Here is a 47,476-nt window from a genome sequence, read left to right as displayed (position 1 = left end):
CCGCCGGGCTTTGCCCGCGCAGATATCGCGATTCACCCAATAATTTCAGCAGTTTACCGTTTATGGACGGGCACTAGCTAATGTCCCTGCCCGCTGTTTCCAAGGAGCCAGAGGTGGCCCCTATTGTCGTGTTTGTCAGTTCCGCGACACGCTGCTGTTCGACAAAATTCCTAACACACTCGCTTAAAGCATTGAACTAACAGGGACATTTCGCATAGGCGCTTCTCTGCGTCGCTGGCATGACTTTTGCTGATTGTCGATCGCGACGGGGCAGGAACGACCAACTATGACCCACTGGCTGCCTCGCCGGGCGAGGAACCTTATGCTCAACGAAGGCCGGACTGTGAAGTCCGAATTTATGGGAAATCAACTCATCGATGTAGTCGCGGCTATCGATGAAATCGCAGCATTGTTCCGGGACAAGGTAGCGATCAAGCATGGTGCGGAAGAGCTCACATATGGTGGGCTGCAACTGCTGTCGGATAGAATTGCGAGCACCCTGCGGGCGCGCGGTCCAGAGGGTACGATCGTGGGCTATTACGGCGCAAGAGACCTTAATTGGGCGGCCACGGTAATCGCAATTTTGAAAAGCGGCTCAACTTATTTGCCGCTCGATCCATCCTTACCGGCATCGCGCATTTCCTGCATGATTGAGCAGAGTGGATGCAATCTGATTATCGGGTCAGAAAGACCCGAAGCGCTTGCTCGATTCCAGGAAGACGGCACCGGCGACCTGCAATTCTTGACGGTGCAGGCGGCGCTACTCGATGTCTGTACCTCTCCTGCAATGCGAGCTTCGGTAGAGGGCCGTCTCGCCTACCTCCTGTTCACCTCCGGTTCGACGGGAAGACCAAAGGGAGTGATGGTCAAGCGGGCGGGCCTCAACAACCACTTGATGGCGAAGATTGATGCACTCCAGCTAGGTCAGAAGGACTGTGTCGCACAAACTGCCTCGCATAGCTTTGACATCTCGCTGTGGCAGCTTTTGGCAGGGCTGTGTGTCGGCAGTTGCGTCACGATCATCGATGATGCGACAGTGAGATCTCCGATGGCCCTTCTTGAGGCCCTTGAAACAAATCACGTCACTGTCGTCCAATTCGTTCCATCGTTGCTCTCAGTGTTCGTTGAATATCTGCAGACACTGTCGGCGCAGGAGCGGCTTCTCGGCGCCTTACGCATGATCTCCACCGTCGGCGAGCCGCTGACGCCTGCCTTGGTGCGCAGCTGGCTGACACTCTATCCTCATGTCCCGATCCTCAATCACTACGGCCCGACAGAATGCGCGGATGGGGTCACGCATCATCTGATGTCTCTCCCGCCCATTACGGCTGAGACCTATGTTCCCATTGGTAAGCCGATTGCCAATCTCAAGGTTTATGTCGCCAGCGGCACACGTCTGTGCGAGGCGGGAGAGATTGGCGAAATCTGTGTGAGCGGTGTCGGTGTCGCTGACGGTTACATCAACGATGGCGAGCGTACCGAGAATGCTTTTCTGTCAAATCCGTTCTCGGACCACCCATCATATCGGCAGCTCTACAAGACCGGCGATCTCGGACGGATCAGGGCAGACGGCCTCTTGGAGTGTCTTGGTAGACGAGATCGGCAGATCAAGATCCGCGGACATCGAATCGAACTCGGAGAGATCGAGTCTCGCCTGTGCGCCCATCCTTTGATAAGTGCGGCCGTGGCTGTTGCACCCCTCCACGAGAACGTGAAGCTCACGGCCAGGGACATAGCAAATACGGACGGAGCAATCGGGCCCAGACGGATAGTGGCGTATGTGTCGGCTCCTGCCGGGCTATCGGAGAGTGAACTCCGCAGCTTTGTTGCCGAAAGGTTGCCCGCCTACATGCTGCCGGAACGAATCATACGTGTCGACCGGCTACCGACCACCCCGAACGGGAAGGTCGACTTCGCGTCACTGCCTGATCCGACGACGCTTCGCCCGGAGTTGCTGGAGCCCTTCGAGGAACCAACGACCGAGCTCGAAAGCAGACTACGAGATATTTGGTCCAGCATTCTTCGGATCGAAAGTATCGGCGTGGGCGACCAATTTATGGACCTTGGCGGAGACTCGATCCGCGCGATGCTTATATTGGCTCAAATCCACAGGCAGCTCGGGACTAAGGTGGACTTCAGGCTTGTTCTGAATGGGACGATCAGGTCGCTTGCGGCGTCGATATCAAGCCAGTCCGAGACGACAAAGTTCGGGCTCCCCACCTGCGGCAAGCTCAGACGATCACCCCTCACTCGAGTACAGGAACACCTTTGGTTCCTCTGGCAGCTCGACCCGACTGCGAAAAACTACATTATCCAGGGTGGTGTGCGTATCCGAGGTGACATCGATCCGGCCGCTTTCAATAAGGCCTGGAAAGATGTGGTTCAGGCGCATGACGCCCTTTCGGCACGTTTCATCGACGAAGACGGCGCGGTTCAAATTTTCGATGATCCCAAGAACTCCGATCTAGAGTTGGTGGACGCCACCCTCCTATCCAACCACGAGGCCGAGGCACTTGTGGTGGAGTTGCGGCGAACGGAGCTCAACAAGCCCTTTGATCTCAGTCAGGGCAATCTGTTTCGTGCGCGCATAATTCGTCTCGGCGCGGACGACCATCTCATATTGATCACCGCGCACGAAATCATCATAGATGCATGGTCGATCTCTGTCCTGCTCAGGGACTTGCAAACGAGATACTCGCATGCGGCTGCATTTTCTCCGGCGGATCGCACATCACTCTCTAGCTATGCGCTGTGGGAAAGTGCACATGTCACACCGAAGTCGCTGAAGGATCAGCGGCGCTATTGGCGTCAGCAGATAGGCGACAATCCTCCGGTACTTTCGCTTGGAAATCCTCGACTGCGGCCGCAAGTGACCTCCTACCGCGGGAATTCGCATGCGGTTCTCCTTGGCGGTGAGCTATCTGGTCAGTTGCGAGATTTTGCACGCCGGCACAGGTGCACGACTTCCACGGTCCTTCTGGCATGCTTCAAGCTGCTATTGCGGATGTATAGCGGCCAAGACGATATTATCGTTGGCATACCGCACGTGGTGCGCAGCGAGCCAGGCACTGAGGAGATCGTGGGTTTCTTCCTCAACATGCTGCCGATCCGCACAACGATCGACGTCAACAGGTCCTTCGTTGGCCACGTAACTCACGTACAGGACCTCATAGGGGACGCCATCGCGAATTCGGCGTATCCGTTCAGCTGGATGGTCCGGGATGCCCGACTCCACCGCGAGCCTGGTCGATCGCCCATCTTCCAAGTCATGTTCAACATGTACTCTGAGCCCGCGGAGCCAACTGGCAAACGCGATCTCCAAGTGTCATTTCGCGAGTACGACACCGGTTATGTGAAATTCGACCTCACGCTTTACGCGCAAGATGAAGGCAATGCAATTGCACTGCAACTGGCCTACGCGGAAGACATTTTTTCAGGCGATGAGATCGCTCGCATGGCCGATAATCTTCATCATCTCATTGCTACCTGTGTGCAGAGATCGGGCGAGCCGATCCTCGCCCTGGAGGGCCTCAGCCCGTCGGAAGTCGCCAGTCTAAATTCGCTCAAGGGCGAGGAGCGGCTATACGAGAACGAACCTCTGCTGGTGGAAGCGTTCGATCAGGTGAGCGCTTCGAATATCGATCGGGTGGCCTACTTCGGCGAATTCGGAGCAATCACGTTTGGCCAACTGCGCGAACGGATGGCTGCGATCAAGGCCGTTCTGCGAGCTTGCGGGGTGGGGCCGGGAGACATCGTTGCCATGCTGGTCGACAGGTCCCCGGATGTAGCGGCCACAACTTTGGCAATTCGGGACCTGGAGGCAGTTGTTGTGCCGATATCGCCAGATTACCCGAAGGAGCGGGTCGGCCAAATCCTGGAGGATAGCGGCGCGAACCTCCTTGTGCACACCGGCAGCGACGAAGAGGTCGATTTCGCTCTGCCGAGCGTCAGCCTGACCACCCTGCAGGCCAGATACAACGCTGGCCAGGTTTCGCACAGAACTATCGAATTGCCCGATGAGAGCACAGCCAGTCTAATATATACCTCTTCCTCGACCGGTAAGGCGAAGGGCGTTCTCATACCGGAATCCGCCATACTCAACCGACTGAACTGGATGTGGCGATGCTTTCCCTTCGATGGCTTCGACGTGATGGTGGTACAGAAGTCAGCAGCCCTTGTTGCTGCGGCATGGGAGTATTTCGGAGGGCTCCTGAAGGGCGTACCCACGCTGATCCTGACGCATGAGCAGTTGCTCGACCCCGACCTCTTGTTGCAGGCATTGGCAAAGCATCACGTGACGCGTTTGTTTGCCTCTCCTCCCATTCTCACCGGTTTGATCGCCTCTCAACAGCGAGACCCGAAAAAGACCAACTTGCGCCTGGTTACAAGCAGCGCTGAACCGATGCCGCCATCACTTCCCGACCGTTGGCGAGAGTGCTTTCCGGACGTACCCCTATGGAACTTTTATGGAACGACGGAGTGCGCGTCTAATTCAGCGGTATACCGAACATCGAACGGCGACGATGGCTCTTCCGCCGTGCCGGTCGGGCGCCCGATCGACAATGTAAAAATCTACGTTCTTGACGCACAGTTGAAGCGGGTGCCCGTGGGCGTTGCGGGCGAGCTCTGTGTGGCAGGGCTCTGCCTGAGCACGGGTTATTGGAAGGATCTAGAGCGGACAACTCACTCTTTCGTTCCAAATCCGTACGATGAAGGTCAATACAGCCTCCTCTACCGCAGTGGTGATATCGCTCGCATCTCGGTGGAAGGCCTTCTGGAGATTTGCGGTCGTGCGGACAACCAAATCCAGCTTCGGGGGTTTCGAATTGAACTGGAGGACATCGAAACGGCGCTTGCATCGCATCCTGGCGTTGCGAAGGCCGCGGCATTTGTAAGGGGCCAGGATGATGATCGGCGACTGCTCGCCCTTGTCGTCCCGGCTCGTGCCGGCCTGGCCTCAAGGGACATTGTAGACCATCTGCGGCAAAAACTGCCATCTTACATGATCCCGTCGGATGTTCGGGTCGTGCGCCGTATTCCGGTTACGGCGAGCGGGAAGATAGACCGTGCCCGTCTGGCGTCCGTGTCATCGAGCATCATGCGAAGGGCCAAATCCGCTAAGCCGCAGACGAAGAGAGAGCGACTGCTCGCCGATATTTGGCAAGAGCTGTTGGGCACAAAATCTGTCGGTATCGATGATAGCTTCTTTGATATCGGCGGAAATTCGCTACTGAGCGTGCGGTGCGTTACACTGGCGCGCAAAGCGGGACTGAGCCTGACGGTCAGCCAACTGCATCGGACACCAACGATCCGAGAACTGGCAAAGAACCAAACGTCGGCGGCGAGCTATGCCTTGACGACTTCCGATGGGCCGCTGCCAGTGACCCCTGCAGTCTCCCATTGGAATAGTATCGTTGGCATTGGCGAGCACTACAACATTGGCGATCTGTTCTTCATGCCCGCCGGCCACTTGAACCTCTCCATTCTTGAACAAGCGCTTGCGCATGTCCTCGGCCGGGAGGAAGGACTGAAGCTCCGAATTGACCAAACGGCGAGGGGCCTGTCTCAGGCAATCGGTTCGCTACCAGATCCCCTTGTCGAAGAAATAGACCTCGCCGGCATGGCCGCAGCAAAACAACTCACGGTCATCGAGCACGCCTGCGCGGAGCGTCAGCGCACATTTCGATTTGACGGTGAAACACCGCTTATCAGAGTCTCAGCCTTCCGGACATCAGAGTGCGACGATTACTATTTGCTTGTCCTGCTACACCATTTCGTAGCAGACGGGGTTGGATACCGGCTGTTCCTGAATGCCCTCGAGGCAGCTTACAATTCGTTTGCTTCAGGCCAAAGCGCTGCGGATCCCGAGACGTCGACCCTGTCTCGATGGCTGGAGCGATTGGATAACTACGCAAATGGCGAAGCGGCAACAGAGCTCGAATATTGGGAGAGCTTGCGGTATGACCAGTTTGACATGCGTGTGAGCGACGCTGGCGCTGGCGCGGCGGGATTTTCAGCCGAAACTGCAAGGTGGCTCCACTATGTAGGGACTGAGGAACATATCGATGAAGAATTCTGCAGGCCGCTCTGGAAAGACCAGGCGACATTCCACCTAAGGATCAGTGAGGAGGCAACAAGGAAGCTTCTCATGGTTGCGGCGACGTCTGCCGATTGCGAAGATTTCGATCTATTGCTTGCTGCTATTTCGGGGACATTTGGCCGCGCTTTCGGCAATTACTCACTCTGGATTGACAGTCTCACTTCGACCAGGGGACGGCTGTTTGACGACATCGATCCGTCTCAAATCATCGGCTATATCGGTGAACTGGTGCCGCTCCCGTTATGCCTTGATGGTACAGAGTCTCGTCCGAACCGAGCCCGTTCGATTTATCAGCAGCGCAGCTCGTTGCCACGCCAGGGCATAGGTTTCCGGGCTTTGAAGTTTTTAAATCGGAACCCCGCTGTCCGGGAGCGGATCGATCGTCTCCCGTTACCTCGCATTGGAGTGAACTATCGGGCGAGGCTTCAACATCATTATCCGCGCCGTCTGCTGTCCAGAGATCCACATCCATTGTGGATCGGTGACGACATGGATCAGTCCGTTCTGAACTACCTCTTCTGGTTTCGCGTCGGGTACCAATCGGGCGAACTACGAATCGAAGTGAGATACGATCCACGACAGGTTGGCTACGAAACGACCCGCAAGGTCTGCGCAATCTTGCGGGAGGAGCTCCTGCAGATGGTGGACGCGCTTGCAGATCCTGCTGCAATCGGCCGGTAACGGATGGGGTCCTCGGAGCCACTGATGAAGGGCAAAGTAGAGCGCATGGCCTCACCGGCAGAGCATATCAGTTTGTTGGATGGCAAGGTCTCCCGCCTCATCATACGGCTCGCCATTCCCTCGATTATTGGGTTGTCGTTCAATGCACTTCAGCAGTTCGTGAATGCGATCTTTGTCGGGACACTCGGTGCGCAGGCTATCGCTGCCGTCAGCATAACTTTGCCCATCGTGGTCCTGCTCACCGCGGTCGGGCAGGGAATCGGCGTCGGCACAGCATCCTTCGTGTCGCGCAATCTCGGGGCTGGCAATTCGCTGGAGGCCAGTCGAGGGGCGAGCTCGGCACTCGCCCTCGCGGTTCCGATCGGAGTCGGATTGACCGTCGCTCTGCTCCTCAATTTGCGCGACGTTCTCGCTGTGCTGGGTGCCAGTCCGACAATAATGCCAGCTGCACTCGATTACGCATGGTTGCTCCTGTTTGGGTACACTCTCATGCTGTTGAACATGGTCAACGGGTTTATCGTGAGAGCTGAGGGTAATACACGCTTCAGCATGTGGACCATGATTACATCTTTCACGCTGAATGCCCTGCTCGATCCCATTCTGATTTTTTCGCTGGATCTCGGTGTTCGCGGAGCCGCGCTCGCAACACTGCTGTCTCAGATCTCCGCCACCAGCCTCTACGTCCTCTATTTCGTGAAGCAACGTGGAATTGTCCGTGTCCGACCTTCCTTCGCAACTTGGAGGGGCGACCGCGTAAAGCAGATGGCCGCCATTGGCGCTCCCGCAACCTTCACCGGGATCTTGTCTGCTGCTTCATTCGTGCTCTTGAACAGGGCTGCTGCGCCGTTCGGCGATAACTCCATTGCCGCTGTAGGTATAGCGGCACGATTGATAACGATCGGTGCACTCCCGATTATGGGCCTGTGCATCGGCTCCCAGGCGGTTCTCGGTTTCAGTTGGGGAGCACAAGACTTCGCTCGGGTACAGAGAGCGGCGAAGTTCATGCTTTCCGTAGCCGTTGGGTTCTCGGCCAGCTTTTCTGCTGTGGTCGTGGTTTTTGCGCGGCCAATCGTCCAGCTTTTGAGCGATAGCGAGACCGTGACGGAAATCGCTGTCCCGGCATGCATTATGTTCCATCTGTTTTTCGGGCTTTTTGGTGTGCAGTACGTTGCAATAACCATGCTTCAGTCGTTCGGGAGAGCCCGTCTGAGTGCCGTCGTTTCCTTCGCGAGGCAAGGATATCTCTTCGTACCAGCCATACTGCTGCTGCCCGTCATTTGGGGTTTTAACGGCCTGTTGATCAGCCAGGCAGTTGCTGAGCTACTGGCAGGGTTGCTGGCCGTGCTCGTGATATTCAGGCAGTTCGGCGATCTCAAAGGAATGCTGCTTAGCCGACGAGCGAGCCGCGAGGCTGAGAGCTGATGCAAGCGTGGCGACTCTGTCTGGATTGTCGCTGACCGGCCGGATGCAAGCAGGAGGCCATGCTTCCCCCCAGCTGCTGATTTTCGATCCGAGTCAAAGGACATTGGCGGGGAAGCGCCGTCGACCGCACTCGATTTTGTACCCCGCAAAAATGCATGCTCAAGCGAGAGGAGATCTCGATGATAGGAACGCTGCTGCCATCGAATGTTGCCGTGCAAACCTGCCGGGCAAGTGAAGGCAGCGGAATTGGAGTGATGGCCGAAGAAGAAATTGCAATCGCCACCGCACTCGAAGGCAGAAGGCGTGAATTTTCGATCGGGCGGGCCTGCGCCAGAGCGGCATTGTCCAAGCTTGGCTTTCCGCCGTCAGCGATCCCAACTGGGCCTAACCGAGAACCGCTCTGGCCGTGCGGCGTCGTGGGCAGCATAACGCATTGCGCCGGATTCCATGCCGCGGCTGTTACCCTGCAGAAGGACTGCGTTGCGCTTGGGATCGATGTCGAAGTCGACGACGAGCTCCCCTCAGGCGTGTTGCCGCTCATTTCGGGTGACGAGGAGCGAAATTGGATCGCAAACGCACCTCAGGGCCGTAATTGGGGACGGCTGCTCTTCAGTGCCAAGGAGAGCATCTTCAAGGCGTGGTTCCCGCTCACACGTGAATGGTTAAGCTTCGAGGATGCCGTAGTCACTATCCTTCCGGAAGATCGCTCATTTGTTGCTCAGCTTCCGCACACGATCGTGCCGGCGAACGATTTTCCTTCGGAGCTCCGCGGCCGCTTCCTTATTGCAGATGGACTGATACTGACTGCAGTGTCCCTTGCGGCATCTAAGGCTAACCACTCTCCCCTTGCCGGCGCGCAGACGGGGTCGAGCCCAGGCATCAAGTAGATTGTAGGGGGCTCCCTCAAGGCAATCTGGAGCTTTCGACAGCCTTCGGACCAGTTCAGAAGAGGAAGGACCGTAAGTGCCGTTTGCGACACCCGCGCCGTGTAGATGAACTCAAAATAGCTAGCAGTGACGGCTACCGAGATATCGTACGCATTCCGTTAAAAATCAGAGCCGACTTCTCCGCATGTCACCATTCCTCTGTGACGTGTCGTTGCGCGTGAGCCAGATGACTGGAGATTGAACCTATGACGGTCAGACGACCAGGACCGGTCTCCCGAGGATTGTGCCCCCATCTGCACTGTAGAACTCGAAGTGCGCCACCGAAATCGGCATAGCTGGAGGATTTGACAGCATTCCGGTTCTACTCAGAAAGGGGTTTGGCGGCCCGTGGGAACGGAGTGACTCATAATCGGATTTAGCCAGGCGCTTGTCAGAGCGAGATCGTGGTCCGCAGGAAACCTGCATATACCGCGACACAAAGCAGATGTTCGGCGGCCATACATCCAGATCGCAGGAATTCACCAATTTACCCGCATATACTTCCCAACCAAGTCCGCGGGCCAGCAGGCATTGGCAAATGGCTTTTGAACGGCGCTGTGAGTGCCACCAAGACTTCTCTGATTAAAATCGAATTGTGGAGATTTACATGGCAAAACCCCCAAGCCAAGGCATTCCGGGACACACGCCTCCTGGGCCGCCGCCCGGGGTGCCGGGGCGTCCGGATGGCGTTCCTCCCGGCCCCAAGGATCCCCCAAGGCCCCCAGATCGCCCCGTAGGCTGACGTCATGATAAAATGCAGCGATCTTAAGCCCGGCATGGTTCCCTGTTGGGAACCCGCCTGGAAGGGGAGATTCGAGTTCGAATTGCAGGACCTTGCCGCCTTTGTCGGGGACACCCTCCTAATCGACGAAGAGTTGCTCGCAGAGGGAGGCCTTCGGCTCGAGTTCGACTGGCGTCTCTCCGACGGCCGCATCTTTCCGCTCCAGGCGGCATTCCCCGACACTTATCCGTTTGTCCGCCCGCAAGTGGTACTGCGCGGCGATCCGTCAACCTTCCCCGAGAAGCATTGCTCGCCTGCCGACGGGACACTCTGCCTGCTTGGACGAGACACCGGCCTCTGGTCGGCGGAATGGACCTTGGCGACTTTGCTGGAGAGACAGCTTGAAAATGCTCTCAATGGAAGGGGGCCGGAGGATCCACAGGGAGAGCCGATGGAGGTGTGGTGGAACTATCTCGCACCCGAGTTCAAGCGCTTTGTCGATGGAAGCTACGTGTTGGTGGACTCGGCCTGGGACCTCGAAGATGCCGCAGGCGGATCCTTGCGTCTCACCTACCTCATGGAAAAAGTGGGAGAAGGAATTTCCTTCCGAGGCGCCGTCGATGAAATCAAAGACGATAACGGAACCGTCCTCGCCACAAGGAGCTTCCCCCTCCCCCGCGAATTGCAAGCCAGGAGCAAGGCCGCGACGTTTCCTTGGCGGCGCGTCGACCGCTTCGCACCGCCGCCGCGCGAGAAATGGCTTGATGGCGATGAGAGCCTCCGGGAAAAAATCGACTTCAACCAGCGCCCCATCGACAACTCCTCGCCGTCGATTTCGCTCTCGGTAACCGTGCAATCGACCGAATTGAGCGCCGGGGCTAAGGGAGACACATACCTCTTTCCGCTGCTCTTTGGACCTGCGAGGTCGTTCCGCCCGGCAAAGCCTGGCCAAAGGGTCTCTAAACCCTCGCTAGTTATCATCCCGACGCATCGTGCCGGGGAAGGCGACATCGGGAGCCGGGTACCCTCGGTCGGTATCTTGAGGAACAAGACAGTGGCCGTCTTCGGCATGGGCGCCATTGGCGCTCCTGTTGCCATCGAACTTGCCCGAAACGGCTGCAGACAACTCGTCGTCGTTGACCACGACGTCGTCGAGCCGGGCAACTCTATTCGCTGGCCGCTAGGCGCAACAGCATGGGGCGTGCGGAAAACGGCTGCGATCAAACAACATGTCGAGGCGGAGTATCCCTGGACCTCTGTGGAAAGCGTGCAGCACTTCATCGGGATGCCGAGTGCGTCGGGTGGGGAAGGCGACAGTAGCGTGCTGCCTCCGATCATCGCGAAAGCCGACCTTGTAATCGATGCGACCGCGTCCTCGGGAATTTCGCGCCTGCTCGCCGAATTTTGCAAGAAAGCTGCGAAGCCGCTCATCTCCGTCTTCGGCACATCATCTCTGAAAGGCGGCATAGTCGCCTATTATCATCCGACTTCCGGCTGCCCGACCTGCCGCGAGTTCGCTTACGACAAAAGGCTGATCGACAAGCCGCCTGGGTCGGGCGAGAGCTCCGGTCTGCGGCAGCCGCCAGGCTGCTCGGAGTTGACGTTCACGGGCGCCTCCTTCGACCTGCAAGAATTATCACTGGAGTCGCTGCGACTGGCGGTGGACGTCCTTTCGCGACCGGAGCAGTTCGAGCAATCCGTCATCCACACTCTCGCTCTGCACGATGGCTCCAGAAGGCTGCCGCCGAGTTGGAGGATAGACGAACTCCACTGTGCACCGGAATGCGGATGCAACCACTAGTCTGGCTACCCAGGCCCGTGGTGCACGAGATGCACCTCGATGCCGATAAATGGTATGACGACGAGACTGGGGGAACCTTCATGGGATACTGGGCCGATAGTAATGTTGCTGTCGTCACGGCCAGTATTCCGGGTGGCCCGCACGCCCACCGGGCGCGCTACAGCTTCGTTCCGGACCAGGAGTGGCAGCAGAGCGAAATTGGCCGCCATTATCTTCAGTCAGCCAGGTTGGATACTTATCTGGGCGATTGGCACACGCATCCGAATGCAGCCTGCGGTAGCCTGAGCTGCAAGGACCGAGCCTGTCTAAGAAAGATTGTCAATACGCCGTCCGCGCGGAACGTCACTCCAATCATGATACTGATGTGCGGCAACCGGCAAAGCTGGAATCTGCACGCGTGGGTGGCGCGTCTGCGCAGACCGTTTATCTTTTACGATCAGCTGATCGCGGCTGAGGCAGTTGTGCAATTCTATGGCTGACCGCAAATGCTTCCGCTTCAACTACGCCCGGTGCGATTGGAGTGCACCCTCAGATTGAGACAAGGAAAATCGCGGACACCGCCCCGTGTTCAGCTATGCCGCCTTTTTCCATCCGTCGTCCACCTGAATGCTTCTGTTCGTATTCCTCCGGTGTGAGGTAGTCGAGCGCCGAGTGCAGGCGCTGCGCGTTGTAAACGGTATTGATGAAAGCGCCGATGCGCCGACGGGCATCGTCTGCATCCCTATAGGCGAGACCTTGCACCTCTTCCTGCTTCAGGGTCTTCATGAAGCTCTCCGCTTTCGCGTTGTCATAAGGATTTCCGACACGGCTCATACTCGCCTGGGATGCCGTGAAGATGCAGAAGTTCGGAGTAGGCTCCGCACGCGTATTGAACGCCGCTATCGGAATGATGCACGAGGCTCCCGGGCACGGGCTGGCGATCGGTGATAGCCATCTCGAGAGCTTCGATCGCAAGACTTGCTCTGAGATGCGTATCCAATGCCCATCCGACCACCCGGCGGCTAAATGCGTCAAGCACGACGGCAAGGAATGCAAACTCCTCAGCGAGATGAAGGAAGGTGATATCGGCAACCCATAGCTGGTTGATCCCATTGAGGATCATGCCCCTGGCGAGGTTCGGCACGACTTGCCAACCATGCCTCGAGTTGATCGTTGTAGGAACAAAGGGTCTTGCGCGCAGGCACAACAGATTGTCTTCACGCATGATGCGTAGAATGCACTTGTGGTTGACTTGCCACCCCTCCCGACGCAACAGGGCTCCGATCCGGCGGTAACCGTAGTGCCGAGAGCCATCTTTTGAATGAGGTCTCGCAAGCCTGTTTCGGCCCGACGAGGGGCCGAATCCAGCCAGTGACCGTAATAACTCGCGCGGCTGACGCCCGCGAGCCAACACATTCGGTCGATGTTGAATTCGCTTTGCGACAGGCCGGTCATCATCTTATCGATGACTTTGAAGACCCCGTTTCGCCAGGAGCGCTGCTCCGACGCTGATCTTCCTCGAAGTGCCGCAAGGCTTCGCGAAAAAAATCGAGATCGAGCTGCTGTTGCCCGACCTTCTGCTCCAATTCCCTGATCCGGCGCCTGGCCTTGGTCAGTGCCTTTTCCTGAGGCGCTCGCTGATCGACGCTGCTCTGCAGCTGCAAGTCCCCGTCAACTCCTGCTGTCGATCTGGCCGGCCGCCCGCGCCGACGTGACTTCAGATTATAATGAAAACTCAGCTGATCACGCCACTCGTAAAGAAATTGCGACTGATGCCAACCTCATCTGCCAACTTGCTGACGGTTTCACCCGCCTCCACGCGCTGGAGAAGCTCCAGTTTTTGGTCCTCATCAATAACTCTTTGCCGTCCGGCCATGCCCCAGTTTCCTCTCCTTGCGGGGAAACTGTCCGTGATTTTCCTTGTCTCAGTCTGGGGGTGCACTCCACTGCCGTCAGCCGAGGCGGTCCGAGCTGTTGCAAACTCAAGTTTCGGTTCAGTCGAACTTGGCCGGTGATGAGAACGGCTTTGTGGCATCCACCACAAACATCACGAGCGACTGTGTTTTCGTTGAGCCGCTGCTCCACACCTCCATGGGGGTGTCGCCATGACCCACCATGCTCTGGCCTGCGCCGACACGGTTCACTCCATGAGGTGTCTTTTGGCTCGTTTCTCCGGCTAGCACATAAAAGGCTTCGGGGCCGGGATGCGTGTGTACCGGCGTCTTGGTGCCGGGAGGACCGCCAGCCTCGTTGATGCGGAGAAGGTATTGCGATGCTTCTACCTTCGGAATCGGCCCGATTTCGGCGACCTTGGTACCCCCCGCTGATACCTGTCCAGCGGGCCCAAGAGTGAAGAGCCAAACCTTGCCCCGGGACTCGGCAACCAATGAGTTTGGTCCCATTGCGGCCTGCGCCTGAGCACCGGTGGCGAAATTTTCGACGCGCCAGAAAAGCTCCCCCGCTGGCAATTCAGACACTTTTTTCTCAGCCAGTGGCTTGACGACATATTTCGGTTCTTGCGCTTGTTGTTGTGCTCCTGCGAGGGAGGGTGAGAGGAACAACCCCAAGGCTAATGCTGCAATTAGATTCTGTTTCATCATACAACTCCTTCCGTAGTTTGATGCGCTTCAGCACGAACTTACGGATACCCGTTCGGGACCCGCTCACCAAATGCCAGCAAGAAGAGCGGAGACCGTTACCCAGTCATTTTATGTTTAAACTTGATATTTATCATTGGTCTGTGGTGCCGACGAGCGCTTATTTCTAGTATATCTTACTGGAGCAGTCTTTGCGGAAAAATCGATGCAAAGAAAAAATGTCGGTACACGAGACACAAACGGTAAAGGCATGGATTCGAGTATCAAATCCATGCTGCGCTATTCCACCGCGTCTCTGATATTGTGCCAAAGATATACTACATTTTTTGATTTGCTAATGCAAGCTGGAAGTGGCAGACGATGAAATCACACGCAAACCATTGATTGAGTTTCCGCCTTCAACGTACGGCATGGTTGGCAGGGCTGAGGGAAACTGCGACCCGGTTTGATTTTCGGAGCCAGAACCTAGAAAGTGACCCGGGCTGAAGCGCTATGGATGGGGGATGAAACAAATATATGCGGTACGCATTCACATTGGGTCTGTTCGCGCTGCTCAGCGGTTCCGCTTTGGCAGCTGCCCTCTCCCCGGGTGGTCGATGGTGACACGATAGAGCTGAATGGGATCGTTTATCGCCTGCACGGGATCGACGCACCCGAGGCCGGGCAGAAATGCAGCAAGCCAAACGGCAAAGCCTGGGATTGCGGCAAGGCTGCTATCTCAGCCCTCGAAGAACTCGTCCTTGGAAAGGCTGTCGAGTGCGATTACCGTGGTCAGGATGGCTACGGCCGGACAATCGCCGTTTGCTACGTCAGCGGGGAAGATGTCAACGCGAAGATGGTCGCGACCTGCCACGCTTGGGCGTTTCGCAAGTATTCCACTGATTATGCCGATCTCCAAGATCAGGCCCACAACAGCCACATCGGCATTTGGATCACCGATAACCAGACTGCTCCATGGGATTACCGTGCCCAACAATGGACGCTTGGGCAGCAGGAAGCTCCCGATGGCTGTCCGATCAAGGGCAACATTTCCGAAAACGGGCACATCTATCACACGCCTTGGTCACCTTGGTACAAGAAGACCGCAGGATCCGGACTTATGTCCGCGATCAACGTCCTTGGGCGGGCGCCGCTCCACCGGGCGCGTCTACTACTTTGCTCCGGACTGGAAGGAAGACCACGTCCACCATCACCTCAGCAGGCGAGCGGCATCCTTCAAAGGCTACGGGGAAGCTATATGAACCTGGCGAGAACGGGAAATCCCGCTTCCGGGAGGCTTCATGTTGGGCACACTGGCAACGCGACTTCCATGATATCTGGATCTCGAACAAATCCGAGATCGCGCGAGGCACTCGATCGTATCGGCCGAATTGCTCGGCGAAGACCTGGAACTCCTGGAGGCGATCGTCCGCAATTCCGCCAATCTGACCTATGGAAGTATCATCAGCGTCGTACACGGTGACGATGAGACAACCACCGCACTGAGCGACGATGGCATCGATGTGCTTAACCAGATGCTCTCCGCTGCTCACCGTTCGCCCGAAGCCTGGAACGACTTCCTCGACAGCTTTGTCGACGACGAAGAACTCATCGCTCGCGTCAAGGCGAAATCTCCGCGGTAACAATCGGCCGGTTACCGCTGATCGGGGGTTGGTTTCGGACCGCGTCGACCCTTTCGCCCGCGTTCGCGAGCTGCCTGTAGACCCGCCATTGAGCGTTCCCGCAAGATGGCGCTCGAATTCGGTGAACGAGCCGAGCATCTGCATCATCATGCGTCCCCTCCGGCGTCGTCGTGTCGATTGCCTCGGTCAACGAGCGAAACCCCGCGCCGGCAGTTTCGATCTTCTCGAGGGTGAGAAGCATGTCCTTGAGTGACCGCGTCAGCCGGTTAAGCTTCCAGACGACGACATTCCCTTCAAGCAGTCGGTGCAGTTCGGGCCGATCGAACGTCCGCCTGAGGATCTTTCTTCATGGATCCGTTTGCAACCGGCATCCTTGAGGGCATGCAGTTGCGGTTCTGTCGGCCTCGCGCAGTTGCTCGGCTACGGTATCGGCCAGCAAGGGAATGTCTGGAGCCAGGCGGCGCAGCGCGCGCGTCAGCCCCTGGGCGTAGCGGGATTGCAGGACGCGCTACGAACCGACGCACGTGGCGATCCCCAAGGCTTGCACTGCCTCGCTCGGATGCCGGTTTTGGGCTCGGCGCGCCGCGTGCGGCGATCAGCAGCGGCGCGCGCATGGTCTTGCCCAGCAGCGAGGCGCCAGGTCGATCTGCGTCAGGTCCAACTCGGTCAATGCGCAGTGTTCGAAACGGATGCACTCCCGCTGGCAGCGACCGTGCCGGCGCCGTTCGCCGATCCAGCACGATATCCAGATTGGTCGTCCTTGCGCCGGCTCAGGGCGGTGTCGCTCATGCTCGCTCCTCCATCGAATCCGCCGACGGCGTTGCGTCGGATCGGACCGACGGCAGCGCCCGCACGCCGCCGCCTCCCGAGCGCGTTAAGGCCGGCGCACGCTGGCCTCCCCCCGCAGCGTCGCTGCGGTAGCGGCTGGTCGAGGTCTGGTAATACTGCGCGCGCAGGGCCGCCATGGCCTCGATCAACGGTCCCCACGGCGCGGGAAAGCGTTCTTCCGACATCACCCGGTGCAGCATGCGCGTATGGCCGGCCAGTTCGTCGTTGAGGAACTCCACCACAGGCATAACCGGATAGCGCTGCAGCAGCAGGATCGCCGCGTTGTCGGCCTCGCCGGCCGACCTGTCCTTGTCGAGTCCATGCAGATCGTTCTGCAGGCGCCCTATCGTGGAAATGAGCCGCAGGACCTCGCGAAACGCGGGGCGCGCGCGCAAGGTCGCCATGTCCAGCCCCCACAGCAAGGACAGGCAACAGAACACGTTCGTGTAGGCGATCGAATCGATGCCGTTGTGCAGGTACTCGGCGTAGGACCAGCGTTCCGCCGCTTCCGCCTGCGCGTGCCCGGCGCGCAACGCCGCGCAGTAGCACCAGGTATCGTCGAGAAGCTGAGCATAGTCGCGACGATCGTAGGCGAGCGCGGCCAGCGAAGCGCGCAGCACAGCGCAGCCCTCGAATCCGGGGAGCGCGCACGGGACGCCCTGCCCCAGCGCCTGCTCCACCGCGGCTCGCTGCTCCGGCGCGATCAGGCCAAGGTCGTTGCAATCGTCGAGCCAGAACAGCAGCGCCAGTTCGCGATAGAACGCCACGATCAGCGTTTCGTCCTGCGGATCGCGGCCGGTGCGGGCGCTGGTGTCGCGCAGGCTCGGTTGGATGCGCTGCAGGATGTAATGGCCGCCCCTGACCGCTTCCACGGCATGCTCGTCGGCGAACCCGATCAGGGAGCGCCCCCACTCCAGCACCTGCTGCAGCGCACGTTCGGTCTGGATCATGGCGCCGCTCCCGCTCCCTCGGTCAGGACGCGCCGCCCCCAACGAAGCGCTAGCCACAACCCGGCGAGTTCAGCGACGCGCACCACCCGGGTGGGGCAATACAGTTCCTTGCCGATCCACAGCGGCGTCCGCGGCAATGCATGCGCCGCATGGCGGGCGAGCATCCACTCCAGCGCATGCGCCACCGCCTGCGCGATGCGCCGGCGGCCTGTCGGCTCTTCGCTCCCGTCCATCACGCGCAACGCGAACAGCGCATAGGCGGTTTCCTCGAATGTGGACGCGCGAGCGGCGCCCCAGCCGCCGTCGTCGCGTTGCGCCTGCAGCAGCGCCGAAAGCGCGCGCTCGTCGCGCCACTGGGGCTTGCCTTGCGCCAGCGCAGCGACCGCATGCGCGGTGGGATACAGCCACGAAACGTGCCATTTTTCGTTGTTCCATAGACCGTGCGGGTTGCGATTGGCCTCGACATAGGCGCTGGTGCCGGCGGCGGGCTTTCCCAACAGTCGCAACGCATGCAGGGCATGGATGTTGGTCGACACCGAGGCATTGCGCTCGCCGGGGAAGGTGACGAACTGCTCGCCGATTTCGAAATGGCGCAACGCGTCGACCGCCGGGTCGTGGCCTGCAAGGCGCAGGACGCACAACGCAACGGCGGTGTCGTCCGCATCAGCCGCGAAGTGCAAGGCCGGGCCCAGACCGCGCGCGCCCAGGCGGGCGTCGAGCTGCGCGACGATCACGCGCACCGCCTCGGCGAGCGCACGATGCGCGAACAGCCCGGCCAGATGCAGAGTGTACAGGGACCAGCATGGCTCGAACACATTGATCGGCCAGACGTTGGGAACGACACCTTCGATGCCGCTTCGCGTCGCCCGCGATGCCGCCTGCAGATACGCGTCGGCGCGCCCGACCTGCGGCGTGCTCCCCTGAGTCACGGCGTGCGCACGCCACACGGCGGTGGCCGCCGGACTGATGCCGATGCTGCCGGCGTCATCCGGGCATGCGGTGGTCGGGGACGTCCCCCAGGCTTCCCAGGAGTGCAGCAACGGATGGCCGCTCGGCAACGTCGCCCCGCCGCCCAGCTTGACCAGGCGTGCTTGCCTCAACGGCAACAGCGCCGGGTGGCGCGGAAACGCCACTTCCCCCAGCAAGGATGCGGCCTCGCCGCACAACTGCGGCAGGATCAGCTCCGCGCCGATCGGCGCGTCTTCGGGCACCGCATGCGCATAGGGATCGGGCTGGCGCTCGAGGAACCGGGTTGCAGCCTGGACTGCGTCGGCAGCGCCGGGAAGAGGGTCGGCACGCTGCAATGCCAGCAACGCCGCCCACGTGGGCGCATGGCGGAACAGCGGGAAGTCCGCGCTTCCCCATCCGCCATCCGCCTGTTGCTGGGCGAGGAGCCACGCGTATGCGTCCTGCCGAGCGGTGACGTTGCCGTGGAACTGCAGAGCTCGCGCCGTGTCGTAGACGGACGGACCGACGCTGCCGCCGTCGCTCATCTCGCTCAGCAGGTGGCGCAATTCGGATAAAATCTGTTCGGACAGCGCGTTCACGCGGGATGTTCCTTCTGCAGACGGTTGACCAAGAACCAGGAACGGGCAGGCGCCGCGCATCTCGCCGCGGACGCGGACACAGTGCAGCGTGCACCGCTGCCACCGGCCGATCGCAGCGGCAGAGGGGCCACTCCATGGGGACGGGCGCGCTCATGCGCATGGCGCGTGCTTGAACAGGTACGCATTGGCCCGCTGCAGCATCTGCGCCAACGGTTCCGCACGCGGCCCCAGCGGGGCGATGGCCTTTTCGGCGTCACGCAATAAATCCAGCGCGAACTGGCGCGCTGCCTGCAGCCCCATGATCGACGCGCAGGTCGGCTTCTGCGCCGCCGCGTCCTTGCCGGGGGTCTTGCCCAGCGTCGCGATATCCGCTGTCGCGTCGAGAATGTCGTCGAGCACCTGCAACGCCAGGCCGAAACAGGCGGAGTAGCGATCGAGCGCACAGTACAGCGCGGCGTGCGCGGCATCCTCCGCGATGGCGGATAGCGCGCCCATGCGAACGGACGCGCGCACTAGCGCTCCGCTCTTCATCCGGTGCATCGCCACGACCCTGTCCAGCTCGACGTGCTTTCCGACCAGCGACAGATCCAAGGCCTGCCCGCCTGCGGCACCCTCGGCGGACACCGCCTGCGCCAGTTCGCGCACGAGCGCGATACGGTTGTCGCCCGGCGCATCCAGGCTCGCCAGGGTCAGGAAGGCGTGCGCCTGCAGCGCATCGCCGACCAGGATCGCAGTGGCTTCGCCGAATTTGACGTGCACGGTCGGAAGGCCGCGGCGAAGCACGTCGTCGTCCATCGCGGGCAGGTCGTCGTGGACCAGGGTACAGGCGTGCATCATCTCGATGGCGGCGGCGACGTCGTCGAGCATGTGCGCCGGCGTGTCGGCCAGTGCGCCGGCAGCCAGGCAGAGCAAGGCGCGGGTGCGCTTCCCGCCATGCAAGGTGGCGTAGCGCATCGCCGCCATCAGCTCGGTCTCACCGTCGTCTTCGGCGCAGAGAAGACGCGCCAGCGCCTGTTCGACCCGCTTTGCGCCGTACTGCATCCAGATCTCCGGCAGCAGCCTACCGGATGCGCCGCGCGCCTGCGCGCCCAATCCGCCAAGCGCGGAAACGCCAGCTCGGTCGACGTGTAGCGGGGAACCGGTCTGCATGTTGTTCATGTCCTTGTACCTGACACGGCCACGGCGAGCGCCGAGCCGCCGCGGTGTTGCCGGCGTCGCACCGAGCGCGCGGAGTGCAGCAATACCGCGCGTCGCGCCGCTGCCTCGCCACACGGGGCATGCGATGCCAGCTCATGAGAATTCGATGCGGATTTTCATGGAGGGTTGTGCTGTCGGGTAATAGCGCCGGCCTTTTTCGGCGTCGCTCAGCAACCGCGGCCGCACCCCGGCCTTGTGCATGGTCAGCGCCAAGGCGATGCTGAACTGCACCAGTTCCAGCCATACCAGGTGGTAACCGATGCAGACGTGTGGGCCGCTGCCGAACTGCAGCATGTCCACCGGCCCGATCGGCCCCGTGCGTTGCAGCCATCGCGCCAGGCGGAACTCATCAGGCGCCTCGTGCAGCAGCGCCGAGGTCGAGAAGTGCAGCAGCGGGATGCATAGACTGGTGCCCGCGGGAATGCGCCGCTCGCCGAGTTGCAATTCCTGGGTCGCGCGACGCGGTAAGAGCGAGGACGCCGGATGCATGCGCAGCGTCTCGCGGAACAGCGCCTCGGCGACCGGACACTGCGCCAGGTCCGCGTGCCGGGTCGGCACTGCGCCCACGCGTTGCGCCTCCTCGACCAGGGCGTCCCACAGCTCAGGCCGCCGCGCCAGCTCGATCACCATCCAGGCCATCGTCGAGGCGGTGGTCTCGTGACCGGCAAGCAGCAGCAAGCGGATATTGGCGACCAGGACGTCATCGGAGAGCGCGTCTTCACTGCGATCGAAGGCGCTCACCATGTCGTTGATCAACCCGGTGCGCACGGCATGCGCGCGCGCGTCGCGGATGAACTCGCGAGACTGCGCGTCGATCCAGTCGCGGGCGGCGCGGCCGCGTCGCAAGGGCATTCCGGGCAGGTCGACCGGGGGCGCGACGATCAACTGCAGCAGTTGCCGGTACTTGCGATGCCACTCCGGCAGGTCTTGGGCGGGGATGCCCATGAGACTGAAGGTGAGCTTGAGCATCAGGTCGGCGGTTTCGCGCAGGATAGTTACTTCACCGCGGTCGCGCCACGCCTGCACCCGGGCCCAGATGGCGGGCTCGAACAGCTCGCCAATGCCGGCCTCGGTCAGCCCCCTGGGCAGGAACGCCGCCTTGATCCCATCGCGCGCCTGCCGGTGCGCACTACCGTTCAACGTGACCAACGTTCGGCCAAGGATTTCGGGCGCGATCTCTTCGATCAGCGCCGAGGACACATCCTTGTGCCGGAGCAATGCGAGCGCATCCGGATCCAGGCAGGTCATCAGGTGTCCGGCAGGGCCGAAGTCCAGCCAGAAGTGGCTGCCCAGCGTCCGTTCCGCGCGCCGCAGCAGGCGTGGCAGGTCACATATGATGGCGGGAAGATGCCCGACCACGGGGAAGGCGCCGGGCATGACCGGGATGTCGTACCGCAGCCGGTGTCGACGGTTCAGCGGGTTGAGCAGCATGTCCATCACCTCCCTGGCGCAGCGGCCGCTTCGGCGGTGTCGCCGGCCGGCCGCGCGGCGCGGCTGTTGCCACCATCGGCGTATGTCGGCACATGCGTCAGCATGCCGCCGTCGATGCACACGACCTGGCCGGTGATGAACGCAGCATCGTCGGAGAGCAGGAAAGCCACCAGCGCGGCCACGTCCTCGGGGCGGCCGACGCGCGGCAGGAGCTGGTGCCGGCGCAGATGCCGTTGCATGCACTCGTCCAGCTTGGCGAGGAGACGTTCGGTCATGATGAGACCCGGCGCAACCGCGTTGCAGCGGATCTGCGCGTGACCGTACTGGGTGGCGAGCGAGGCCGACAGCATGTTCATCGCCGCCTTCGACGCGGCGTAGGACGTCAGCGCGGTGTCACCGCTGATCCCCTGGCACGACGACATGTTGACGATCGCGCCACCGCCACGGACCATCATCCGTGGGATGGCCTGCCGGCAGCATAGCAGCGTGCCACGCAGATTAGTCGCCATGGTCTCATCCCAAACCGCCAGGTCCAGGTCGAGGATCGCGCCGTCGCGCGGGGTCAGATGCATGGCGCTCGCGTTGTTCACCAGAAGGTCGACCCCACCAAAGTGCCGCTCCGCCGTGTCGAACAGCGCGGCCACCGCCTGCGCATCGGCGATGTCCATGGCCAGGGCCAGCGCGTGGCCCGCTTCGGCCGCGATCTGCGCGGTGCAGGCGATGGCCGCCGAGCCATCAATGTCGGCCACCACCACTCTGCCGCCCTCGCGCGCGATGGCGAGGGCGCATGCCTTGCCGATGCCGGCGCCGGCGCCGGTCACCACGGCCACCTTGTCTTCAAAACGTTCCATCGTGTCCTCCTGGGTCGTGCGGGTCATTCGCGGCATGCCGCTCGGCCTCCGCCGGAAGGCGGGAGGGTCGGCGCTGGCGCGCTCGTCATCGCGAGCGTCGCTTTCGATGACCCGAATGGCTGCGACGGGGCACTGGCTGGCCGCGAGCCGCACGGCGGCGTGCAGCGCCTCGGGGACCGTCGCCACGCACACTTCGGCCACGCCGTCCGGTTCGCGCTGGCGAAAGGTGCCCGGCAGCGTCAACGCGCACTGCCCCGTGGTTCCGCACAGATCCTGGTCGACCACGACGCGCATCTCAGCCCCCCGCCTGCGCGTGCAGCCGCACCGGCAGGGAGCGGAACGTCCTAAGGAACGCGGAGGGCTCCCGGGTCGGCTTCCCGGCCAGTACCAGCGTGGGGAAGCGCGCCTCTATCCGCGGCAGGCTCTCGGCCAACTGCACCCGGGCCAGTTGCGCCCCGAGGCAGAAGTGGATGCCGTGGCCAAAGCTCAGCATGATCTTCCCGTCGGTCGACATGCCAGGACTGGTGCCGTAGAACCGCGCAGGATCGAAACGGTCGGGATCGGCGAAGGCGTCCGGGTCGCGATTGCCGGCCGCGATCAGCACGCGCACGTCCGCGTTCTTCGGGATCACCACGCCGTTCAGTTCGATGTCGCGCTGAGCGATGCGCGGAATGGAGCTGAACATGGCGGGCGCGTCGCAGCGCAGGACTTCCTCGACGAAAGCCTCGATCCCCACGGCGTCTCCCTGCAGCCAGTGCCGCTGTTCGGGATACGCCAGCAGCGCCAGGACCGCATGGTCGATGGTCGCAGCAGTGGTGGCGAAGCCGCCAAGCAGCATGCCCCACAGCATGCTGATCAACTCCGCATCCGACAGCGTGTCGGCATCGTCGTCGTGTGCGCCGACCAGCATCGACACGATGTCGTGGAGGGGATCGGTGCGCTTGCGCTGTATGAGGTCGCCGAAGTAGGCCTGCACCCGGGCGCTGGCCGCGTCCGCCGCGGCCAGCTGGGGATCGCTGGCGTGCGGGCTCAGGCCTTCCAGAATGGCGCCGATGCCGGCGGCTAGCCCGAACATATCGTCCTGGGCCATGCCGAACAGTTCGGCGAAGACCAGCATGGGCAAGGCCAGCGCGAATTCCCGATGCAGGTCCACCGCTTCCCCACGCTCCAGCGCGGGCGCCATGCCGTCCAGGCGCGCTGCGACGTTGCGCGCGATGCTCGGCCGCAGGTTGTCGATCTGGCCCATGGTGAAATCGCGCGAGATAAGCCGGCGCAGACGCGTATGCGTCGGTGGATCCTTCATCGCTAGCGTGGACGCCAGCAGATTGAGAGACAGGCTGGTCGCCGCACGCGGGAAATAGCGCGCCAGTTCGCCCGGCGCCGGTCCCCGCAACGCATCGCCCGTGGCCTTGAGCGCCCAGTAGATGTCGGCGTGGCGGCTCAACAGAAAGAGGCCCGACGCTGCGCGATGCACCGGATCGTGCTCGCGCAACCACCGCATGAACGGATACGGGTCGTGGATGCACGCTGGCGACGCCAGGGCGGCGAAGGCGTCCCGGCATGCTGCCGTGGTTTCTTGCACGTCCATCTTGGTTACCTGTTGGCTGTCTGATCTGACCGGCGCGCCAGGCACGCCGGCAAATTTCGGAGAAGATCGCTATTCCCGGTGGCCTCCGCGCATCACCAGAGCACCGGGAATTCCTCGAACCCGCCAGTGATGATCTCCTTGCGCAACTTCAGTTCTTCGGGCGCCACGGCTAGGCGCAGCGCGGGAAAGCGCTGGAAGATCGAACCGAACACCACCTTGAGTTCCAGCCTGGCAAGCGCCGCGCCGATGCAGTAGTGCGGCCCGTGGGAGAACGCCAGGTGCGGCTGTTCGTCGCGTCCGATGTCAAAGATTTCCGGGTGGGCGAAATGGCGCGGATCGAACGACGTCGCCGGCAGGCCGACCAGCACCTTGCTCTCCGCAGGAATATGCACGCCCGCAATGGTAACGTCGATCCTCGGATAGCGCATGATGCCGTCCCAGCCCGCGCCCGGCGGGTACATGCGCAGGATTTCCTCCACCGCCTTGTCCACCAGGGATGGATCGCCGACGAGGCGTTCGCGCTGTTGCGGATGGCGGAACATGGCCAGCAGGCCGAATTCGATCTGCGCGACGGTGCTCTCGTGCCCGGCCACCAGCATGCCAGCCGCCAGGCCGATCGCCTCTTCCTCGGTCGCCTTGCCCTGGTCGACCGCCGCGAGAAGATCCGTCAGCAGGTTGTCGCCCGGATCCTGGCGCTTGTCCCGCATCTTGCCTCGAATGTAGGCGCGCAGTTCTTGCCAGGCCAGGCGCGACGCGCTGCGCGGGCCGCTTTCATGCTGGTGCGTCATCACCTCGTCGGACAGCCCCGCGAAAAAGGCGTGATCCTCGTAGAGCACGCCCATCAGCGCGCTGATGACCATGGCCGGAAGCGGAAAGGAGAGGTGGCGCCGCAGGTCGGCGGGCTGCGGCTGGGCAGCCAGCGTCTCGAACAACTGCGCGGCGATTGCCTCGACCTGCTGCGCGAGCAGCTTCACCCTGCGGTCGCTGAAGGCCGGCGCCACGATCGTGCGTAAGCGGGCATGCTCGCACCCCTCGTGCGAAACCAGCCACCCCGGGGAACCGAGAATCACCGAATCCGGAGTAAATGCCGCCGGCGGCATCCCGGCGGGCCGGAACGCCGCGTCGGACAGCGCCGCCTTGGCCTCGTCGTAGCCTGTCACCCACCAGCCTTCGTGCCCAGACGGGAAGCGCACGCGGTGGATCGGACCGTTGGCGCGTAGCGCCAACATCTCAGGCGAGGGCTCGATGTGATCGACGCGCCACATCGGCAGCGTCGGCACGGGTTGTTCGGACATGGTGGCACTTCACTCTCTAAGCGGTAAAAGGGCGGAAGGTGACCGGCAGGCGCTGCGGGCAGCGAATGACGTGAGATGGATGTGGACGACGCCCTCCGCGGAGTAGCCCGACTCGATTATCAAGATCGGCAGCGTGTAACTGTCTAGGCGTCGAGATGCAGAGCTTTATCCTTCGCCTTCGAGTTCAGGATAAGGCGAGTAATGTTGGGCCTTTGAGTCGCAGCCGGCCATCAAGAATTCCTGCGCAAGGGTCGACAAGGGCGGCGAGCCTGTTTGGTAGGAAGCGGTTTCGCCGAGGCCCCCTTTACGATCGCGGTGTCATCCACGAAATGAAGGTCGGTCGGCGCTCCCGGCTCGCAACGAAGGAGTTTCAAAACTCGTGCCAAATTGGCCGACCCAGCAGAAGAAAAAAATTGTGTTTGCCTTTCAGCGGCTTAGACTGAGGCCAGACAAAAGCTCGGCGAAATATGCCGTGTCGCGGACCAACAAAGGCGACAGAACAGTGTCGGATAGTACTCAGACGCCACGCCGGCCACCTGAGCGTATCGACCCATATGTATGGACCGGCTGCGTTTCGCAAGTGAGGCGTGCAGGGATAGCGGAAGTCGCACATATGTCCGTGGCTTCACGGGACGCTGGCGAAAAAACTTTGGCTGGAGAACCCGCCCCTGCCCGGTTTCGTCACCCACCACTTGGGCGGCAAGCATTTCTTGCCATTTGAGAATGCGCGAGCCGTAGATCCGTCACCAGACATTGTGTACATGAGCTCACTTAACGCGGACAACAAGGCAGCTGATCAGGCGGCATTCTCCCCGAGATTGACGGTCTATTGGGACGTTGATAACGAATGTCGCTGCACAGGCATTGTTGTAAGACTGTCTGTCGCGCTGTTCCACGCAACTTCAGTCATCCGTAGATTGGATCGGCCCCATCCAAATAATCGATTTTGCGGTTCGTTTGGGAAGTTGCATAGGTGTATATGCCCAGGGAGACGTGCCTACACACCGAGCCTCCCAAACATCGGTGTAGGACAGCTCCCCAGACGTGTCCCTGGGTACTCGCTTCCAGATAAAAATCATTTGAGCTCAGCTGGTTTAGTCGAAGCACGATCAAACAAGAGCAAGGGCGATCGTCAAGGACGACGCACACCTTTCGAGGAGGTGAGTGCCTTCGCCGAAAGGTAAAAGGCGAATCTTGGCTCTCGAAAAGGTCAGGCCCACCGCCCCTTCATAAACCAGACCAGACCAGACCTCACCTCACTTTCGTTCCGGCTTGAGAGACATTACTGGACTGACTGGGTGTTTCAGTGAGTGAGGTTTGCTTTCAAAGCGGCGCATCGCCTGCGAGTGCTAAAAACTGCCCCTGATCCAGCTTGCCTCCACAGTGCACCTGGCCGAGGGAGCATCGCAACGCCGCCCAGTCCCTCGGTTTCGGTCGCTGTCAGGTCCGGGCTGTTGCAGTCCAAAGGCCGCGCTGGTGCTAGAGACTTGCCTCGGGCAAGCGCCACGGCGAGCATTCTCGCAACACCGAAGTTCTTTGCTATGTTGGCGCGGTTCACTCCACGAAAGACACTCGGTCTTGAAAAGTCGATGCGGAACCATGCCGAAATGCTCTACCGAGCAGCCCTGATCAACCTCTCAGCAAGTCTCGTCTTTCGAGCGATGATCTCGGATCCTTCATAGGACAGGTGGCCGCTGTCCCGGTAAAGAAATTTGCCGTCGATCTCGGTCTTGCACGTCGTGTCGTCGCAGAGAAAGTCGTGGTAAGAGACAACCTCCACGTCAGCCTTCACGGCCACTTGGTTCAAGAGCTCCAGAGTGCGGGATCGCATCCGGCGGTAATCGCTCACACGTATTTTACAATCGCTGTAGCGCCCGAGCATAACACTTCCCCTCGCCTTCCGCTCAAGGCAATCGCCGATATCGAAGCTTGCGACTGGTGGGGGAGCAACAATGACCACTCGCCTTCCAAGGGCTCGAACGGCCTCCACGAGAGATTTGATACCCTCAGCCGCCCCATCTACCGAAGTTTCAACCTCCGCGAACGTGTCGCCGTTCCTCTTAAGGAGCATAGAGTCCTTCCCTACGGCGGTGGCAAATGGGCTTGAGATTGCAACGGTTCTTATCTCCGGCTGATTTTTCAGGATGCTCAAAACACTGTCATTAAAGCGAATACAATCCTCGCCGAAGGCACGGGGATAGTAGGGCGTGGTTGCTGAGTTCTTTGAGAAGGCAGCAACGCCGATTGCGGGGAAGCACGCGTTCATGGTGAGCTGGGCCAGTCCGGCTTCGCCTACTGTTTTGGCCAAGCCCGGAACCAGGGCCATCGCAAATGAATCGCCCCAGACGAGCAACCGTGGTCTGTCCGTCGTCTGGCAGTCCCGCGGGATAGCCTTAGGAGGCGATCCGGGACTAAAAACACATGCGCCTCCCAAGCCATAATTGATCCTCCGGATCTGATTGAAGTCAACCTTGCTATTGGTTGCGGCAATGGCCACTGCTGGCGAGAAGCCAAGAAAAACCGATGCGGCGAGAAGCCCTGAGGCCATCCGTCCACGAGATGTGACGACCCCCTGGCGGCACGGCTCCTCCACGAAGCGGTGAAGAGCCAAGCTCGCGACAACTGAGAAGAATACTGCCGCGTAGATCGCAGCCGCAGGAGGCTCTGTCAGCCAAGCAGCCCGAACATACACTAGTACCGGCCAATGGAGCAGATAGAGCGAGTACGAGATGTCCCCGATCCTTGCCATGCCTCGAACCGCCAAACTACTCCTGCTCGGCACAAGCAGGAGGATCAGGGTTGCCAAACAGACCAGTACAGCATCTGCGCCCGGGTGCTGGGAACCAACGGGAGCGATAGGAATAACGAGAAGAAGCAGGAGCGCCGGGAGGCGCAACAGCGAAAGCTTTGCAGCCACGCGAGGGCTGGCCGAAAGCAAAGCCCCGAGCGAACCAATAGCCATTTCCCAAAAGCGGGTCGGCAAAAGATAAAATGCAGCGGATGGGTCACGAGAGGCCACGTATAGACAGAGCGCCAAACTCGTACCGAGGAGCGAGCTAACTCCTAAGAGCCACCATCTCCTGGGAGTTAGCGTCAAGAAAGCAGGAAGAAGCAGATAATACTGCTCTTCGACAGCGAGCGACCAGAAATGCAGGAGGGGCTTCGTCTCTGCCGCCCCGCCGAAATAGTCCGATTGAAACCAGAAAACGATGTTGCCGGTGAATGTGAGCGCCCCGATTACCTGTGTATGGAACTCGCGCAGACCCACATCTGACAGGAATAAAGGCGCAGCAATCGTCGCGAGCGCAATGACGACATAGGCCGCCGGCAACAGACGTTTGGCACGACGATAATAGAATTCCCAAAAGCTGAACCGTGATTGCTCAAGCTGCGTCCTGATCAGACTGGTGATCAGAAAGCCCGAAATCACGAAAAAAATGTCAACACCGAGATAGCCGGCTGCGAACGGCCCAACAGCGGCATGATAAAGGACGACCAGCAAAACAGCCAATCCCCGCAAAGCTTGGATATCAGTTCGAAACGCGCTCGGCATAGAAGCCCTGATGAAATTCCCGATCTAACTGGATGAACTGAGGACGCGAAGAATGTTGGCCACTGACAATTATCCGCACCAAGGATCCGGAGATAACTTTCTTCTGGGGAATGTTTCTGCCCATACTTTCGAATATCCGCCCTGCTCTCTGAGAACTAAGAGCGTCGTCGAAGCATGGCGTCGGTGTACTTTCTTTCTGTCAATTCAACTTCTTCTAATGAAGCATGCCCGCTAATTCGTAAAATCGATTGTTTAGATGGCATACATTTACGCTGTAGATCGATTAGACAACCATGAACCCGGCCATGCGCTCGCCCAGGGTAAAAACCTCGGGGATCGCCATCAGCAGCAAAGAACCTCGGTCTTGAAAAGTCGACGCGGAACCATGCCGAAATGCTCTATCGGGCGGCCCTGATCAGCCTCTCAGCAAGTCCCGTCTTTCGAGCGATGAGCTCCGACCCTTCATAGGACAGGTGTCCGCTGTCTCGGTAAAGGTATTTGCCGTCGATCTCGGTCTTGCATGTGGTGTCGTCGCAGAGAAAGTCGTGGTAAGAGACAACCTCCACGTCAGCCTTCATGGCGACTTGGTTCAAGAGCTCTAGAGTGCGGGATCGCATTCGGCGGTAATCGCTGACATGTATCTTACAATCCCTGTAGTCGCCGAGCATAAGGCTGCCCCTCGCCTTTCGCTCAAGGCAATCGCCGATATCGAAGCTTGCGACCGGCGGAGGAGCAACAACGACCACGCGCCTGCCCAAAGCACGAACGGCCTCCACGAGAGATTTGATACCCTCAGCGGCTCCATCTACCGATGCTTCAACCTCCGTGAAGGTATCACCAGTCCTCTTAAGCAGGATAAAGTCGTTGGATACAGGTGCGTCAAACGGGCTTGAGATTGCAACGGTCCTCATCTCCGGCCGATTCTTCAGGATGCTCAAGACACTGTCATTGAAGCGAATACAATCCTCGCCGAACGCACGGGGATATGGAGAGGCTGCCCGCCTCGAGAAGGCAGCAACGCCGATGGCGGGGAGGCACCCGCTCATGGTGAGTTGCGCCAGTCCGGCTTCACCGACCGTTTTGGCCAGGCCGGGAACCAGTGCCATAGCAAATGAATCGCCCCAGACCAGCAATTCGGGCCTGTCCGCCGTCTGGCACGCCTCCGGGATAGTCTGAGGAAGCGATCCGGGTGTAAGATCACATGCTCTTCCCAGGCCGTAATTGATACGTCTGACGTCGGAAACCCCAACCCTACTTTCGGTTGCGCCAATGTCCACTGCCGGTACGATGGCGAGAAGACTCGTTGCGATAACAAGTCCTGACGTCATTCGCACATGAGACGTGACGGATCCCCGTCGGAAGGGTTTCTCGACGAAGCGGTGAAGAGCCAGGCTCGCGACAACTGAGAAGAAAACTGCCGCGTAGATCGCAACCGCAGGAGGCTCTGACAGCCAAGCAGCCCGAACATAGACCAGCACCGGCCAATGGATCAGATAGAGCGAGTACGAGATGTCCCCGAGTTTTGCCATGCCTCGGACCGCCATACTCTCCTTGCAGGGCGCCAGGAGGAGAATGAGGGTTGCGACGCAAACTAAAGCGGCATCCACGACGGGGTCCTGCAAACCAGAAGGTCCAATGGGAATCAGGAGGAGAAGCCCCAGCGCCGGGAAGCGCAGTGTCGCAAGCCTGGCAGCCACGCGAGGGCTGGCGGGCAACAACGCCCCGATGGAACCGACCGCCATTTCCCAAAAGCGCGTCGGTAAAAGATAAAACGCGGCGGATGGATGACGAAATGCCACGTAGAAACAAAGGATCACACTAGTGACCAGGAGCGAACCAACGCCCAACAGCCACCATTTTTTGGGTGCCAAGGCAAAGAAGGCAGGAAGCAGCAGATAACACTGTTCTTCGACAGCAAGCGACCAGAAGTGCAGAAGAGGCTTCGTTTCTGCCGCTCCGCCGAAATAGTCCGCTTGAGACCAGAGAACAACATTGCCGGTAAATGTCAGCGCCCCGAACACCTGATTTCGGAGCTCCCGCAGCCCCACATCTGACAGGAAGAAAGGCGCAGCGACCGTCGTAAGCGCAATGACGACGTAGGCCGCGGGCAAGAGGCGCCTCGCACGGCGATAATAGAATTCCCAAAAGCTGAACTGTGATTGCTCGAGCTGCCTCGTGATGAGGCCAGTGATCAGAAAGCCAGAAATCACGAAGAAAATATCAACGCCGAGATAGCCGAACGGCCCGACGTGGGCGTGATAGAGCACAACCAGCAGAACGGCTAGGACCCCGCAAGGCCTGGATATCAGGCCGGAATTCTCGTGACATTGGAGGACCTGTTGATTTTCAGTTCAGGTGGATGGTTCGCAAAGGCAGCACTCAGGCAGTGGCTGCATGCTGCAAGAAGGCAAAGTTCATGCCTCTCTGGAGTGCTACATCGCTCAGGTTGCCATTCTTCAGTATCTTCACCGGAAACAAAAAGACGTCGGCGTGGCCCTCGGCCACCGCAACCAGGAATCGGGCAGAAAGCGGATGAGGACCATCGTCGAGTGCCCCGTGGCCCTGGAGAATCGCAAAAGATTTGGTGCGTTCGGCGTGAGCGGCCCGCTGCAATCCACACTTCCACCGCACCTCAAAGCACGTGCAAGCCCTCCTCGTCCTCCTTGCTCGCCCTTGAGAATCGAAACTGCGCCCGATAGGAGCGCCTCAGGCGCGGCCGCCAATCATCGAGGTGCTCTCCGGTTGCGCTGACATAATCTTTGGCAACGCCCGTTCGATCTGAGCGGTTTCGAGCAATTCCCGTCCCTCCTGCGCTCGCAGTTGATCCCATGTAATTGATTTCCTTCGACCGATGTCTTTCTAATGAGGTGCGCCGCCCAATTCGTAAAATCGAATATTTGGATGGCCCAAATCCGCGTTCTGGATAGACGCTTCCTTAAGCTGTTGGCCCTGCGCAATGATATTGTTGTCGTAGTCAGAGGCACTGCCGACATGTGCGAAAACGTTGTACGTTTAGAGCGGGCTTCGCCCGTCGTACGGGCGAGGAGCGGCACTCCCGCCGGATCGATCGGGCAGTCGTCCGCTGGCCACCCATGGCCACGACTTCGAACTGACCGGACGAGAGATCTCAGAGCGGCATCAGCCCGTTCTGCGTAGCTTTGGGCTTCATCAAGGGAACGTCGCACCGCACCTGACGTTATACCTCCGCCTAGCGTGGGTTGAATTCCCGTGAACTTTCCAGCCGGACTCTCGTAGTTGCAGGATTGTCCTGGTGGGCTGGCATGCACGGCGACAATCAAGGTGAGACTCGGCGTCGATCAAGATGAGATTTTATGTCGCGGTCGGGATGAAGGTATCATGCTGATTGTCGCGCTATATTCGCACCACGAGACGGCTCTCCGCGCCCGATACTCAAACTTCCATCGGGTCGAGGACCATGCTATCGGATTGAAAGAATGTCACAGTTACGAAGTGGCCGGGCCCGTCTGGCGCTTGCCCTGCCTCGACATCGAGAACTCCTATACCACGCTAAGAGCCGCGAATTGGACGACCTATTCGAAGCTTATGCTGTAGCGGCGGAGACGCTTGAGCGGCATCGGAGGGATTTTCCTCACCGTGAGGAGCTGATAGTCGAATACGTGGATTTATGCCTCGATATCCAAGCTGATGTTTTAACGCTCTTGGAAAAGCTGAAGACTGCAGGGGACTAGGCCTATGTGATATCCAGGTCCGCACGGCCGTCCCTTCCACAGCCGAACGTTCAGCCGCCGGCGGGAGCGAAGAAGAAGCTACGCACAGCTGGCGAGATTCTGCGGCGGCAAAGTGGGGGCTGGATTTCAAGATGAGAAAGCACTATTTATGGCTAAGTTAGCTAATTGGGGTTTCCAATGCAGGTGACAATTCACAACGCCAAGACGAACTTGTCCAAACTTATAGAGGCGGCGAAGGCTGGCGAAGAAGTTGTCATCGCCAAGGGCAAAACCCCTGTAGCCCGGATTGTTGCCATCCCGCAATGCAAGTTCACGATCGGGCTGCTTAAAGGCAAGGTTACAGGAGACGGGCCCGACTTCTTCGAGCCAATGAGTGAGGATGAGTTGGCGCTTTGGGAAGGTCAAGCGTGACGACTGTCCTTCTCGACACCCATGCATGGGCATGGTCGCTGACCGGCGATGGACGCCTATCTGCCAAGGCAACCGCTCTCATCACAGAGGCCGCCAGCGTTTTCGTCAGTCCGATCAGCTTTTTTGAGATCGGGCAGAAGGTGCGTATCGGCAAGTGGCCGGAGATGAAGCCATTCGTCAACGATCTGCCGAGCCTGCTGGTGGAACAGGGTGGCAGAATTGCCGCCCTGGCGCCAGAGATCTGTTTGAAGGGGGCCACACTTGAGTGGGAGCATCGCGACCCATTTGACCGTCTCCTCGCAGCAAGTGCGTTGGATTTTGGAGCCCCGTTGATCTCAGCGGACGAGGTGTTCGATACACTCCCAGCCGTTAGACGGTTGTGGTGAACTGCAATTCGCTCATCGTAGAAACCTTGAAAGCTCCCTGGCCGCCTACCGCCTGTCCATAGATACCGTCCTACACGAAGTTGGTGGTGCCGCACCACCAACGGGTCTGTTTTGCGCCTGAACTGGAATCTTCCAACGTCATGTTACCCGCAATGGAATCACGCAGAACCAAGCGCCACCATCTCGCGGTTGACCAAAGCAGTCCGCCTGAACACCACCAAACAGTGCTGCTGCCATGGGCCTACTCTGACAAGCCAGACGGAAGAGCAGTGACCTCGTCGACTGTGACAGGAGAATCGATGACGTCGTCCACCCCCAAGATCGGCATACCCGTAACGTCCACAATGCCTCGGTAAAGGACTGTTATGTCCGTTCTATCAATGTTGGGGTCTGCACTTATCAGGCGTTCCGTGACTCGACTGTCATCGATGACAAGGACGCAGATGGCTTCGACCACCTGAGAAGGCGTAATGTCGATCGTGTCGGAGCTTTCAAGGTAACTTTCGATCATGAACGCCACTGAGACCGCGGGATTTCGGGCGAGATAGACACCTGCTTCGACCGGAAAGTTCTGGGAATCTGGCGGCGCTCCGCCGAGGCCATGCTTCAAAATCGAAGGGAGGTGACGCCGCCATGTAGCGTGGTAATAGGGCATCGGGTACCTGATGTGCTCTGCTATCGGCGGACTATCGTCGCTACGCGGTGAAATGTCCAGCAAAGCTCCGGTGTGAAAAGTCGCCGACCGTTCTTAGCAAATGCCGAGCTGGCGCTAGTGACATCTATCAACGGGTGATTGGGAACAGCGCTTACATCCGAAGAGGGCACGCGATCGGAACTCCAAGCGCTCCTGTGGGCCCTGCCGCCGAATTCACTGAATGCGCCCGGGCCTTTCCATGCCTGAACCAGCGAGGATGGCATGCCTCCCTTTAGAGCCCTGGCCCTGAAGAAGTCCGCAGATCGGAGGTGAGCAGGTCAATACTCGTGCTGGTCTGTCCGACGAGGGGCTCGGTCGTGGGAAGGGACGAAGCCATAGGCGACGCCTCCTCTACTATCATCTCGCGCAGCCAAAGACTGGCCGGATCACTATCGTGAAGCGCGGGCCATTGAACCGCCTCGGTAATCGGGGGGAGTGGCAGGGGAAGCTCGACAATCTGCAGCGGTATTGTTTTTGCGAAAAGCTGCGCCAGCCTTAAGGGCATGGTTCCTATCCGCTCGGTGCCCAACAGCATGGGCGGAATCATGCTGAAACCCTGTACGACGACGTCGGTACGTCTCTTTAGACCGTGCTCGAGCAGATACCAATCCTCGAGGCCTGGCCTTCGGCTATTGCCGAACTTGACCGCAACATGCCCCATCGACATATATCTCTCGAATGTAAGTGGCTCCGACAGTTGCTCGTTCGTTCGGCAGCCGACGCAAACATATTTATCGCCGAAAAGCCTTGTTCGAGGATTAGTGCTCGACATCAACATTTCCGGCAGGATTAGCACATCGACTTCGCCGCGCCGGAGAAGGTCCTCATTGTCGTCCGCGGGAGGCCGACAATCGAAGCTGACGCCAGGAGCTTCCCGCGCCGCACGCTCCACGATCTTTTCGAAAAACACGAGCGTGACGTAATCGGAGAGCACGATTTTAAAGCGGCGATCCGAGTGGGCTGGTTTGAACGCCTCCCAGGAGACAATGGAGTGCTGGATCTGCAGCAGGGCCTCGCGCACCGCGGGGGCGAGCCCTTCCGCACGCGGCGTCGGGATAAATTCGCGCCCCGCCATTGTGAACAGCTCGTCCCGAAAATAGCTGCGCAACCGGGCAACGGCCGCGCTCATCGCCGACTGGCTGAGATTGATGCGGCGCGCCGCCGCCGTAAGATTACGCTCGCTCATCAAAGCGTCGAGCGCGACGAGGAGATTTAGATCAAGGCCCTTGAACCGCATGCGTCATCTATCCAAAACGTGGATGGTTGCCATCCCAAACTACCAGCTTTCTTAATTAGTAATACAAATTGTTCGAAATCATGGCAGCCGTAGCCGCATCTACGGCGCCGGCGGCGGCCGGCGCGATCAGACGACAGTCGTACCCTGTCCGCCTAGCGCTAGCGTTACTGCGGGCCCGACAAGCCGCTAAACGCACATAGGGCACACAGCACGTTAATCTCTTGCATCAGCTCCTACCGCCCGGCCTCGGTCGGCCTCAACGAAGGACCCAAGCAAAACGTGACACTGGAGCTGCGCGGCATCGCAGTTCAACATGATCCACATCCGCAGACACATGTTGAATTTGCTGGTGGATGGGGACGGCGAACTGAAGACATCGGCGGCCCGGCTTAATTCGTCCCGCGAAAACTTGTTGCCCGACGATCGAAGAGATTGTATGCAAGAAGCTCTTCAACCAGATGCTGCGTGTCGGTTATCGAAGCGCAAAGTCGCCGCTCGCATGAATCTCACGCGTTGAAGAAGCAACCTTGCGATACTATCCATAGCCTGGATGCATTCCATCCAAACATTCTATTTTTCCCGACCGCACGGGATGTTGCATTAGAACAACCCCTCCGCGAGCGCAGCGGGTCGAACATTTCTGAGGTGTTCGTCGGCCATGCGCCGTCGGGTACGATCCGCCCCGTGTTAAACCAAGGCGAAAAACGATGTTGAGACGCTCAACCCCGACAATTCGGATCTCTGCAACGAAGAATGCGCGATCTTCGCAGTCACTTCACCGACCTCGAATGCTTGTTCGAGCGGCTCGCTGATTTCAGGATCTGCCGTGCGTCATTGGCGAGGTACGCGGGCAAAAATAAAAGTACGAAAGGCAATAGAATGAACAGTCCCGCTCACTCTGATACGAAGGACCTCGAAGCAATCGCCCGCAGCGGCGGGACGATCCGCCGGATAGCTGCCCGAGTCCCTACGTATCTTTCGGATGTGCGGGAGAACCCGGCTTGGCTGCCGATGTTCCTATTGGCGCGCTTGATGCCGTTCCGCAAGGCGCATTGGCTAACCGCAAGACGCGTGGTGCAGGACAAGATTGCCACGCCTTCCATTTTTGGCGACCTCCAAGCAGAAGCGATCGCGGCGGAACTGAGAAGAACAGGTATTTTTTCAGGCCTGACCCTGCCACGCCCCATTCAAGAGGAAATTGCACGCTTTGGTCACGAGACACCCTGCTTCGGCAATTTCGACCGCAGGCTCGAGTTCCTGGCCGGCGATCATGCCGAAGCTGAGCGCCGTTTCGGCCGGACTATTTTGAGCGGCCATCATTATGAGCAGATTATGCAATGCCCGGCCGCCTTAGCCGTGCAGCAAGACCCCCTGCTTCTCAACGTGGCAAGGCACTATCTCGGCGGCGAAGCGAGGTTGATCACCACAAGGACGTGGTGGAGCTTCCCGACGCGAAATGCCTCTGATGCGGATCTGAGCCGCGCTTCTTTCAAGTTCCACTTCGACCTCGATGACTGGCGAATGTTGAAGTTTTTCTTCTATCTGTCAGACGTGGATGCCACTTCCGGTCCTCATGTCTTCCTTCGCGGCAGCCACAATCGCAGGCGTTTGAAGCATCAACTGACGCTCCTTGTCGGCCATGCCGCCGAGGAAGTGCTGGCCTTCTACGGCGAGGAGAATGCCATCACTTTGACCGGCCAGGCGGGCTCAGGCTTCGTCGAAGATCCATTCGGCTTCCATATGGGCACGTTGGCAAAGGAGAAGCCGCGTCTGATGATGGAGGTCGGATTTGGCGTCTCGAAACCGTCGAAGCGACGCTATCATGGCGAGCCAGTCGTTCGGTAGTTTATAGCGTGGCTCCAAGTTATGGGTTTCAAGAGCGGAACTTTTCCCGCTATACAGGGCCGGCTTCTCGGCAATAGCCACTCCTGCCCACTGGACCATAAATAGAACGAGTCCATCTAATGAGAAATGCCGGCGCAATATCGGCATCAAGGCGGGAACAACAGCAGAGCGCGATAGGTCGGGGGAGATACCCATCGCGAAGTAAACATGGAGAAATGCATGCTCAGTCCGAACCCTGAACAGAAAAAAGCGAAACCCGAGCCTGTTGACATTCATGTCGGCCGTCGAATTCGCATGCGGCGAGTTTGGATGGAAATGCCACAGACGAGTCTTGCCGAGCAGATCGGGGTGACGTTTCAGCAGGTGCAGAAATACGAAAAGGGCATCAATCGCGTCGGAGCGAGTCGCCTGCAACAGATTGCCGAGGCGCTGGAGGTACCGGTATCCTACTTCTTCGAAGATATGCCGGGCGCCGGCACGAACGGCGTCGACGGCACCGCCGTAAAACCCGGACTGCAACCCGAAATTATCGACTTCGCGTCAAGCAACGAGGGTCTCGCACTGATTAGGGCCTTCTCCCGTATCGGCGATGCGAAGGTTAGAAGCCGGGCCATTGGCCTCTTAAAGGCTGTCGCGGACGGGTTCGATGAAGGTCAGGCTATCTGAGAGGTGTCTCGTCCGGAATCCCAGTTTGGCGGTAATTCAACCCTTGGCAGGTTGCCGAAATTCAGGCAGAGGGCAATCTCGTACAACAGCCGTATGAGTGCTGCCGCGCCCGAACCCGGTATAGGAAACTGCAATGACCCACCTCGACAGCCGCGGCCTGCCACTCTCGACGACGTCCGACCTCGCGGCCGAACGCTACCGCAATGGGGTTGATCTGCTCCTCTCCACCTGGCCAGGCGCTGCGGAAACCTTGGAAGAGGCTTTCGCGGCCGACCCGGATTTCGCTCTCGCCCATGCGGCACGCGCGCGCCTGCATGCCATCCGCGCTGAGCCGGCCAAGGCCGAGGCGCGCATTGCGACGGCGGAGGAGATCGTCGCCCGGCGCGGGACGGAGCGGGAGCGGAGCCACGTGGAAATTCTATCGCTTGCAATCGACGGCCAGTCGGCAAAGGCGCTGGAACGGGCGCTCGCACACGCCGATACCTGGCCGCGGGATATCCTGATCTTCTCGTTGCCGCTCGGCGCATTCGGGCTCTTCGCCTTCTCCGGGATGGCGGATCACGACCAGGCACGCGTGGATCTCTGTGAGCGCCACGCCAGGCACTTCGACGCCGACGATTGGTGGTTCGTCACCTACCGGGGCTGGGCCCATGTCGAGAACGGCAACGCGACACTCGGCCGAGCCCTCACGCAGCGTGGTTACGACCTCAGATCCAACAATGCGAACGCGGCGCATGCGCTGTCGCACGCCATGTACGAGAGCGGCGCGGGAGAAGACGCCGAGAGGCTGATCGCGGACTGGCTGCCTCGCTACGACCGTACAGGGATTCTCCACGGCCATATCGCCTGGCACTCGGCATTGGGCGCACTGGAGCGGGGTGATGCGGAGCGAGCGCTTGCGATCTACGCGGATTACATCCAGCCTTCGGTTACGGCCGGGATGCCGGTCAATGTGGTCAGCGACACGGCTTCTTTCCTGTGGCGGCTCCAGGCCTATGGCCACACTGTGCCGGCGGGACTGTGGGCGGCCGCGGCAACCTATGCGGGGGAATACTTCCAGAAGGCCGGCTTTGCCTTCGCGGATGTCCACATGGCCCTTATCGCGGCGGCGATCGGTGACAGGGCCGCAGTCGAGCAGCGGGCGCAGGCGTTGACGGGCCTGATCGAAGCAGGAGCGCTGGCCGCAGGGCCAGTCGTGCCGGCGATCTGCCGCGCCGCCTTGGCGTTTGCAGACCAGGACTACGCTCGCTGCGCCCGTATTCTTGAGCCGGTTGCTGTGGAGGTCGTGCGCATCGGGGGCAGTGGCGCGCAGCGCGAGTTGATCGAGGACATGCTCCTGCTAGCCCTCATGCGGAGCGGCGAAGCCGTGAAAGCCCGTAACCTACTCGATCGCCGCCTGCACCGCCGCCCGTCGCCGCGCGACACGCACTGGCGCGGCCGGCTCGCAGCCTGAATACCCGCATGCCTAAGATGCCGGTATCTCAGGTACGGCCGGTAATCGTGGGTGGCTGGTCCCGTTGCCCTCGTCGAACAGCGCGATAAATTTTCCGGCCTTCGAGTGTGGTCTTTTCATTACAAACACTCCTGAGTGAGTGATTTCATCGGAGCTGCGATTGCGTGGATTATGGTCGAGGCTCTGCCCGGCCTGCGTGGGCCGTTGTCGCCAATGCAATGACAGCCACCACGAGGGGAATGAAGGAAAGCCCAAGCACGAAGTTCCACCCAAATGCCGTTAGCAACCCCCCGGACAGGAACGAGCCAAGGGTCATCGTCCCGAACACGGCGAAATCGTTCAGCGATTGGACGCTCGCCTTTTCCTCGGGGCGATGGCACTCGAGCACCAAAGCGGACGCCCCCACAAAACCAAAGTTCCAGCCAATGCCCAGCAGGATCAGGGTGGCCCAGAAATGCGGAACATCGACCCCCGTCAATCCGACCGCTGCCGAGATGCCCGTCATAATGAGGCCAGCCATGACCACGCGGGGCGCACCGAAGCGCGTAATCAGCCGCCCGGTGAAGAAGCTTGGAGCATACATCGCGATCACATGCCATTGAATGGCGAGATTGGACGACTCCTGCGACAGGCCGCACAGACGCATCGCCAGGGGAGCTGCCGTCATTAGGAAGTTCATGAGCAGGTAAGAGACCGCGCCGCAGATGACAGCTGTCATGAACCGTGGTTGGCGGGCAATGATGCTCAGCGGTCGACCGCCGGCGGCCTCGACTGCTGTCGGCTTTGCTAGACGGACACCCACCAGAAGCAGCGCAGAGACCGCTGCCACTGCCGCTTGAGCAAGGTAGCTCGCCGCAAACATATAAGGCATCCAGAGATACATGGTGTGGTTGACGAGCTGCGGCCCGATCACGCCGGCGAAGACACCGCCCGCCAGGACGAAGGACAAGGCGCGCGGTCGGTGCTCAGCGGGAACGCAGTCAGCAGCAGCGAAGCGAAAGGAAAGCACCACTGCGGCATAGGCGCCGCCGAAGAGTGTCGCAGCGCAATAGAGCCAAAAGGAGCCGATCACAACGGCAACCGCCGCCAGCAGGCCGACGAGCACGCCGCACCCTGTACCGACCAGAAACGCGGCGCGACGACCGTAACGCTGAGCGATGGCTCCGGCCGGCAGGGTGGAGGCCGCCATTCCCGCCACGAACATCGAAATCGGCATCGTGGCCAGTGCAGGATCAGGCGCGAGCATGTTTCCCACGATCGCACCGGTAGAATAGACAACGGCCGAATTCGCCCCGCCAAGTGCCTGCGCGATGGTCAACCGCGCGACATTGGCTTTCGCGGAACCATAACGCGATGGGGCACCCGGTCCGGGCACTTTGTTTGCGGTGATTTCTGACACTCGATTTCACAAGCCATGGAGGACCGGTCCGGTTCGAGACGTGCTCGCGTCGGGCGGTAGGTGCACTTGGCGGTTGATTTTGACCGGATGTTAGCGCTTTTCGATTTGGCTGTATTTCAATGGCTGGACAATCTATGTAGAACATCGGCCAAAATGGAGAATAGCGATGATCTGGCATCCGATCACCACACCATCAGGACTTCGTCCTCCACAGCCGATCACGGTGCGCGCGCAATCCATTCCGGCACGGCATTACTTTCCGGACCACTCACATACCTGGCACCAGCTGGTCTATGCGATCTCGGGAGTGCTGACCGTTAATACGCTGGCGGAGTCCTTCGTGATCACACCGGATCAGGCAGTGTGGCTGCCGACCGGGGTCGTGCACCGCGTCGGTTCGCTTCTTGGGGCCGTATTCCGAAGCCTGTGGATAGCGGATGAAGCCGGCGCAAACCTGCCGAAAATTCCGACGATCTTCATGATGTCACCTTTGCTACAGGCCTTGATCATCGAGGCCACGGACCTGGAGGGACAGACGGACCGGGATGGTTATCCAGGTCGCGTGACCGCCCTCATTCTGGATCAGCTTGTGCGGGTCCAAGCGCTGCCATCGGCTTTGCCGTGGCCACGTAACCCGCCGCTGACCGTGCTCTGTGAGGCACTCTACCTGGACCCAACGGATGACCGCAGCCCGGAGGAATGGGGGTTTGCGCTAAACATCTCGCCTCGCACACTGGCGCGCCGCTTCAACACGGAGCTGGGCATGAACCTGCGCTCATGGCGACGACGCCTTCGGCTATTCCGTTCAATAGAGCTCCTGGGGGGTGGTCTGGGCGTTACACAGGTCGCCATGGAGCTTGGTTACGGCTCGACATCAGCTTTCGTGTATGCGTTTCGCACCGAAATGGGCAGCAGTCCCCAAGCCTATATGCGCCGCCATGTCATAGACAGCGCAAGCCCTAGGACGGGCTTGGGCCTTCAGAAGGCGAAGGGCTGAACGATTGAGCCGAGTGTCGGCCCGCCGCACGGCACCTCGATCTGCGATCATGCCGGCGCATCAAAGGCACGGTTTTCGCAGGCTCCCGTCGAAACGCTCTGCCGGTTGCCGGGAACGGCCCAGCGCCGAGTTGCCGATGGCGCGGGTGAGCGCATTGGGATCGACGTGAACGCAGAGCGGCCTCTCTTCGTTTGCATCGGCTGGATCGTAGCAGGCGCTTTTTCGAAAGCTGGATCAAGCCGCGCCGAATGCCTTCCAATAGCGTGACGCGGGCGCGGCAGGCACCGATTTTGTTGAAGAACCTGATCTTGCCGTTCGAGAAAATGTCGCGCTCTGCCGCAATCTAATGATGCATCGTTGCCGCCCCGGAGCTTTCAGGCGACACTGAGGGGCCTGTTCCGCCATGCCGGACAGTTTTCGAATCATGTCCTAACGGGCGGGCCTAGCATCTCCCAATAGACGATACTCCTGCCATCAGTGCGCCGCACGCCACGCTCTTTTTCGATCGTCGAACTCGTCAGTGCGCCCGACACCAGAACGAGCGGCTGGGCTCCGGCCCATAGTCTTGTCCGTTCCGATTTCATGACCCCGATGAGCTCGGCGGTCTGCTTCCAGCGCACCGGTGCGCATTGCTCTTCCATTCTCTATGAACGCGCCGGCGTATTCTCGCGAATGCGGGGTCACCCTCCTCGGGCCCCTTTTTGCACCCCAAAAGGTCTTCTCCAAGTCCTGGGAACCTATGTCCTCTACCATCCAGAGCGCTGATAGGTTTCATCCAAACAATGTATTTTGCCAATCCGAGATAATGTCGCATGAAGCACTCACACGATACTGGAGGTGGCAACGGGGTTGGAGCGTGACTGGCGAATACCTAAAAACACTGAGACTCCGGGGATAGCCATTTTTTCGTACGGAATGAACTCAAACCCGAGGCTCTGGCTGCGCTTCGGGGCGGATCTAGCTGAACCCGGTTCGATGTTTATGCGGCGGCCGCATTCAGCGAAACCGTGGAAGGGAAGCGATGGTAGGTCACCAGCGTTCCGACACTTTCTTGGGCAGTACTGGAGTGGCGCCAATGATGAAAACAAAACCGGCTCAGCCATGCGACGGCGATACCCGAAAGGCAAACAGCCGGCGATGTTTTTCCCCCGAGGATAATCTCACCACAGGTGCGATCAATAATTCGAAAGGCGCAAGGGGATCATCCGAGGCCCTTGCCGGCTGTCCTAACCTTGCCCCACACGTCCGAGCAACATCGCTGGACTATAATCTGGACGCCTGGGCTGCCCAAAAGGGGCAAGGCGAAAATGAGGACCGACACGAGGCGGTGAAACGAATCAGCGCCTGGGTGGTTGCCGGCGATCTCAGTGCAGTGCTCGATCTGTCGTTCCTGCGGCTGAGTACCCTTCCCGCCGAGTTGCCGGCCGGACTCCAGCGGCTCAACGTCGACTGCAACCATTTGGCCCATCTGCCGGGCCATCTCCCGGCCGAACTTCAGGCGCTCAACGCCAGATACAACCGATTGAGCAGCCTGCCCGGCACCCTTCCGCCCGAACTTCAGATCCTCGAGGTCAGCTATAACCGGCTCATCAGCCTGCCGGATGTGCTCCCGGCAACGCTTCAGTGGCTCGGCGCCGGTGGAAATCAGTTGGCCAGCCTTCCAGACAATCTTCCGATCGCTCTCGAGACGATCAACGTCGACAGCAATCAACTGACTTACGTTCCCGCTGGCCTCCCGGGCGGGCTCCAGACCCTCAACGTCGACGGCAACCGGCTGACCAACCTTCCGGACAATCTCCCGAGCGGCCTTCAGACGCTCAACGCCAACGGCAACGAACTGACCAATCTTCCCCACAAGCTCCCGGCCGGACTGCAGACGCTCGGCGCCGCCGACAATCGGCTGGCCGGTCTGCCCAACGACCTGCCGTCCGGGCTCCGCAGGCTCAACGCCAGGTGCAACCTGCTGATCAGCCTGCCCGACAAACTGCTGGCGCAGCTAAGCTCTGGGTGCCTAGTTTTCCTGGAATCTAATCCACTTCCCAAGTGGGTACGAGCGAACGTGGCGGCAACCGTGCATGCAGCAGATTACGGGGGCCCGCTGGTCTGCCTCTAGCTGAACCGGAAAACGGTGGAAGTTGCGAGGAGCGGCGGACTGCGCGACGCACCCGAGGAAAGAGGCCGACAGAGCCGGCCGTCTGGGAGTATCAGGCGCCTACTCGACCAGTTGCTGGCGTACCCTGGCAACAAGTTTCTGGCACCGGGCCGAGGATCTGAGAGGCGACCGCGAGCCGCAAAATCGCGCTGGAGCCGGATATGCGAGCGGCCCGAACTTCCCGTGAGCGGCGTTAGGGTTACGGCTGGGAACTGAATTCGCGTTTTTCCACTTCTCCGCTCTGGGACTTAAAGCACTCTCATTCCGCTGCCGCCAAAGGCGCCGAACCAAGAGCCGAAGCTTCGTCCTGGACGCGTCCTCGGATCGTCATCGTTACATTGAAGGCCATGAGCACGGCGCCGGAAAGGTAGAGGGCACCGCCGACGGCGCGCATTACATAATAGGGGAACATCGCGGCGACCGTTTCCGCGAAGGAGTAGACGAGGAAGCCCTGGTCATCGTGTTCGCGCCACATCAACCCTTCTTGGATGCCGGCGACCCACATGGTTGCGGCATAGACGACGATGCCGAGGGTGGCGAGCCAGAAGTGCCAGTTGACCATGCGCAGGCTGTAGAGCCGCTGGCGGTTCCATAGCTTGGGCACGAGGTAGTAAATAGCGCCGAAAGTGATGAGGCCGTTCCAGCCGAGCGCTCCCGAATGCACGTGGCCAATCGTCCAGTCGGTATAGTGGCTGAGCGAATTTACCGTCTTGATCGACATCATCGGCCCTTCGAAGGTCGCCATTCCGTAAAATGCGACGGCCATGACCATCATGCGGACCACCGGATCGGTGCGGATCTTGTCCCAGGCGCCGGAGAGGGTCATCAGCCCGTTGATCATGCCGCCCCAGGAGGGCATCCAGAGCATAACGGAAAACACCATGCCGAGCGTCTGCGCCCAGTCGGGCAGCGCCGTGTAATGGAGGTGATGGGGACCGGCCCAGATATACATGAAGATCAGCGACCAGAAGTGAATGATCNATCATCGCCAGGAAGCCGGCGGTCAGGAAGAAGCCGACGGCGTTGTGGCCGTACCACCATTGCGTCAGCGCATCCTGCACGCCCGCAAAGGCCGAGTAGCTCTTGGATCCGAGGAAGGAGACCGGTACCGCCAGGTTGTTGACGACGTGCAGCATGGCGATCGTGACGATGAAGGCGAGATAGAACCAGTTCGCCACGTAGATGTGCGGCTCCTTGCGCACGAGGATCGTGCCCAGGAAGACGATGAGGTAGGCGACCCAGACGATCGTCAACCAGAGATCGACATACCATTCCGGTTCCGCATATTCGCGGCCCTGGGTAATTCCGAGGAGATAGCCGGTGGCCGCAAGCACGATGAAGAGCTGATAACCCCAGAACACGAACCAGCCGAGATCACCGCCGAAGAGCCGGGCCCGGGTGGTGCGCTGGACGACATAAAAGGAGGTCGCGATCAGCGCATTGCCGCCGAATGCGAAGATGACGGCCGAGGTGTGAAGGGGTCGCAGGCGTCCGAAGTTAAACCAGGGCTCCACATCGAGGTCAGGAAAGGCAAGCTGCAGCGCGACGACGACGCCGACGAGGAGGCCGATCAGACCCCAGAACACCGTAGCGACGACGCTGTATTTCACGACCTCGTCGAAATATTCCGTTCGAGGGATGGCACGCTTGGCGACCCGACGAAAATCGGTGCGGTGCATCAGTACTACCGTGCCGCCGAGCAGCACGAAGAACAATACCCACATATGCGCGCCGAAGAGGTGGTCCTGGGCAAAGCCGGCCCCGACCAGCGCCAGGAAGGCGCCGATGGCAAGCACGATCATCTCCATTGTGTATGTCATGGTTGGGATCTCCAACTTGCCCTGGCGCTGGCCACCGCGGGGTTCACACGCGATCTGCCGAAGTCGCGCGAGATTGTCAGAGCCGGGACTTGCACGCCTTGATTCAGATCAAGAATTCCCTTTGAGACACTCAGATCGGTCACACGGCACAAATCACGGGAAGTCCGAGTGGGCTTTGTTTTCGATCAAAGCGCCCTGCGGACGCATGCCTAGAATTCAGGACATTGCCAGACCGCGGGAAAGGATTTTCTCATGCAATCATCTCTTATTGCAAAGTACGGCGATGCGCGTCTGCCCCGCTACACGAGTTATCCCACGTCACCGCGCTTCTCACCCGCCGTGGACGCCAGCACTTACGGCGACTGGCTTGCCACCCTGCCGATGGATAAGCCGGCATCGCTCTACGTGCACATCCCATTTTGTCGATCGATGTGCTGGTACTGCGCCTGTCACACGACAATCACGCGGCAGGACCTGCCGATCCACAACTACCTACAAAAGCTGCGCAAGGAGATATCCCTCGTATCCGCAAGCACCAAGGCACGGCTCAACATCAACCATTTGCACTTTGGCGGGGGAACGCCAACGATCATGCCGCCGACGGAAATGCGGGAGCTGATCGGGCTTCTGCGTGAGTATTTCGATTTTGCCGATACTGTTCAAATCGCGTTGGAGATCGACCCGAGAACGCTAGAGGAGGAGATGGCGACGGTACTTGGAGAAGCGGGAGTCAGCCGGGCAAGCCTGGGGGTTCAGAGCTTCGATCCGGTGGTGCAGAAGGCTATTAACCGCACCCAGAGCGAAGAACAGACGATGGATGCGGTTTCCCGGCTGCGTCGGGCGGGCGTCGGCAGCATCAATTTCGATCTTATCTATGGCTTGCCGTATCAGACAGTGGAATCGTGCATTGAGACGACCAAGGCTGCAATCACGATGCGCCCCGATCGCTTTGCCGTTTTCGGCTATGGCCACGTGCCTTCTCTCAAGAGGCATCAGGGGCGGATCGACGAAAGCTCGCTCGCCAATTCGGAAGGTCGAGTTGCCCAGGCAGAGGCGATCGCGGAACACCTTGTTGCGGCCGGATACCACTGCATTGGATTAGACCATTTCGCCCGCCCCGGCGACAGTCTGGCAATTGCGCAGACAAACGGGCAACTGCACCGGAATTTTCAGGGCTATACAACGCGCGCCTGCGAGACGCTCATCGGCTTCGGTGCATCGGCGATTGGCTTCATGGCAGGCGGCTATGTTCAGAACGAGGTCCGCCCGAGTCAGTATGCGCGGCGAATCACCTCCGGGCGCTTTGCCACAGTCAAAGGCTACTGCTTGTCGGCCGAGGACCGTCTACGAGCAGATATTATCGACCGCCTGATGTGCGACTTTCAGGTCGACGTTCCGTCGATCGCCGCCGCACATGGGTTCGAGCCTGGCGCTCTTCTCGACGGGAATGATAGGCTCTCCATGCTCGAGAACGACGGAATTGTTGAAAACGTGGACGGAGTCATCCAGTTACGAGAAAAACGGCGATTCCTAATCCGCGCAATCGCTGCCGCTTTCGATGCCTACCTGGAGCCATCGGAGCGAAGCTGCAGCAAGGCTGCTTGAGGGTGTGTTCCC

The 47,476-nt window shown here is 59.9% G+C and carries 31 protein-coding genes and 7 pseudogenes; 16 read left to right on the top strand and 22 right to left on the bottom strand.

Features of this window, described 5'->3' with window-relative positions:
• Positions 1-322 precede the first annotated feature (322 nt).
• From ATC00_RS16105 to ATC00_RS16085, 5 genes are all read left to right on the top strand, one after another.
• Positions 323-6,781 (top strand): non-ribosomal peptide synthetase, encoded by a 6,459-nt coding sequence (locus ATC00_RS16105; RefSeq protein WP_064253569.1) that lies wholly within the window; start codon positions 323-325, stop codon positions 6,779-6,781.
• Between the two features lie 24 nt (positions 6,782-6,805).
• Positions 6,806-8,203 (top strand): MATE family efflux transporter, encoded by a 1,398-nt coding sequence (locus ATC00_RS16100; RefSeq protein WP_064253554.1) that lies wholly within the window; start codon positions 6,806-6,808, stop codon positions 8,201-8,203.
• 179 nt (positions 8,204-8,382) lie between these two features.
• Positions 8,383-9,090, top strand: coding sequence for a 4'-phosphopantetheinyl transferase family protein (locus ATC00_RS16095; RefSeq protein ID WP_064253553.1), 708 nt, complete (start codon positions 8,383-8,385; stop codon positions 9,088-9,090).
• A 1,211-nt stretch (positions 9,091-10,301) separates the two neighbouring features.
• Positions 10,302-11,651 (top strand): ThiF family adenylyltransferase, encoded by a 1,350-nt coding sequence (locus ATC00_RS16090; RefSeq protein WP_234782325.1) that lies wholly within the window; start codon positions 10,302-10,304, stop codon positions 11,649-11,651.
• Positions 11,633-12,130 carry a Mov34/MPN/PAD-1 family protein gene (locus ATC00_RS16085; protein WP_327290351.1) on the top strand — a complete coding sequence of 166 codons (498 nt, stop codon included), beginning with the start codon at positions 11,633-11,635 and terminating at the stop codon, positions 12,128-12,130. Before ATC00_RS16090 ends, ATC00_RS16085 begins: the two co-directional genes overlap by 19 nt.
• 49 nt (positions 12,131-12,179) lie before the next feature.
• Here the strand turns inward: ATC00_RS16085 and ATC00_RS31210 are convergent, their stop codons facing one another.
• The 4 genes from ATC00_RS31210 to ATC00_RS16070 form a co-directional block, all read right to left on the bottom strand.
• The gene (locus ATC00_RS31210; protein WP_234782323.1) at positions 12,180-12,416 is read right to left on the bottom strand and encodes an IS3 family transposase; all 237 of its coding nucleotides are present in this window, start codon (positions 12,414-12,416) and stop codon (positions 12,180-12,182) included.
• 22 nt (positions 12,417-12,438) lie between these two features.
• Positions 12,439-13,044 (bottom strand): DDE-type integrase/transposase/recombinase, encoded by a 606-nt coding sequence (locus tag ATC00_RS34065; protein WP_082912373.1) that lies wholly within the window; start codon positions 13,042-13,044, stop codon positions 12,439-12,441.
• Positions 13,045-13,365: 321 nt separating this feature from the next.
• Positions 13,366-13,506, bottom strand: coding sequence for a helix-turn-helix domain-containing protein (locus ATC00_RS32610; RefSeq protein ID WP_161951917.1), 141 nt, complete (start codon positions 13,504-13,506; stop codon positions 13,366-13,368).
• A gap of 118 nt (positions 13,507-13,624) precedes the next feature.
• Positions 13,625-14,227: a cupin domain-containing protein gene (locus ATC00_RS16070; protein WP_064253567.1), complete on the bottom strand. Its 603-nt coding sequence runs from the start codon at positions 14,225-14,227 to the stop codon at positions 13,625-13,627.
• A gap of 496 nt (positions 14,228-14,723) precedes the next feature.
• Here ATC00_RS16070 and ATC00_RS33510 point away from each other — a divergent pair.
• The 3 genes and pseudogenes from ATC00_RS33510 to ATC00_RS16060 all read left to right on the top strand — a co-directional run.
• Positions 14,724-15,101 (top strand): annotated as a pseudogene (locus ATC00_RS33510) (thermonuclease family protein); the annotation flags it as partial.
• A gap of 212 nt (positions 15,102-15,313) precedes the next feature.
• Positions 15,314-15,599 (top strand): annotated as a pseudogene (locus tag ATC00_RS33505) (IS66 family transposase); the annotation flags it as partial.
• Positions 15,583-15,849, top strand: a complete 267-nt coding sequence (locus tag ATC00_RS16060) for a hypothetical protein (protein WP_082912370.1) — start codon at positions 15,583-15,585, stop codon at positions 15,847-15,849. The pseudogene ATC00_RS33505 and the gene ATC00_RS16060, both read left to right, overlap by 17 nt.
• Here ATC00_RS16060 and ATC00_RS33960 read toward each other — a convergent pair.
• The 13 genes and pseudogenes from ATC00_RS33960 to ATC00_RS16005 form a co-directional block, all read right to left on the bottom strand.
• Complete coding sequence (locus ATC00_RS33960; protein WP_327290363.1) at positions 15,827-16,111, bottom strand: hypothetical protein; 285 nt, start codon at positions 16,109-16,111, stop codon at positions 15,827-15,829. The genes ATC00_RS16060 and ATC00_RS33960 overlap by 23 nt on opposite strands.
• A gap of 90 nt (positions 16,112-16,201) precedes the next feature.
• Positions 16,202-16,638 (bottom strand): annotated as a pseudogene (locus tag ATC00_RS31190) (beta/alpha barrel domain-containing protein); the annotation flags it as partial.
• Positions 16,639-16,727: 89 nt separating this feature from the next.
• Positions 16,728-17,627, bottom strand: a pseudogene (locus ATC00_RS16050) (terpene synthase family protein); the annotation flags it as partial.
• Positions 17,624-19,174, bottom strand: coding sequence for a hypothetical protein (locus ATC00_RS16045; protein WP_064253548.1), 1,551 nt, complete (start codon positions 19,172-19,174; stop codon positions 17,624-17,626). The pseudogene ATC00_RS16050 and the gene ATC00_RS16045, both read right to left, overlap by 4 nt.
• 150 nt (positions 19,175-19,324) lie before the next feature.
• Positions 19,325-20,323 (bottom strand): polyprenyl synthetase family protein, encoded by a 999-nt coding sequence (locus tag ATC00_RS16040; protein ID WP_064253566.1) that lies wholly within the window; start codon positions 20,321-20,323, stop codon positions 19,325-19,327.
• Positions 20,324-20,464: 141 nt separating this feature from the next.
• On the bottom strand, positions 20,465-21,808 hold the full coding sequence (locus ATC00_RS16035; protein WP_064253547.1) for a cytochrome P450: 1,344 nt from the start codon (positions 21,806-21,808) through the stop codon (positions 20,465-20,467).
• The gene (locus tag ATC00_RS16030) at positions 21,808-22,653 is read right to left on the bottom strand and encodes an SDR family oxidoreductase (protein ID WP_064253565.1); all 846 of its coding nucleotides are present in this window, start codon (positions 22,651-22,653) and stop codon (positions 21,808-21,810) included. Before ATC00_RS16030 ends, ATC00_RS16035 begins: the two co-directional genes overlap by 1 nt.
• Positions 22,654-22,821: 168 nt before the next feature.
• Positions 22,822-22,947 (bottom strand): annotated as a pseudogene (locus ATC00_RS33955) (ferredoxin); the annotation flags it as partial.
• A 1-nt stretch (position 22,948) separates the two neighbouring features.
• Positions 22,949-24,241 carry a cytochrome P450 gene (locus ATC00_RS16025; protein WP_064253546.1) on the bottom strand — a complete coding sequence of 431 codons (1,293 nt, stop codon included), beginning with the start codon at positions 24,239-24,241 and terminating at the stop codon, positions 22,949-22,951.
• Positions 24,242-24,333: 92 nt separating this feature from the next.
• Complete coding sequence (locus ATC00_RS16020) at positions 24,334-25,536, bottom strand: cytochrome P450 (RefSeq protein WP_064253545.1); 1,203 nt, start codon at positions 25,534-25,536, stop codon at positions 24,334-24,336.
• A gap of 1,612 nt (positions 25,537-27,148) precedes the next feature.
• On the bottom strand, positions 27,149-29,089 hold the full coding sequence (locus ATC00_RS16015; protein ID WP_064253544.1) for an acyltransferase family protein: 1,941 nt from the start codon (positions 29,087-29,089) through the stop codon (positions 27,149-27,151).
• 398 nt (positions 29,090-29,487) lie between these two features.
• The gene (locus ATC00_RS16010; RefSeq protein ID WP_234782322.1) at positions 29,488-31,356 is read right to left on the bottom strand and encodes an acyltransferase family protein; all 1,869 of its coding nucleotides are present in this window, start codon (positions 31,354-31,356) and stop codon (positions 29,488-29,490) included.
• 112 nt (positions 31,357-31,468) lie between these two features.
• Entirely contained in the window at positions 31,469-31,702 is a 234-nt protein-coding gene (locus ATC00_RS16005; protein WP_064253542.1) for a hypothetical protein, read from the bottom strand.
• Between the two features lie 1,274 nt (positions 31,703-32,976).
• Between ATC00_RS16005 and ATC00_RS15995 the strand changes: the two genes are divergently transcribed.
• Complete coding sequence (locus ATC00_RS15995) at positions 32,977-33,210, top strand: type II toxin-antitoxin system Phd/YefM family antitoxin (RefSeq protein ID WP_064253564.1); 234 nt, start codon at positions 32,977-32,979, stop codon at positions 33,208-33,210.
• On the top strand, positions 33,207-33,596 hold the full coding sequence (locus ATC00_RS15990) for a type II toxin-antitoxin system VapC family toxin (protein WP_037381379.1): 390 nt from the start codon (positions 33,207-33,209) through the stop codon (positions 33,594-33,596). Before ATC00_RS15995 ends, ATC00_RS15990 begins: the two co-directional genes overlap by 4 nt.
• A gap of 241 nt (positions 33,597-33,837) precedes the next feature.
• Here the strand turns inward: ATC00_RS15990 and ATC00_RS15985 are convergent, their stop codons facing one another.
• Positions 33,838-34,251, bottom strand: coding sequence for a hypothetical protein (locus tag ATC00_RS15985; RefSeq protein WP_064253541.1), 414 nt, complete (start codon positions 34,249-34,251; stop codon positions 33,838-33,840).
• Between the two features lie 271 nt (positions 34,252-34,522).
• Entirely contained in the window at positions 34,523-35,527 is a 1,005-nt protein-coding gene (gene nodD2 / locus ATC00_RS15980) for a transcriptional regulator NodD2 (RefSeq protein ID WP_064253540.1), read from the bottom strand.
• 879 nt (positions 35,528-36,406) lie between these two features.
• Between nodD2 and ATC00_RS15975 the strand changes: the two genes are divergently transcribed.
• The 3 genes from ATC00_RS15975 to ATC00_RS15965 all read left to right on the top strand — a co-directional run bounded on the left by ATC00_RS15975 (position 36,407) and on the right by ATC00_RS15965 (position 39,491).
• Positions 36,407-37,372 (top strand): phytanoyl-CoA dioxygenase family protein, encoded by a 966-nt coding sequence (locus tag ATC00_RS15975; RefSeq protein ID WP_064253539.1) that lies wholly within the window; start codon positions 36,407-36,409, stop codon positions 37,370-37,372.
• Positions 37,373-37,591: 219 nt separating this feature from the next.
• Entirely contained in the window at positions 37,592-38,038 is a 447-nt protein-coding gene (locus tag ATC00_RS15970) for a helix-turn-helix domain-containing protein (RefSeq protein WP_064253538.1), read from the top strand.
• Between the two features lie 133 nt (positions 38,039-38,171).
• Positions 38,172-39,491 carry a tetratricopeptide repeat protein gene (locus ATC00_RS15965; protein WP_064253537.1) on the top strand — a complete coding sequence of 440 codons (1,320 nt, stop codon included), beginning with the start codon at positions 38,172-38,174 and terminating at the stop codon, positions 39,489-39,491.
• 169 nt (positions 39,492-39,660) lie between these two features.
• Here ATC00_RS15965 and ATC00_RS15960 read toward each other — a convergent pair whose 3' ends face one another.
• Complete coding sequence (locus tag ATC00_RS15960) at positions 39,661-40,881, bottom strand: MFS transporter (RefSeq protein ID WP_234782328.1); 1,221 nt, start codon at positions 40,879-40,881, stop codon at positions 39,661-39,663.
• Positions 40,882-41,056: 175 nt separating this feature from the next.
• On the opposite strand from ATC00_RS15960, the gene ATC00_RS15955 reads away from it, so the two are divergent.
• Together ATC00_RS15955 and ATC00_RS15945 are read left to right on the top strand one after the other, a co-directional pair.
• Complete coding sequence (locus tag ATC00_RS15955; protein WP_064253536.1) at positions 41,057-41,887, top strand: AraC family transcriptional regulator; 831 nt, start codon at positions 41,057-41,059, stop codon at positions 41,885-41,887.
• Positions 41,888-42,962: 1,075 nt separating this feature from the next.
• Positions 42,963-44,000, top strand: a complete 1,038-nt coding sequence (locus tag ATC00_RS15945) for a leucine-rich repeat domain-containing protein (RefSeq protein ID WP_167578735.1) — start codon at positions 42,963-42,965, stop codon at positions 43,998-44,000.
• Positions 44,001-44,298: 298 nt separating this feature from the next.
• Here the strand turns inward: ATC00_RS15945 and ATC00_RS33500 are convergent.
• Together ATC00_RS33500 and ATC00_RS33495 are read right to left on the bottom strand one after the other, a co-directional pair.
• Positions 44,299-45,019, bottom strand: a pseudogene (locus tag ATC00_RS33500) (cbb3-type cytochrome c oxidase subunit I); the annotation flags it as partial.
• A gap of 1 nt (position 45,020) precedes the next feature.
• Positions 45,021-45,859: pseudogene (locus ATC00_RS33495) on the bottom strand (cbb3-type cytochrome c oxidase subunit I); the annotation flags it as partial.
• Positions 45,860-46,111: 252 nt separating this feature from the next.
• Here ATC00_RS33495 and hemN point away from each other — a divergent pair.
• A complete protein-coding gene (gene hemN, locus ATC00_RS15935) occupies positions 46,112-47,464 on the top strand; it encodes an oxygen-independent coproporphyrinogen III oxidase (protein WP_064253534.1) in 1,353 nt (450 codons plus the stop codon).
• Positions 47,465-47,476: the final 12 nt, after the last annotated feature.

This window comes from Sinorhizobium americanum (assembly GCF_001651855.1).
In the GTDB taxonomy this organism is placed as follows: Bacteria; Pseudomonadota; Alphaproteobacteria; order Rhizobiales; family Rhizobiaceae; genus Sinorhizobium; species Sinorhizobium americanum.
Note: the sequence above shows the minus strand (reverse complement) of the source record. Positions and strands in the feature narration are given on the sequence as shown.

What these genes read in the sequence shown, in the direction of transcription:
- ATC00_RS16090 (WP_234782325.1), top strand. Translation starts at nt 10,302, where the DNA reads ATGGAGGTGTGGTGGAACTATCTCGCACCCGAGTTCAAGCGCTTTGTC.
- nodD2 (WP_064253540.1), bottom strand. Translation starts at nt 35,527, where the DNA reads ATGCGGTTCAAGGGCCTTGATCTAAATCTCCTCGTCGCGCTCGACGCT.
- ATC00_RS32610 (WP_161951917.1), bottom strand. Translation starts at nt 13,506, where the DNA reads ATGGCCGGACGGCAAAGAGTTATTGATGAGGACCAAAAACTGGAGCTT.
- ATC00_RS15965 (WP_064253537.1), top strand. Translation starts at nt 38,172, where the DNA reads ATGACCCACCTCGACAGCCGCGGCCTGCCACTCTCGACGACGTCCGAC.
- ATC00_RS15945 (WP_167578735.1), top strand. Translation starts at nt 42,963, where the DNA reads ATGATGAAAACAAAACCGGCTCAGCCATGCGACGGCGATACCCGAAAG.
- ATC00_RS15955 (WP_064253536.1), top strand. Translation starts at nt 41,057, where the DNA reads ATGATCTGGCATCCGATCACCACACCATCAGGACTTCGTCCTCCACAG.
- ATC00_RS16020 (WP_064253545.1), bottom strand. Translation starts at nt 25,536, where the DNA reads ATGTCCGAACAACCCGTGCCGACGCTGCCGATGTGGCGCGTCGATCAC.
- ATC00_RS16040 (WP_064253566.1), bottom strand. Translation starts at nt 20,323, where the DNA reads ATGCAGACCGGTTCCCCGCTACACGTCGACCGAGCTGGCGTTTCCGCG.
- ATC00_RS15975 (WP_064253539.1), top strand. Translation starts at nt 36,407, where the DNA reads ATGAACAGTCCCGCTCACTCTGATACGAAGGACCTCGAAGCAATCGCC.
- ATC00_RS16030 (WP_064253565.1), bottom strand. Translation starts at nt 22,653, where the DNA reads ATGGAACGTTTTGAAGACAAGGTGGCCGTGGTGACCGGCGCCGGCGCC.
- ATC00_RS16085 (WP_327290351.1), top strand. Translation starts at nt 11,633, where the DNA reads ATGCGGATGCAACCACTAGTCTGGCTACCCAGGCCCGTGGTGCACGAG.
- ATC00_RS16070 (WP_064253567.1), bottom strand. Translation starts at nt 14,227, where the DNA reads ATGAAACAGAATCTAATTGCAGCATTAGCCTTGGGGTTGTTCCTCTCA.
- ATC00_RS16025 (WP_064253546.1), bottom strand. Translation starts at nt 24,241, where the DNA reads ATGGACGTGCAAGAAACCACGGCAGCATGCCGGGACGCCTTCGCCGCC.
- ATC00_RS16100 (WP_064253554.1), top strand. Translation starts at nt 6,806, where the DNA reads ATGAAGGGCAAAGTAGAGCGCATGGCCTCACCGGCAGAGCATATCAGT.
- ATC00_RS15970 (WP_064253538.1), top strand. Translation starts at nt 37,592, where the DNA reads ATGCTCAGTCCGAACCCTGAACAGAAAAAAGCGAAACCCGAGCCTGTT.
- ATC00_RS16035 (WP_064253547.1), bottom strand. Translation starts at nt 21,808, where the DNA reads ATGGACATGCTGCTCAACCCGCTGAACCGTCGACACCGGCTGCGGTAC.
- hemN (WP_064253534.1), top strand. Translation starts at nt 46,112, where the DNA reads ATGCAATCATCTCTTATTGCAAAGTACGGCGATGCGCGTCTGCCCCGC.
- ATC00_RS16015 (WP_064253544.1), bottom strand. Translation starts at nt 29,089, where the DNA reads ATGCCGAGCGCGTTTCGAACTGATATCCAAGCTTTGCGGGGATTGGCT.
- ATC00_RS16095 (WP_064253553.1), top strand. Translation starts at nt 8,383, where the DNA reads ATGATAGGAACGCTGCTGCCATCGAATGTTGCCGTGCAAACCTGCCGG.
- ATC00_RS15995 (WP_064253564.1), top strand. Translation starts at nt 32,977, where the DNA reads ATGCAGGTGACAATTCACAACGCCAAGACGAACTTGTCCAAACTTATA.
- ATC00_RS31210 (WP_234782323.1), bottom strand. Translation starts at nt 12,416, where the DNA reads ATGAAGACCCTGAAGCAGGAAGAGGTGCAAGGTCTCGCCTATAGGGAT.
- ATC00_RS16105 (WP_064253569.1), top strand. Translation starts at nt 323, where the DNA reads ATGCTCAACGAAGGCCGGACTGTGAAGTCCGAATTTATGGGAAATCAA.
- ATC00_RS15985 (WP_064253541.1), bottom strand. Translation starts at nt 34,251, where the DNA reads ATGCCCTATTACCACGCTACATGGCGGCGTCACCTCCCTTCGATTTTG.